General features: G+C 54.6%; 55 protein-coding genes and 2 pseudogenes (1 of these 57 running past the window's edge). 36 read left to right on the forward strand and 21 right to left on the reverse strand.

Annotation, left to right across the window (positions count from 1 at the left end; translation table 11 throughout):
• The 5 genes and pseudogenes from AC2FLG_RS03030 to AC2FLG_RS03050 all read left to right on the forward strand — a co-directional run.
• Positions 1 to 226 (forward strand): annotated as a pseudogene (locus tag AC2FLG_RS03030) (IS110 family transposase); the annotation flags it as partial.
• Positions 227 to 702: 476 nt separating this feature from the next.
• Complete coding sequence (locus AC2FLG_RS03035; RefSeq protein WP_496704935.1) at positions 703 to 2625, forward strand: DUF3604 domain-containing protein; 1923 nt, start codon at positions 703 to 705, stop codon at positions 2623 to 2625.
• Positions 2626 to 2785: 160 nt separating this feature from the next.
• A complete protein-coding gene (locus AC2FLG_RS03040; RefSeq protein WP_496704936.1) occupies positions 2786 to 3616 on the forward strand; it encodes a peptidyl-prolyl cis-trans isomerase in 831 nt (276 codons plus the stop codon).
• Positions 3613 to 4602, forward strand: a complete 990-nt coding sequence (locus AC2FLG_RS03045) for a HupE/UreJ family protein (RefSeq protein ID WP_496704938.1) — start codon at positions 3613 to 3615, stop codon at positions 4600 to 4602. Before AC2FLG_RS03040 ends, AC2FLG_RS03045 begins: the two co-directional genes overlap by 4 nt.
• A 7-nt stretch (positions 4603 to 4609) precedes the next feature.
• Positions 4610 to 4717 (forward strand): annotated as a pseudogene (locus tag AC2FLG_RS03050) (IS6 family transposase); the annotation flags it as partial.
• A gap of 119 nt (positions 4718 to 4836) precedes the next feature.
• On the opposite strand, the gene AC2FLG_RS03055 reads toward AC2FLG_RS03050, so the two are convergent.
• On the reverse strand, positions 4837 to 7713 hold the full coding sequence (locus tag AC2FLG_RS03055) for an autotransporter family protein (protein ID WP_496704939.1): 2877 nt from the start codon (positions 7711 to 7713) through the stop codon (positions 4837 to 4839).
• Positions 7714 to 7944: 231 nt separating this feature from the next.
• Between AC2FLG_RS03055 and AC2FLG_RS03060 the strand changes: the two genes are divergently transcribed.
• Entirely contained in the window at positions 7945 to 10044 is a 2100-nt protein-coding gene (locus tag AC2FLG_RS03060) for a tetratricopeptide repeat-containing sulfotransferase family protein (protein WP_496704940.1), read from the forward strand.
• A gap of 446 nt (positions 10045 to 10490) precedes the next feature.
• Here the strand turns inward: AC2FLG_RS03060 and AC2FLG_RS03065 are convergent, their stop codons facing one another.
• Positions 10491 to 11225 (reverse strand): TetR/AcrR family transcriptional regulator, encoded by a 735-nt coding sequence (locus AC2FLG_RS03065; RefSeq protein ID WP_496704941.1) that lies wholly within the window; start codon positions 11223 to 11225, stop codon positions 10491 to 10493.
• On the opposite strand from AC2FLG_RS03065, the gene AC2FLG_RS03070 reads away from it, so the two are divergent.
• The 3 genes from AC2FLG_RS03070 to AC2FLG_RS03080 are packed head-to-tail and all read left to right on the forward strand — an operon-like array spanning position 11179 to position 12687.
• On the forward strand, positions 11179 to 11715 hold the full coding sequence (locus tag AC2FLG_RS03070; RefSeq protein ID WP_496691467.1) for a redoxin domain-containing protein: 537 nt from the start codon (positions 11179 to 11181) through the stop codon (positions 11713 to 11715). The two genes, AC2FLG_RS03065 and AC2FLG_RS03070, sit on opposite strands and share 47 nt — an antisense overlap.
• 55 nt (positions 11716 to 11770) lie before the next feature.
• Entirely contained in the window at positions 11771 to 12238 is a 468-nt protein-coding gene (locus tag AC2FLG_RS03075) for a YybH family protein (protein ID WP_496691468.1), read from the forward strand.
• A gap of 41 nt (positions 12239 to 12279) precedes the next feature.
• Positions 12280 to 12687: a nuclear transport factor 2 family protein gene (locus AC2FLG_RS03080; RefSeq protein ID WP_496704943.1), complete on the forward strand. Its 408-nt coding sequence runs from the start codon at positions 12280 to 12282 to the stop codon at positions 12685 to 12687.
• Positions 12688 to 13005: 318 nt separating this feature from the next.
• Here the strand turns inward: AC2FLG_RS03080 and AC2FLG_RS03085 are convergent, their stop codons facing one another.
• Positions 13006 to 13632, reverse strand: coding sequence for a DUF2306 domain-containing protein (locus AC2FLG_RS03085; RefSeq protein ID WP_496704945.1), 627 nt, complete (start codon positions 13630 to 13632; stop codon positions 13006 to 13008).
• Positions 13625 to 14335, reverse strand: a complete 711-nt coding sequence (locus AC2FLG_RS03090; RefSeq protein WP_496704946.1) for a hypothetical protein — start codon at positions 14333 to 14335, stop codon at positions 13625 to 13627. The genes AC2FLG_RS03085 and AC2FLG_RS03090 overlap by 8 nt, the downstream gene beginning before the upstream one ends.
• A gap of 83 nt (positions 14336 to 14418) precedes the next feature.
• On the opposite strand from AC2FLG_RS03090, the gene AC2FLG_RS03095 reads away from it, so the two are divergent.
• The 3 genes from AC2FLG_RS03095 to AC2FLG_RS03105 are packed head-to-tail and all read left to right on the forward strand — an operon-like array spanning position 14419 to position 15726.
• Positions 14419 to 14871 carry a MarR family winged helix-turn-helix transcriptional regulator gene (locus AC2FLG_RS03095; RefSeq protein ID WP_496691472.1) on the forward strand — a complete coding sequence of 151 codons (453 nt, stop codon included), beginning with the start codon at positions 14419 to 14421 and terminating at the stop codon, positions 14869 to 14871.
• 1 nt (position 14872) lies between these two features.
• Positions 14873 to 15097 carry a hypothetical protein gene (locus AC2FLG_RS03100; RefSeq protein WP_496704947.1) on the forward strand — a complete coding sequence of 75 codons (225 nt, stop codon included), beginning with the start codon at positions 14873 to 14875 and terminating at the stop codon, positions 15095 to 15097.
• Positions 15098 to 15102: 5 nt separating this feature from the next.
• Complete coding sequence (locus tag AC2FLG_RS03105; protein ID WP_496705358.1) at positions 15103 to 15726, forward strand: class I SAM-dependent methyltransferase; 624 nt, start codon at positions 15103 to 15105, stop codon at positions 15724 to 15726.
• A gap of 868 nt (positions 15727 to 16594) precedes the next feature.
• Here AC2FLG_RS03105 and AC2FLG_RS03110 read toward each other — a convergent pair.
• The 3 genes from AC2FLG_RS03110 to AC2FLG_RS03120 are packed head-to-tail and all read right to left on the reverse strand — an operon-like array spanning position 16595 to position 19161.
• Positions 16595 to 17971 (reverse strand): MATE family efflux transporter, encoded by a 1377-nt coding sequence (locus AC2FLG_RS03110; RefSeq protein ID WP_496698212.1) that lies wholly within the window; start codon positions 17969 to 17971, stop codon positions 16595 to 16597.
• Positions 17972 to 17983: 12 nt separating this feature from the next.
• Positions 17984 to 18571, reverse strand: coding sequence for a helix-turn-helix domain-containing protein (locus AC2FLG_RS03115; RefSeq protein ID WP_496691476.1), 588 nt, complete (start codon positions 18569 to 18571; stop codon positions 17984 to 17986).
• 11 nt (positions 18572 to 18582) lie between these two features.
• A complete protein-coding gene (locus AC2FLG_RS03120; protein WP_496691477.1) occupies positions 18583 to 19161 on the reverse strand; it encodes a carboxymuconolactone decarboxylase family protein in 579 nt (192 codons plus the stop codon).
• Between the two features lie 334 nt (positions 19162 to 19495).
• Between AC2FLG_RS03120 and AC2FLG_RS03125 the strand changes: the two genes are divergently transcribed.
• From AC2FLG_RS03125 to AC2FLG_RS03145, 5 genes are read left to right on the forward strand one after another with little or no spacing between them, the layout of a single operon-like run.
• Positions 19496 to 20224, forward strand: coding sequence for an amino acid ABC transporter ATP-binding protein (locus tag AC2FLG_RS03125; RefSeq protein WP_496691478.1), 729 nt, complete (start codon positions 19496 to 19498; stop codon positions 20222 to 20224).
• Position 20225: 1 nt separating this feature from the next.
• Positions 20226 to 21068 (forward strand): amino acid ABC transporter permease, encoded by an 843-nt coding sequence (locus tag AC2FLG_RS03130; RefSeq protein WP_496691479.1) that lies wholly within the window; start codon positions 20226 to 20228, stop codon positions 21066 to 21068.
• Between the two features lie 36 nt (positions 21069 to 21104).
• Entirely contained in the window at positions 21105 to 21938 is an 834-nt protein-coding gene (locus AC2FLG_RS03135) for a transporter substrate-binding domain-containing protein (protein ID WP_496691480.1), read from the forward strand.
• 55 nt (positions 21939 to 21993) lie between these two features.
• Positions 21994 to 22875 carry an amino acid ABC transporter permease gene (locus AC2FLG_RS03140; RefSeq protein WP_496698220.1) on the forward strand — a complete coding sequence of 294 codons (882 nt, stop codon included), beginning with the start codon at positions 21994 to 21996 and terminating at the stop codon, positions 22873 to 22875.
• A 14-nt stretch (positions 22876 to 22889) separates the two neighbouring features.
• Positions 22890 to 23498: a glutathione S-transferase family protein gene (locus AC2FLG_RS03145; protein ID WP_496704950.1), complete on the forward strand. Its 609-nt coding sequence runs from the start codon at positions 22890 to 22892 to the stop codon at positions 23496 to 23498.
• Between the two features lie 30 nt (positions 23499 to 23528).
• Here the strand turns inward: AC2FLG_RS03145 and AC2FLG_RS03150 are convergent, their stop codons facing one another.
• The 3 genes from AC2FLG_RS03150 to AC2FLG_RS03160 all read right to left on the reverse strand — a co-directional run bounded on the left by AC2FLG_RS03150 (position 23529) and on the right by AC2FLG_RS03160 (position 26049).
• Positions 23529 to 23846 carry a non-heme iron oxygenase ferredoxin subunit gene (locus AC2FLG_RS03150; RefSeq protein ID WP_496704951.1) on the reverse strand — a complete coding sequence of 106 codons (318 nt, stop codon included), beginning with the start codon at positions 23844 to 23846 and terminating at the stop codon, positions 23529 to 23531.
• 3 nt (positions 23847 to 23849) lie between these two features.
• Complete coding sequence (locus tag AC2FLG_RS03155) at positions 23850 to 24806, reverse strand: fatty acid desaturase family protein (protein WP_496702245.1); 957 nt, start codon at positions 24804 to 24806, stop codon at positions 23850 to 23852.
• Positions 24807 to 24963: 157 nt separating this feature from the next.
• Positions 24964 to 26049, reverse strand: coding sequence for a hypothetical protein (locus AC2FLG_RS03160; RefSeq protein ID WP_496704953.1), 1086 nt, complete (start codon positions 26047 to 26049; stop codon positions 24964 to 24966).
• A gap of 94 nt (positions 26050 to 26143) precedes the next feature.
• Between AC2FLG_RS03160 and AC2FLG_RS03165 the strand changes: the two genes are divergently transcribed.
• Together AC2FLG_RS03165 and AC2FLG_RS03170 are read left to right on the forward strand one after the other, a co-directional pair.
• Positions 26144 to 27073, forward strand: coding sequence for a LysR substrate-binding domain-containing protein (locus AC2FLG_RS03165; RefSeq protein ID WP_496691486.1), 930 nt, complete (start codon positions 26144 to 26146; stop codon positions 27071 to 27073).
• A 96-nt stretch (positions 27074 to 27169) separates the two neighbouring features.
• A complete protein-coding gene (locus AC2FLG_RS03170; protein WP_496704955.1) occupies positions 27170 to 28219 on the forward strand; it encodes an aromatic ring-hydroxylating dioxygenase subunit alpha in 1050 nt (349 codons plus the stop codon).
• Positions 28220 to 28262: 43 nt separating this feature from the next.
• Here the strand turns inward: AC2FLG_RS03170 and AC2FLG_RS03175 are convergent, their stop codons facing one another.
• Positions 28263 to 29051 carry a phytanoyl-CoA dioxygenase family protein gene (locus AC2FLG_RS03175; RefSeq protein ID WP_496704959.1) on the reverse strand — a complete coding sequence of 263 codons (789 nt, stop codon included), beginning with the start codon at positions 29049 to 29051 and terminating at the stop codon, positions 28263 to 28265.
• Between the two features lie 357 nt (positions 29052 to 29408).
• Between AC2FLG_RS03175 and AC2FLG_RS03180 the strand changes: the two genes are divergently transcribed.
• The 6 genes from AC2FLG_RS03180 to AC2FLG_RS03205 all read left to right on the forward strand — a co-directional run bounded on the left by AC2FLG_RS03180 (position 29409) and on the right by AC2FLG_RS03205 (position 35735).
• A complete protein-coding gene (locus AC2FLG_RS03180) occupies positions 29409 to 30659 on the forward strand; it encodes an FAD-dependent oxidoreductase (protein WP_496704961.1) in 1251 nt (416 codons plus the stop codon).
• A 13-nt stretch (positions 30660 to 30672) separates the two neighbouring features.
• Entirely contained in the window at positions 30673 to 30930 is a 258-nt protein-coding gene (locus AC2FLG_RS03185) for a sarcosine oxidase subunit delta (protein WP_496691490.1), read from the forward strand.
• On the forward strand, positions 30917 to 33787 hold the full coding sequence (locus tag AC2FLG_RS03190; RefSeq protein WP_496704963.1) for a 2Fe-2S iron-sulfur cluster-binding protein: 2871 nt from the start codon (positions 30917 to 30919) through the stop codon (positions 33785 to 33787). The genes AC2FLG_RS03185 and AC2FLG_RS03190 overlap by 14 nt, the downstream gene beginning before the upstream one ends.
• Before the next feature lies 1 nt (position 33788).
• Positions 33789 to 34286: a sarcosine oxidase subunit gamma gene (locus tag AC2FLG_RS03195; RefSeq protein WP_496704965.1), complete on the forward strand. Its 498-nt coding sequence runs from the start codon at positions 33789 to 33791 to the stop codon at positions 34284 to 34286.
• 13 nt (positions 34287 to 34299) lie between these two features.
• A complete protein-coding gene (locus AC2FLG_RS03200; protein ID WP_496702232.1) occupies positions 34300 to 34710 on the forward strand; it encodes a RidA family protein in 411 nt (136 codons plus the stop codon).
• 92 nt (positions 34711 to 34802) lie between these two features.
• On the forward strand, positions 34803 to 35735 hold the full coding sequence (locus tag AC2FLG_RS03205; RefSeq protein ID WP_496691494.1) for an AEC family transporter: 933 nt from the start codon (positions 34803 to 34805) through the stop codon (positions 35733 to 35735).
• Positions 35736 to 35757: 22 nt separating this feature from the next.
• On the opposite strand, the gene AC2FLG_RS03210 is transcribed toward AC2FLG_RS03205, so the two are convergent.
• Genes AC2FLG_RS03210 through AC2FLG_RS03240 form a run of 7 tightly spaced genes read right to left on the reverse strand, consistent with a single transcriptional unit; the run spans position 35758 to position 43383 of the window.
• The gene (locus AC2FLG_RS03210; RefSeq protein ID WP_496704967.1) at positions 35758 to 37056 is read right to left on the reverse strand and encodes an amidase; all 1299 of its coding nucleotides are present in this window, start codon (positions 37054 to 37056) and stop codon (positions 35758 to 35760) included.
• Positions 37053 to 38243, reverse strand: coding sequence for a YlbE family protein (locus AC2FLG_RS03215; protein WP_496704969.1), 1191 nt, complete (start codon positions 38241 to 38243; stop codon positions 37053 to 37055). Before AC2FLG_RS03215 ends, AC2FLG_RS03210 begins: the two co-directional genes overlap by 4 nt.
• Positions 38243 to 38869, reverse strand: coding sequence for a hypothetical protein (locus tag AC2FLG_RS03220; protein WP_496704971.1), 627 nt, complete (start codon positions 38867 to 38869; stop codon positions 38243 to 38245). The genes AC2FLG_RS03215 and AC2FLG_RS03220 overlap by 1 nt, the downstream gene beginning before the upstream one ends.
• Entirely contained in the window at positions 38869 to 39501 is a 633-nt protein-coding gene (locus AC2FLG_RS03225; protein WP_496704972.1) for a hypothetical protein, read from the reverse strand. Before AC2FLG_RS03225 ends, AC2FLG_RS03220 begins: the two co-directional genes overlap by 1 nt.
• On the reverse strand, positions 39498 to 40868 hold the full coding sequence (locus AC2FLG_RS03230; RefSeq protein ID WP_496704974.1) for a Rieske 2Fe-2S domain-containing protein: 1371 nt from the start codon (positions 40866 to 40868) through the stop codon (positions 39498 to 39500). The genes AC2FLG_RS03225 and AC2FLG_RS03230 overlap by 4 nt, the downstream gene beginning before the upstream one ends.
• Before the next feature lie 31 nt (positions 40869 to 40899).
• Positions 40900 to 42360, reverse strand: a complete 1461-nt coding sequence (locus tag AC2FLG_RS03235; protein WP_496691500.1) for an aldehyde dehydrogenase family protein — start codon at positions 42358 to 42360, stop codon at positions 40900 to 40902.
• Positions 42361 to 43383 carry a succinylglutamate desuccinylase/aspartoacylase family protein gene (locus tag AC2FLG_RS03240; protein ID WP_496691501.1) on the reverse strand — a complete coding sequence of 341 codons (1023 nt, stop codon included), beginning with the start codon at positions 43381 to 43383 and terminating at the stop codon, positions 42361 to 42363.
• 131 nt (positions 43384 to 43514) lie between these two features.
• Here AC2FLG_RS03240 and AC2FLG_RS03245 point away from each other — a divergent pair, with 131 nt between their 5' ends.
• Genes AC2FLG_RS03245 through AC2FLG_RS03255 form a run of 3 tightly spaced genes read left to right on the forward strand, consistent with a single transcriptional unit; the run spans position 43515 to position 45726 of the window.
• Positions 43515 to 44609 carry a pyridoxal phosphate-dependent aminotransferase gene (locus tag AC2FLG_RS03245; protein WP_496704976.1) on the forward strand — a complete coding sequence of 365 codons (1095 nt, stop codon included), beginning with the start codon at positions 43515 to 43517 and terminating at the stop codon, positions 44607 to 44609.
• Complete coding sequence (locus AC2FLG_RS03250) at positions 44609 to 45157, forward strand: decarboxylase (protein WP_496704978.1); 549 nt, start codon at positions 44609 to 44611, stop codon at positions 45155 to 45157. Before AC2FLG_RS03245 ends, AC2FLG_RS03250 begins: the two co-directional genes overlap by 1 nt.
• On the forward strand, positions 45154 to 45726 hold the full coding sequence (locus AC2FLG_RS03255) for a thiamine pyrophosphate-dependent enzyme (protein ID WP_496704980.1): 573 nt from the start codon (positions 45154 to 45156) through the stop codon (positions 45724 to 45726). The genes AC2FLG_RS03250 and AC2FLG_RS03255 overlap by 4 nt, the downstream gene beginning before the upstream one ends.
• Here the strand turns inward: AC2FLG_RS03255 and AC2FLG_RS03260 are convergent.
• Positions 45713 to 46603: a LysR substrate-binding domain-containing protein gene (locus AC2FLG_RS03260; protein WP_496691505.1), complete on the reverse strand. Its 891-nt coding sequence runs from the start codon at positions 46601 to 46603 to the stop codon at positions 45713 to 45715. The genes AC2FLG_RS03255 and AC2FLG_RS03260 overlap by 14 nt on opposite strands.
• A gap of 141 nt (positions 46604 to 46744) precedes the next feature.
• On the reverse strand, positions 46745 to 47323 hold the full coding sequence (locus AC2FLG_RS03265; RefSeq protein WP_496704983.1) for a helix-turn-helix domain-containing protein: 579 nt from the start codon (positions 47321 to 47323) through the stop codon (positions 46745 to 46747).
• 421 nt (positions 47324 to 47744) lie between these two features.
• Here AC2FLG_RS03265 and AC2FLG_RS03270 point away from each other — a divergent pair, with 421 nt between their 5' ends.
• Positions 47745 to 48017 carry a hypothetical protein gene (locus AC2FLG_RS03270; protein ID WP_496691507.1) on the forward strand — a complete coding sequence of 91 codons (273 nt, stop codon included), beginning with the start codon at positions 47745 to 47747 and terminating at the stop codon, positions 48015 to 48017.
• Between the two features lie 96 nt (positions 48018 to 48113).
• Here the strand turns inward: AC2FLG_RS03270 and AC2FLG_RS03275 are convergent, their stop codons facing one another.
• A complete protein-coding gene (locus AC2FLG_RS03275; RefSeq protein ID WP_496704984.1) occupies positions 48114 to 49115 on the reverse strand; it encodes a nuclear transport factor 2 family protein in 1002 nt (333 codons plus the stop codon).
• A 158-nt stretch (positions 49116 to 49273) separates the two neighbouring features.
• Here AC2FLG_RS03275 and AC2FLG_RS03280 point away from each other — a divergent pair, with 158 nt between their 5' ends.
• From AC2FLG_RS03280 to hisD, 7 genes are all read left to right on the forward strand, one after another.
• Positions 49274 to 50323, forward strand: a complete 1050-nt coding sequence (locus AC2FLG_RS03280) for an ABC transporter ATP-binding protein (protein ID WP_142639930.1) — start codon at positions 49274 to 49276, stop codon at positions 50321 to 50323.
• A gap of 83 nt (positions 50324 to 50406) precedes the next feature.
• Positions 50407 to 51633 carry an ABC transporter substrate-binding protein gene (locus tag AC2FLG_RS03285; RefSeq protein ID WP_271949112.1) on the forward strand — a complete coding sequence of 409 codons (1227 nt, stop codon included), beginning with the start codon at positions 50407 to 50409 and terminating at the stop codon, positions 51631 to 51633.
• A 65-nt stretch (positions 51634 to 51698) separates the two neighbouring features.
• A complete protein-coding gene (locus tag AC2FLG_RS03290) occupies positions 51699 to 52727 on the forward strand; it encodes a carbohydrate ABC transporter permease (protein WP_281972840.1) in 1029 nt (342 codons plus the stop codon).
• Position 52728: 1 nt separating this feature from the next.
• Positions 52729 to 53610 (forward strand): carbohydrate ABC transporter permease, encoded by an 882-nt coding sequence (locus tag AC2FLG_RS03295; protein WP_281972841.1) that lies wholly within the window; start codon positions 52729 to 52731, stop codon positions 53608 to 53610.
• A 145-nt stretch (positions 53611 to 53755) separates the two neighbouring features.
• Positions 53756 to 54778: a hypothetical protein gene (locus AC2FLG_RS03300; RefSeq protein ID WP_496704986.1), complete on the forward strand. Its 1023-nt coding sequence runs from the start codon at positions 53756 to 53758 to the stop codon at positions 54776 to 54778.
• A 132-nt stretch (positions 54779 to 54910) separates the two neighbouring features.
• The gene (locus AC2FLG_RS03305) at positions 54911 to 55441 is read left to right on the forward strand and encodes an ester cyclase (RefSeq protein WP_142639920.1); all 531 of its coding nucleotides are present in this window, start codon (positions 54911 to 54913) and stop codon (positions 55439 to 55441) included.
• Positions 55442 to 55452: 11 nt separating this feature from the next.
• Positions 55453 to 55853: the 5' end (the start) of a histidinol dehydrogenase gene (gene hisD / locus AC2FLG_RS03310; RefSeq protein ID WP_496704988.1), read on the forward strand. Its footprint extends 940 nt past the window's final position; only the first 401 of its 1341 coding nucleotides appear in the window; its start codon is at positions 55453 to 55455; its stop codon lies off the right edge, out of view.

Raw genomic sequence — 55853 nt, forward strand, 5'->3', positions numbered from 1 at the left:
GGCGAAGAATGTGTTCCAGGTGCACGGAGCGGCTAGAACAGGTCACCCGGTTCTTCAGAAGAAACTGCGCAGGGGCCGGGTCCTCGAGTACTTTGCCAAATTGCCGTGTTGCGTGGTTGCAATGGGGGCCTGCGCCAGTGCGCATTATTGGGGGCGCGAGATCGGCCGTTTGGGTCACGAAGTCAGGCTGTTCCATCCGGCCCTTGTTTCAGGCTGGGCGAAGCGCGCGAATGGCGGGTAAGTTTGGTGTTTCCATGACTGATCCTCCGAACCGCCATTCCATCCCACTTCGACAGCCCGACGTTGACCGGTGCAGCATATCACTGGATGCTGCATCGCATCCGACGTCGAGTTTGAGCCCAAAATGATCCATGCCGCGATAGCCGAGAATGTCATCTAAGCGCAGCTATGCCGACTTTGCTAAAGTGCATACATGGCTCACGATGGACATTCGCCAATTCAAACCGCAATTTCTCCAAAGCTTCCGTTCTCAATGTTGAGCCCAACAATCGAGGCTATGACTTATCGAGTCATTTTCAGACCAACTTCGGCAGCCACACTCCTACTTGCATCATCGTGACAAAGCCGAGAGCTGAGTATTCCCACAAATGGAAAATTGATGTTATATAGAGAAATAGGAATATTAATTCTTGAGATGTAAGTCACGGGCACCACCGGGCGATCTTGAGTTGGGAGGTCTATATGCTTCGAGCTTTTGTTTATTCTATCTCACTGGGGCTGGCATCATCGACGGTCTTTGCCGACGCTGTTCCTAGCGAAGAAGCGGCGGAAGGCTTGTTCTCAAAGCAGCCGTATTCACCATATGCGAACCGGACTTTCCCTGAGCGCCCGCTGTGGGGAGACTCGCATCTTCACACCGGACTTTCGCTGGATGCAGGTGCTTTCGGGAACACACTGTTACCCGATGAAGCTTGGCGCTTTGCAAAAGGCGAACAGGTCATTTCTTCCACGGGTCAACCAGTGAGACTGGCCCGGCCTCTGGACTGGATGGTTCTCACGGATCACACTGACCTAATGGGATTTGCCCCGGACCTTCAGGCTGGCAAGCCGGGCGTCCTTGCGGATCCAAAAGGTTTGGAATGGTACGAAGGTTACAAGGCAGGTGGCGAAGAGGCCGGCAAAGCGGCGTTCGACATCATCACCAACTTTTCGCAAATGACCCTGCCAGAAGTTCTTCTGGAATCTTACAGCCCGGGTGCTGACGCTTTTGCTTTTACTTGGGAGCAAATCGTTCTGGCTGCGGAAGAACATAACGACCCCGGCAATTTCACGGCGTTCATCGGATTCGAATGGACCTCTGTACCCAAGGGTTTCAATCTGCATCGAAACGTCATGCTGCGTGATGGGCCGATCAGGGCGCTTCAGATGGTGCCGCCGGTCACGCAACCACCCTTTGGTGATACCGACCCAAAGGCGCTATATGCATGGCTGGAAGACTATCAAGAAAAAACGGGCGGTCGGGCGGTAGCTTTCGCCCATAACGGCAACCTTTCGAACGGGTGGATGTTCCCGACAGAAGACACCTATCACGGTGGCAAGGTCGACGAGGAATATGTGGCCGCCCGCGCCAAATGGGAACCCCACTACGAAGTCACTCAGATCAAGGGCGACGGTGAAGCGCACCCCTTCCTGAGTCCGGATGATGAATTCGCGGATTACGAAAACTGGGACGTCGGCAACCTCGACATAACCGAGCTGAAAACCGATGACATGCTGGCTGGAGAATACGCCCGAGAAGCTTTGAAGCGCGGTTTGTTGTTAGAAGAAAAGTTCGGCGTTAACCCATATAAGTTCGGCATGGGCGGAGCAACGGACAGCCATACGTCTCTGGCAACTGCCGAAGAAGACAACTTCTTTGGAAAATCCGTCAGCGTTGAACCATCGGCCACGAGAATAAAGCATCCTTTCATCGCCAATGACCTTGGCGAAATTCCTGGCGACCTTCTTGTCGCATCGGGATACACGGCAGTTTGGGCGACCGATAATACTCGCGCTGCAATCTTCGATGCGTTCAAGCGACGCGAAACCTATGCAACCACCGGACCTCGGATCGGCCTGCGGTTCTTTGGCGGTTGGGGTTTCAGTGACGCGGATGTTGAAACACGCTTCCTTGCAGATGTGGGCTACACCAAAGGTGTTCCGATGGGCTCGGATCTGCGACCTCGCGAGGGTGAAGGTGCGCCCGCATTCCTGATCGCTGCACTACGCGACCCGGTTGGTGCCAATCTGGATCGCGTGCAGGTGGTAAAGGGTTGGCTGGATTCTGAAGGTGCCTTGCAGGAAAAGGTTTACGATGTGGCGTGGTCGGACAACCGTGTTGCTGACCAAAACGGCAAGGTTCCTGCGGTTGGAAACACAGTAGATGTTGAAACCGCCAGTTGGACCAACACGATTGGAACTGCCGAACTTGTAACCGTTTGGTCTGATCCTGAATTCGATCCAAATGCACGCGCATTTTATTACGTACGTGCGATCGAAATTCCAACACCGCGTTGGATTCTTTACGATAAGCTGAGACTTGGCGCCGAATTGCCCGAAGACGCGGTGCTTACACATCAGGAACGCGCTTACTCTTCCCCGATTTGGTATACACCGGCAGAGTAACACTGCCGATCACGGCGTTGGCAACCGAGGTAGAAGCCTTTACCTCGGTCCGTTCACCAGACGATTGATTTGTGCGTCGCGTTGATTTTCTTGCAATGCTCAATCGACTGATGTCAGCATCGATACGTAAAACCAGAGCGCGTTTCATGCAGGAGCCTTCATGCGAATATTGAAAGAACCCCTGTTCCATTTCTTCCTGATTGGAGCATCTATTTTCATTTGGTTCCAATTGGTTGCGCCGGAAAATGAGACTGTCGAAGATTTTGGGACAATAACAATCAACGAAAACGATATCGCGCTTTTGTCTGATCAGTTTGAAGCACGGTGGAAACGGCGCCCAAGCGGTGCCGAGCTGCAAGCTTTGACCGATGCAACAATTCGCGAAGAGGTACTGGTCAGAGAAGCAAGAAAGCTTGGCCTTGATCGCGGAGACTCTGTGATCCGGTCTCGTCTCAGTCAAAAAATGGATTTCCTGACCGAAGCGATTGCCACGTCTGTTGTTCCGGAAGACGAAGATTTAGAGGCCTTTTTGCAAAACAACTCGGAACGCTATGCGACGCCCAGCAAGCTGGCCTTCATTCAGGTCTTTGTTGGTGAGGAGCCAAACAAAGCTGAAGTCGAGAGGGTATTGGCCGCCCTGCGCGCGGGAGATGAGGTTTCCGACCTGGGCGCCTCGACACTGCTGCCCGCATCTATGCCCTTGACTGCGACCAGAGTGATAGACTCGGTCTTTGGATCTGGCTTTTCCAAGGGTCTTACAACATTGGATAAAGGTCAGTGGGCTGGCCCGATCCAGTCGGGTTACGGGGTCCATCTGGTTCAGGTGCAAGACATCGAACCTAGCCAAATACCCCCATTGTCAGAAATTCACGATGCCGTGCTGCGGGATTGGCGTCGCGTGATGAGCGAAGATCTGGCGCAGGCGCAATATGAGATTCTTGCTGCCAACTATGAGATCATAGTGCCGGCTCTCTCAGGTCAAACCAAATGAAAGCTGTATTTGGCCTACTGATTGCGTTGCTGATTGCGTGGGTCGCAGGAAATGCCTCGGCGCATGCGCTTGATCCGGGGTACTTGGAAATTCGCCAAATCACATCGGGCACCTGGAGCGTTCATTGGCGAAAACCCGATGTGAATGGTCAACCCATGGCGATCGATGTCATGGCGCCGGATGGTTGCACCCCGGCGCGCGGCCCTACCCCAATTTCCGATGGCAGAGCATGGGTTTCTTCCTGGGTTATCGAGTGCCGCAGGGATATTGCGGGCCAACCCTTCCAGATAGAAGGTCTGGAGGTTCAAAAGAACGACGTATTGGTCCGTGTGCAGCCCCTGCAGGCTGAGCCCACGACGCTTCGGTTCACACCAGAGGCGGCCGTTCAGAACATACCTTCTGAACAGACCACATGGTCTGTTTTCACCGCGTATTTCCAGTTGGGTTTTGAACACATACTGGAAGGTTGGGATCATCTGCTGTTTGTCTTCGCGTTGTTTATTCTGGTCCGTGATCCGTGGAGACTGGTAGGAGCAGTCACAGCATTCACACTGGCGCATTCAATAACACTGGCACTGGCAACGCTAGGTTTTCTGAATGTCTCTGGTCCGCCGGTCGAGGCCATCATAGCGCTTTCTATTGTTTTTCTGGCGATGGAAATTGTTAAGGGTGGCGACGGGCGTTTCCGACTTTCAAAGCAGAAGCCCTGGATCGTTTGTTTCGGGTTTGGGCTTTTGCATGGCCTTGGTTTTGCAGGCGCTTTGGCCGATATCGGACTACCCTCAAACGATATTCCTGCGGCCTTGCTTGCCTTCAACTTGGGCGTCGAGGCCGGCCAGTTGAGTTTTGTCGGGGCCTTGGCTCTTCTTGTCGCGATCTGGCGGTTGATGGCACGTCCAGTTAGCCAAAGGGCGACTGTGATTACAGCCTATGGCATCGGGTCGGTATCGATGTACTGGCTCATAGAACGCATAAGTGGATTCTGAAGCGCTTTCAGCATCAGCAACTCCAGCTGGAATCGAAACTGCGCACATGATCAGGAAAGGTCAACTCACGCAAGGAGTCTGTCCATTCAAACAATGCGCCGAACTAGCCGGTTAACACCGATGCGATCGCTCAATCAGCTCACCATGCTCAAAAGTTTGCAACAGAGCCCGACATAGTTCAGCTTGGAGCCGATTTCTGCGGCACCGCTCCGGGTGCCGCAGTGCTCTTTAGATCTAGAACGACCAGCGAAGTCCGGCGCGCAGGAATGGCCCCTGAGCGTCGCTGCCGATTTCCTGTTCCGCCGTCAGTTCAAGCCGCATGTCCTGAATGAGATCTTGCTCGTATCCGACCACGACACTGGCGCCGGTAAAGTCGGTTGACGCAAAGGCCAGAGACTCGGTCTGAGAGAAGACGGTTACGTCGCCCTCGGAACTGCCTAGGTCGCGCCGCAACACGCCGCCAAGCTGACCGCTGAGAACACCGCCGTTTTCAAGGTCCTTTGATGCCTCGACCCCCAAACGGGCCTCGACAACTTCGGTGGTGATATCGCCGACGGTGGCATTCGCAGTTGACCCCGTCTCGGTATAGCCGTCATCCTTTTGGTTGGTGTAACGGGCGCTGGCAAAACCAAGCAAACCGAAATCGTCACTGACGTCGAATGCACGCTCGACCCCGATGTTCGCGGTCAACAGCCTGCTGTTATAGTCGGCCTTGGCGTCAGAGCTGCCCGAGATCGACCGGCTACGATCAGTCGTGAGCCAACCAATGCCGAATCCGGCATCCAGCGTGTAGGCACCAAACTGACGGCCCACTGCGGCATCAAGATAGAAGCCATTCGTGTCAAAATCAGTGGTGCTGTTGTCACCATCCGAAGTGAACACGCCCATGGCAACAGCCAGAGACACTCCGTTGTCCATCTGCCCCGTATACCCGGCGCTTCCGCTGAACATCGTCACGTCCGTGTCATCGTTCGAGCCGCTCTCGAACTCTCGATACTGGGCGTCGATCATTGCGAAGGGCCGGAAACCAGCGAAAGTTGCGCCCTGCGCGACCTGCGGTCCCTGACCATAGCTAAGCGCATTGCCACTGCCGCCGACAATGCTGCCGAAGAAGGCCGCGACATCGCCCGATGGTGCAATGTCATTGCCGTCGACCACAGAATAGATCGGGGCCGCGCCGCCCTTGTCCTGCACGAACCAGGCGGATTGCCCGTCAGACACGGTGGTCTTGAAGGTACCCGTACCCGGCGCGGCATCTTCGAACGCAAACACGCCACTGCCGCCTTTGGCTTCTAGGTTCACGTCATGGTCCTGAACGCGGATCAGACCCTCAACGTCGTCCATTGTATCGACATTCAGCGTCCCCGTGCCGGTTCCAAGGTAGACGGCGTAGACCTCATCATTCCCCGAAACCCTGATGGTCCCCAGATCATGAATCGTTCCGTCGAAATTGTCGAATTGAATACCGGCTGCACGGGTGCCGGAACTGCCGGTCGCGTGCACGGTAATCGGGCCCGTGTTCGAGAACGTTCCCTGCATGTCGCCGGCGTACACGCCGAATGCCTCGGATGCGTTTGGCGGTGGCCCACCATTCTGTTGCGCACCATTGGCGGTGACGGTGATGCTTCCGGTGTTCTTGATGTCACCGGTTACGATTTCATCAACATAAATCCCATAGGCCTCGGCAGAGGTGTCATGCGAAATCGCAGTCGCTGTAATCTCACCCGAGTTTGCCAGAGAGCCGCTTAGGTCATCGGTAAGATAAAACCCCGAGGCTTCTGCAGAATCTTCGGCAGCTTCTGCGAAAAGCGTCATAGTGCCCGAGTTGCGAATTGTACCGGAAACGTCATCCCCGGCATAAATGCCCGTCGCGGTCGCCTCGTCCGCGGTGTTGAGAGACAAAGCAGTGGCCGTAATCGTGCCCGAGTTTACCACGATCCCGTCAACAAGGTCCTCAAGGTAAAGCCCGCCCGCATATGCAACGTCATCGGTATCCGCGCTGGCAAAGGCCTCAATTGTACCGCTGTTATGTACGGACGCGCCGGACAATACGTCATCATCGACGTAAATGCCGAAAGCAGAAGCGTCGGATTCAACACCGATTGCGGTTACCTCGATGGTACCGCTGTTATCGATCTGACCGGACAGGTCACGATCGACCAAAATTCCATAGGCAATCGCCTCATAGGTCGACGGGGCAGAGGCCAATACTTCCAATGTGCCGGTATTGCGGATCACACCGTGCGCATTGCCATTGACTTCGATCCCATAGGCAGACGCGGTACTGTCACTGGTCGATATGGCAACCGATTTGATTGTTCCCGAGTTCACGATCTGACCGGTTTCTTCCAGGTCACTTTGCACGTAAATTCCCCAGGCATAAGCATAATCATCGGCGAATGATCTGGCGCGGACATCAATCGTGCCGCTGTTTCTGATCACACCCGCGACGTCGCGGTCGACCGCAATACCGTAGATTGATGCGGTGCTTCCGTCGGTGATCAGCCCATCAACCTTGATCGTCCCGGTGTTGACGATCTTACCTGTTTCAGAAACGTCACCGTCAACGTAGATACCCCAGGCCTCGATATCGCCATCCGTGGACAACACGTCGACATCAATCGTTCCGGTGTTTTGGATTACCCCGTCGGCGTCACCGTTCACCAGCAAGCCATAGATATCCTGAGGATCAGACCCGGTGACATCTACAGAAATGGTGCCATTGTTCACCAAAGCACCGGATTGCTGCAAATTTCCGTCCAGCAAAAGTGCCGTCGCAGTATCGGTATCCGTTGCCGTGACCGAGATTGTCCCGTTATTCGTGAACGTGCTCGAATAATCTGTCGTGATCGTCAAAGCTGCAGCGGTGGAAGAAGTTATCTCGATCGCGCCGCTTGCCGTTACTTTGTGATCCGCATCGGTCGAGAAAACCTGAGGTGTCGTCACCACATTCGAGATCGTATCCGCATGTACGTCCCCGGCCATCAGGGCAACCATTGATACTTGCGCCAGCAACGCAGCTGGAGCCGCGCTGACAATTTGGCCTTTCCACTTGAAAATACGCCCCCCGCGGAGCTTGGGGGCGTTCGCCCTCGACTCATTATTAGTCATTTACTATCCCGTTAGATTATCTTGTTTTTTTTCGAAACTCGTCGCGTTTTTGCAATCGGCTCCGCTTACGACCCGTTAATAAATCGTTAACATGTATGCAATCCACCAATTTTCCATTGCATAGGATGACCTATTGCTGTTGGAAATTCGTAGGAAAACTGCAACACAATGTGGCGACTTGACGGCGCTTGAGATCAGGCTGTCGTCATGCGCCAGCCCGGAGCTACTTGAATGCCTAAAAACCAGACATTATCCATCGGTGAGGCCTACAACCAAGGAGTTCAGGCCTACGATACAGGGCATTTGAATAAAGCTGTCAATGTTCTGAACCAAGTGCTCAAGGCTGCGCCCGAATACGCGCCAGCGCATCAACTTCTTGGCGTAATTGCGTTTCAAACCGGTCAAAGCGGGCCAGCTGAAAATGCTATGCGCGAAGCGATCCGATTGCAGCCGGACAATGCTGGGTTCCTGTCGAACTTCACCGAGGTGTTACGCACGAACGGAAAACCTGAAGAAGCGATCAGGGTTGGCAAACGTGCAGTCCAGCTTGCCCCGGGGGTTGCAAATGCGCATTCAAACCTTGGGCTTGCCTATTACGATATGGGGGATCTATCCGAAGCCGAGGCATCTCAGAAGAGAGCGCTGGCCCTTAATCCAGATCTGATTGCTGCGCTGAATAATCTTGGATCAATCGCGCGCGACAAAGAGGACAGGGAAGGGGCAATCTCGTTCTATCGTAGGGTGCTAGATTTGCGCCCGGACTATCTCGAGAGTGCCAACAATCTCATTTCTGTAATGATAGAAGCTGAGGAGCTAGAAGAAGCTAGAGATTTTGCAGATGACTGTCTTGGCAAGGGGTATATTTCCGCAGAGTTGCACCGCAATCGGGGACGGTTACACGTTTTGCAGAGCGAATGGGACGAAGCCGAATGCTGTTTTCGAAATGCGATTTCGCTAGATGAAAAAAAGCCCGAAGCTTATGTCGGGCTTGCGCAGGTCCTGATCGAGAAAAACCTGCATGAACTTGCCCTTGTCGAGGCAGAAAAAGCGCAGCGCTTAGACCCCGGCCACGCGCCTGCATATCACTATATAGCCGTTTGCAAATCGCACCTTGGCGACCTCGAGGCCGGTTTTGCCAACTACGAGAAGACCCTTGAGCTAAAACCGGATTTCTCGGCCACAATGATCGCATTGGGCCATCTGGAGATGGAGCAGGGCAATTTTGACGCTGCCCGCAGCTGGTTCAACAAGGCCGCAGAAAGGGACAAAGCGCGTTTGAATGCGCAGATCGCGTTGGTTAAGTTGGATAAAGTTACCGAAGACAACCTTGATTTTCAGGGTCTTGTAGCTGCGTTGCCTGAAGCCGACAAGATGCTTCCTGAACAATCGGTATCGTATCACTACGCATTGGGAAAATGTTATGAGGACCTCAAGCGCTACGACAGCGCTTTTGAGCATTTTGCAAAAGGGGCTGCAATAAAGCGCAGCATTATCGATTTTGATGCCGATCAAATCGAGGAAACGGCAGACGACCTGATCACGGCCTTTACACCGGAACTGATCGAAAAACTTCACCAGAGCTCGGTGGACAGCAGCCAGCCAATTTTTGTTGTTGGCATGCCGCGGTCTGGAACGACGCTGACGGAGTCCATCCTCGCCAGCCATTCAGACGTATTCGGAGCCGGAGAGCTTAACTATTTGCACAAACTTTTCACCGATCAACTGCGCGGTGGAAACAAGAAAACTGGAAGTCTAATTGCGGCTCTCTCGGATCAGGAGCTTTCAAAACGCGCCCAACGATATGTCCAGCGGCTCGATGCGCACGCTCCTGGTAAACCTTATATCGTTGATAAGATGCCTGCGAACTTTCTGATGGTTGGCCTGATTCATGCGATCATGCCCAATGCGCGGATCGTGCATGTCGCGCGCAATCCGCTAGATACGTGTCTGTCCTGCTTCACCCGAGTGTTTCAGCGCAGTCAGCTCCACAGCTACGACCAGATCGAATTGGGTCGATACTTTAATGCCTATGTGCGCGTTATGCAGCATTGGAAGGAAGTTCTCCCCGCCGGCAGCTTTCACACCATTCACTATGAGAGCCTTATCGATGATATCGAGTTCGAAGCGCGACGCTTGATAGCATATTGTGGCCTTGAGTGGGATAATCGTTGTCTCGAGTTTTACAAAGGGGCACGACGTGTCCGCACTGCAAGTGTTCAGCAAGTGCGCCAGCCATTATACAGCTCGTCAAAGGAGAAATGGCGAAACTACGAATCTCACTTAGCACCGCTTATCGAGACAATCGGAGAAGCAAGGATTCCGTTTCGATGATCTTTGGATGGATATTGGTTCTAAAAGGTGTCGGATCTACTAAGGCGTGCTGTTATTGAGGCAAATTCCTCTGAGCCGCACATGAAATTGAGTGCAAGCAATCGTACTTTGTTCATCCAGCCACAAGCGACGGAGAGCCAGCAAACCTAGCTTCTAACAACAAATTTCTGGGTGCATCTTTTCACTTGGTTAGAAAAAAGCAGTCATTCGAGTCAAAATCATCAAGGTCAGCAAAGTCCCGCAGACTGTGAGTTACCGTTCTACAGGATTTTGCACGCGCGACGAACGGCAGCTAAGCGGGCTGGACTGCAGCATCGAGACAAGCCGATAGATGTCGGCTAAGGGCCGACTTTAAAGACTGAAACTTGGTTTGTGCCAAGGTTGCTGCGCTGTCTCCTAGGTCCACTCTGAGCCCAGAGTTACCGATGCTGCGCTTTGCACCAAAGTCAGCTTTCGGAATTCGCTAGAACAGAGTTCACGTACTTATCTATGTCGCCCGCCAGGTCGTCATCTGAGAATCCGGCACGTGCCCGGAACACCATGCCCTGCCGTAGGTCGAACATCATTTTGGCACGATCAACGCTCGGAAAACGCTGCGGCAACTTACCGTTAATCACTTCCTGATCAAAGCGGGCCGTGATGCGCTTATCTGTCGATATGATCGCGTCTCGTAGCAATTCGGCGGTGCCGTCCACGTGCCCAGCACTTGTCGCGACGCAAGAAACAAGAAAGCACCCCTTTGCCCCACTGTCATGGTGCGTTGAGTAGTCAATCACAGCCTCAAAGAAGGCGCGAACAGCCTGCCGAATATCGGGCACGGTCTCCAATGCGACCAAGGGCGCACAGGCATCATTCGTCGCATAGCTGTTGATTGCTTCCAAGTAAAGGCCGTGCTTGTCACCGAACTCTGCATAAAGGCTGGGACTGTTGATCCCCATTTCATCTGTCAACAGCTTCATCGATGCGCCTTCATAACCTTGTTTCCAGAACACGCCGATGGCCTTGGTGAGGGCTTCGTCCCGGTCGAAGGTTTTGGGCCGCCCAGCTTTTTTTGTGACAATCATTACAAAATTCCTTGACGTTTCGCTTTTGGTATTTTTATAACGATCATCACAAAACGCAAGGACAAGAAAAATGTCATCACGAAAAACACCTGCTGGATCACAGTTTCCCGCAATCACAGTGCCCAAATTAGGCGGGGGTGACCTTATTCTCGGTGCTCCGCATGGAGGGCATGATTGGCAAATGGTCGTCGTTTATCGAGGTAAGCATTGCCCGATGTGCACAAGCTATTTGAAGGAGTTGGAAGTCCTGCTGACAGAATTTCACGCTCTTGGCGTAGATGTTGTCGCGGTCTCCGCCGACCCTGAATCCAAGGCGACCGACCAGATCGCACTGATGCAGTCAAGCTATCCGGTTGGGTATGATCTGAGCCTCAACCAAATGCACGAACTTGGGCTTTATGTGTCTGATCCTCGGTCGGCAGCGGAAACGGATCAACCCTTCGCAGAACCCGGCATCTTTATCGTGAACGCAGATGGTCAGGTGCAGGTCACGGATATCTCCAACGCGCCATTCGCTCGGCCAGACTTGAAAACCTTGCTTGGCGGTCTGCGCTTTATCCGCAACCCTGAGAATAACTACCCAATCCGGGGGACGCGCGCCGCATAAGGCAAGCTCCCTCTAACTCCCTAAAATCAATACACTAAACCGAAAGGACAAGCTTATGCGCTTGACATCCGCTCTCTTCACTATTGCCCTCGTTGCCTCTCTGGCAGTGCCCGCATTCGCCGAAACCGCTGCACAAAGCGCAGCACGGGAAAGCCTGATCGCCTTCAATGATCGTTTCAATGAATTGGCGGCAACCCATGACGCAGCCGGGCTCATTGCCCTCTATGACGAAGATGCGTTCTGGATCGCGCCAGCGACACCTCCAGCGCAAGGCCGCGACGGTGTTCCGCGTCAGACCATCACTTTCATGAGCGAGAACGAAGGCGAGCTGTCACACACGATCGAAGACCTGTTCATCTCTGACGACGGCACGCAGGCGGTCATGAAAGGCATAACCCGCGCCGCCGTCGAAAGTCAGGGCTTCCAGCTTGAAGGATCATACATCTACGTCCTGGAGCGCGAAAGCGAAGACGATAACTGGCAGATCGTGCTGGATATGTTCAGCAACTACGCGACCGATTGATCGCTCGCGCCAAACCACCTTTTCCCAAAAGGACCATTTCAATGGCTATGACCGAAAACCACTCCAACGCCTCCGCTGTCAAAGAGACACTGGACGGGCTGAGCCACGGCGTCTCAGGGCATTCGTTCGAAGTGCTCGACAACCTCTATCACCGCGACATGCAGACCTATCTTCTGCTGAACGATGGCACCCTGATGCGCAACGACAAACCCGGATTCATGGAGTTCATCAAACACAACATGGGCGCACTGAAAGACGACAACCCTTGGGTGAAGTATCACCTGGTCGAAGCTGACGACACGCATGGCCACATCGTCGTCAGCCGAAAGAACGATGCAACCGGTCGCTATCAGCTCATCTCACTCAGCATCGACTTCGTGCTTGAGGATGGCCGCTGGCAGATCACCCGCGAGATCATCATGACCCGCAGTGAGGCAGCGGACGCCTAAGCTCAGGTTCACTTGATCGGACCCAATCTAGTGAAGCGGCCATTCGAGGAATACCTCGACATGACCGCTTCGTCCGCAAACAGTGAGCATAATGGCCTTCTGGCTTTGCACTCGCGGCGAAGGGCAGTAATGCGGGCTGCGACCGCAGCATGTAAGTTGGCTGAGGGATGTCGGCTCTGGGCCGTCAACGTCGGCACGGGCGTCTTCCTCCGAAGCGGTGATCTGCACTGCCGCATGATCGCAAAGAGCCCATTCTGACAAACGCTGCGCTTCCGACGCATATCGGCTCCTTGGCAAAATACAAAACCTCGCGTTCGGTCAATTTGTTGACGCTCTGCCTCTCTTGCGCGTTCTTCGAATCCATACTTCTGCAAGTAGGAGGTTGGGGACCCAACTCATCGCTACAGCGATGAAATATGCCGTGCCTGTTCCCTGACTGTCGCCTGCCAGGACCGGCACCCAGAAGCTGAATGTCACGAAGAAAAACGCCAGGAAATAACTTCGCAACATCCATTCACGGTGGAGAGAAATATTGCGTTTCCGGATCATCTTGTATGCGAAAATCGTGGACAGAAGCCAAAAGAATCCCAGCAGGAAAAACGACAATCTCGCGGCCCAGCTCACATCGAAGAATGCAGCATTGAGTACCGCCGCGATGCTCGCCAGACATGCGCTGTAGACGTAGATGCGGCCACCCCAGCGATGCGCGCGAATGAAACGGGTTCGTATCGCAGGGTTGAACTGCATTATCCCGGCGATCAATGCGATTCCGCCAGCCAGAGCATGGATTTGAAATGGCAACGGCAGCGCGCGCATCTTGTCAGTTTCAGCAAGGCCAATACTTGCTGCGATAGCGAAAACCCCATACGCCACGCCGGTAGCCGCAAGGATGCACCATGCGCCCCACATTTTCCAACGCCATCGCATGAAATGATCTTTAATCATGGCCATCTCCGTGCGCGCCTATCATCGACTTGCCTGCACCGGCCGTGAGCATTGACGCAGCATCCAGTTCGAGGATTTCGCAGGACCCTGGCCCCCGCACGTGGTCGTCACCAGACACCAGACCAGCGGCAACCGACCCTGCGTAACCAAGCGACACAATTGCAACCGCCGCCCACACGCACTTTGACCGAAACTGCAGGCCGATCAATACGGCGAGAGTGAGCCCCAAGCCGATCTCGAGTACCATGAAAACCCGACCGTAGTATTGAGGTTCCCAATAGGAAACTGGTGAGCGGAAGATCCAGTCCGTGAAAGGCATCCTTTGCGCGCGCGCATCGTCATGGTGAAGCAGAAAATCAATCCCCACATGCAGCAGTGCAGAGCTGGCGAACACGATCACGATCAGCGCGATCCTACGTGGCCAAACGGCAGGCAGGATCAGACCGGTGAGGCCCAGGGCGATAAGGGCGAGATACAAGGGGATCGAGTTCAGCAGCATCTGAAGCGTTGTCCACGGCTGCTCCCAGTACCGATAATGAAACACTTCGCACCCGCTGGCCCCTTGCTGCCGCTCGACCATGAACATCGCCCAGACATCGGTATCAGGCACTAACGCGCCCATCAGACCAGCCGGAGCAACCGTAGTGCGTCCCGGCCTCGCGAAGATTGCGGCTCCGATCAGTAGATGGGTTTGCGTGAACATGAGCAGCACCACCATATTGACAATTAAGTTGTCATAATTCATAATGACACCTAAGTTGTCAAATAGAATCCCGGAGCCCCCGCGTGACGCAGCAAAACAAAGAACTCACCGCGCTGATCAGAGAAATAAGGACAGCGTTCAACCGGCTCAAATCCGTTGCCGAAGCTCTGCACGCCGATCTGGATATCAATCCGTCGATGCGGGCGGTCCTTCAGGCATTGATCTTCAAGGCGCCACAAACGGTGCCCGATATCGCCAAAGCCAAAGGTGTCTCGCGTCAGCATGTGCAGAAAAACATGAATACCCTGTTGGAGAAGGGTCTTGCCCACGCGCAGGACAATCCCGATCACAAGAGATCAGTACTTTATTTGCCCACCCCAACCGGCATTGATCTTTTTGCCGAGATGCAGGACCGGGAAGACGCACCGATGGCCGCGTTGGCCGAGGCCACGGCAGCGCATGATGTCGCAGCTTCGGCGCAGCTGTTGGCCAGTCTCAACGACGCGCTTGAAATCATGATGGAGAAGGGGAGCTAACATGATTCAGCACTCGAAACGCCACAGCAAGACCCTCGGCATCGTCATTGTCGCACTATTTATACGGGGTGTCGCCGCCCTGTGGTCGTGGAATGCTTTTGCGGTGGACCTTCTGGGGTTTCCCGAGATGGCGTATCGCCATGCGCTTGCCCTCGGCGTTCTCGTTCTTTCGATTGGCGGGTTGCTGGCGATGCCCCTGTGGATGTCTCGCGCGGGTAACGCGTAGTGTCGATGAAACCTAAGATCGTCGCACAGTTTCGGCATCCATCGGGCCTGTTGGGTGCGTTGGCGGGACGGATCATGGCAGCGCGGCAATCGAACCGTTTCCGAAATGAAAGAACAGTCGATTTGATGGCTCTGTCGCCCGATAGCCGCGTGCTTGAGATCGGCTGCGGCCCCGGTCTGGCCCTCGCAAAATGTGCCTCTGTTGTAACGTCAGGGCGGGTGGTCGGTCTTGACCATTCCGAGGTGATGATCCGGCAGGCTCGCAATCGGCTAAGAGAACAGTGTGCCGCAGACAGAGTCACGTTGATCGAGGGCGGGATCGACCGCCTTGCTAACTGGCCGGGCGCATTTGACCGCATCTTCTCGCTGAACGTCATACAGTTTCAGAGCGACAAACACGGGGTTTTTGGTGCAGTATATGAAGCATTGGCTACTGGCGGGCTTTGCCTGACCACCTATCAACCACGGCTGGACGCGGATGGCCCGGGTGCTGCGCGACGCATGATCGCCAGCATCGAGGAAGCGCTCCACGCTGTTGGTTTCGAGAACGTGACCGAAATCGAGATCTTTGGCGGGGCCACTCCGGCGATTTGTGTCATCGGCCAGAAGAACGATCCTTACCGAAACTAACCAAAGGAGATCTAACACTGCACAAATTTATGGAATTGGAGGATCTTTCTTCAGATCTGATGATCCGGCTAGACTAGCAGAATGGTATGGGACCCATCTATCAATCCCCTCAACTCCGGCTTCGCCCACCATGCAATCCTGGATCAGCGAGCGCAGCGTGACAATCTTTTCGACGTTCCCGAAAGACAGCGACTACTATCCCGGAGACCGGGGCTTCATTCTGAACATTCTACGTCGCGGACTTTGATGCGATGTTCAAAGAGCTGAATGTTGCCAGAATCGAAAGCGGCGCCGAAGTCGAGATGGGGGATTGGAAGGTTTGCTCGCATTCACGATCCGGAATTAGATCCAATCGATCTGTGGGAACCCATTCTGAGGTGTTGTCACATTAACCGTTGTTTGGTTACTCATGCTTGGAATTGGTCGTAGGTGGCATCGATGAATCCATCGTCCATCACCTACAAGCGTCGCCGATTTCCTCCTCGGATCATTACCCAGGCTGGGTGGCCTTATGTTCGAGCTTGCGTGAAGTAAGCGCGAGGCTTCTGCAGCGCGGGGTCGATATTTCTTACGCGACCCTCCGCCGCTGGGTCATCAAGTTCAGACCGCTGACCGTAACACTGCGCGCAGAATTTTAACCTGAGCAGTACTGAGCGCAAAACGATGGTAAATCCAGGCGGCTTAGGCGATGATCTCTCGCGGAAAAACGATAGCCCTTCAGGCGCGGCATTTTGAACGGCATCTTTATGCGTGAGCGGTAACCAGTTCAGAACGCGCAAACAAGTTGGCACTATCCATTTGATGCCTGGAATGTCGCCTCCCAAGCAGCTTGAAATCTGAGCACGGGCACTTCTTTGTGGACTGGATGTTAACGTGACAACACCCAAAACCCCCCTATCTCGCGCTGTGCTACATGTGTGGTCACGATAAGAGCGATCGCCCATCCTGTCACAACGGCAGCCGCGGTGCCAAACCAAACACCGGTTTCGTTAAAGCCCAGCAGCCAAACAAAAACCCAGACAAAAAAGGCTACCCCAAACCCTTGCCGATACAGGCTGATCCACACCGTCCAGATCGGTCTTTTCAAAGCCTGCAAAAGAGAGTTGATCGAAAAAAGCATCATATAGAAAGGCAGTATCAGGCTGTCGACGCGCAAGTAACTCACTCCAACGCGGATGACTTCGGGGTCATCAGTAAACTGCCGCAGCAAGGGTCTTCCAAATATCCATAGAGTAGGCGCTGCGATAGCTGTCATGATGAAGCCAACTTTCCAGCAATAAAATACTGCTTCCCTTACTCTCGCGTATTCATGGGCTCCAAAATTTTGGGACGCAATTGGTAGCAGCGCCCCGGTTACACCAAGCACCGGCAAAAGTAGAATCTGTTCAAGTCGAATTGCCACTCCATGGCCCGCGATTGCGTGTTCCCCAAATATTTTCAGGGCGAACTGCATGACAAAACCTGACAGCAACATCACCATGAAGGATGTGGCTGTTGGTAGAACCTGGACAGATATTTCGGCAAACTTTTCCAAACGTGGGGCAAAGTTTCGGAATCGTATGCGCCTCATCCTTCGCCGTCCGAGTACTTGCCGGACCATGAAGACCATGACGCCGGTCTGACTGATGACGGTCGAGACAGCCAAACCATCGAAGCCTATGCCGGGAACCAGACCTGGAATGCCATAGATCAACAGCGGGTTTAGACCGATATTGACAAAAAATGCGACCACGAGTGCGCGCTGCATCGAAACCGCATCGCCGTGCGCCTGTAGGATACCGTTGCACCCAAACGCCAGCAAGAACCCAGGCAGAGCCAAAAGCAACCAATAGAAGTAACGCAGCCCCGCATCACGATATGCGCCCGGCTCAGACACCAGCCGGATCAGAGCTGGACCATACCAGTGCCCAGCCAATGCCAATAGGCCGGACGCTATGAGCCCATAGCTCATTCCTTGCGCAGCCAGCCGACGGGCTTTGCGATGATCGCCGGCTCCCAGAGCGTTTCCAACAAGAGCGCTCATCGCGGCCCCAAGCCCAACGCCGACCGATATGGCAATAAAAAACGCCTGAAACCCCAGTGCCAACCCGGCCTGTGCGCTGGTGGACAAAAGCCCAGCAAAGAACATGTCCACGACGTTGTAGAGGGTGTTGAACAGCATTCCGACTGCGGCAGGAATTGCCAGTGTTCGAAAATGCGCCGAGATCGGTCCGCGTGTCAGATCAAGTTCGGCTGGAATGGCCATATCAGCAGGTCATTACGGGCGCTCGGCCTGCACGGTCAAAAAGACAAATTCTGGTGTCAAAACTTCTTCAAACCCATGGTTCAGTTCGGCATCCACGCTGATACTGTCCCCCGCCGACAAAGTGAACCGGGCCTCACCATAACGATAAACCGCCTGCCCCTCGATCGCCTGAACAAAGACAACGCCGTGACCTACGTAGGTTGGTGGATGGCCCTCGTCACGCAGCAAGGTTACACGGCGTGCCTGAAACCTCAGATCTTTCCGGGAATGTAGCGCGAGATTGACATACTCATGGGAATGACCGCTGGCCAGCCGGGTGGATTTCAATCCCTGACCGTGACGAACGAGGGTATAGTCGGTGTGATCCGTTCTTGCTTCGCGAAACAACGAGACGATGGGCACTTCAAGCGCCTCGGCCAATGCGGCCAATGTGTCGATCGAGGGCGAAACCAATCCATTCTCTATGCGGCTGACCATCGCCGCAGATATGCCAGACTGTTCGGCAAGTCGGCGGGCTGATTGCTTCCGGCTTTGGCGCAGCTCTTTTAGCGACGCGCCGATGGCGCGATCAATTTGTCTTCCCGGAGTGTCACCTTGCATGATACATCCTGTCACTCGTCGGCGTAGTAACCCACGACGTCCCCATCCGTGGTGACGCCGAGACCGTTTAGTAAACGGTTGGCATAGTTGAAATAGCTCACAATCTGGTTGATTTCGAGGATCTCGCCGTCCTCCCAACCTTCATCTTTCAGTGTGGTTGCATCCGTCTCAACCATCGTTCCGGGTGCTAGGGTAAGTTTCTCGGCATAGATCAATGCAGCAAGGTGTGCCCCTTCAAAAGCATCCTGCGGTTGGTGGGCTTTTAGCGCAGCTTCAATTTCATCGGCGCGCGCATTGTTATCAATCAGGTGCCGAGCGTTTGCCCAGTGGTTGGCATAGGAGTAGGGGCAGTTGTTCAGGGTCGACACGTAAGAGCTGATGACTTCCTGAAACCACATCGGTATGGAGTTTGCGTGATCGTGCAGGCACGCTCGGTACAAAATAACATGCCCTTTCATTGTGTTGGGCCGCAGGGAATGCACGCGCATGACATTATCCACCGTCCCGTGCGGCGTGCGTGCCATATCCAATGTGGCCTTTAGCTGATCGTCGGCTTCTTCGTCAGAAATCATCCGAATCCAGGCAGACATTTATGTTTCCTCCCTTGGTCGTCAGCTCAATTTTTAGGCAGTCAAAACCTGCCCGTTGAGTTTTTTATTGACGAATATTGCATATTAAGCAACCATATTAATTAGCGTGCAACAGATTTGAGGATTCTATGGCCTTGCCCGATTGCTCCACTCAATCGCATCGCCAAGCCAACGGCTGCTATCTGGGCAATCCCCGGATCGAGCCACGGCAACAGAATTTCCCGACGGTTTTTCGGGGCGGTAGCTTTCTCACCTCTGCTTCCATCCACTCACGAGGACACCCGAAAGTGTGGTCTCCCGAAACGACAGGCCCGTCATGAACCAACCTTCTCCCATGATTGAGGTAACCAACCTGGATAAATTCTATGGCTCATTTCATGCGCTTAAGAACATTGATCTGAGTGTTCATCAGGGTGAAAAGGTGGTGATCTGCGGCCCGTCCGGTTCGGGGAAATCTACGTTGATCCGCTGTTTCAATGGTTTGGAGTGGCACAATTCCGGGCGTCTCGTGATCGATGGGATCGAAGTATATGAAGGCATAAAGGAAATCCGCGAATTACGGCAAGAGGTTGGGATGGTCTTCCAACAGTTCAATCTGTTTCCGCATCTGACGGTTCTTGAAAACCTGATGATCGGACCGATGAAGGTGCGCAAGGTATCAAAATCTCAGGCCGAAGAGACTGCGCGCAATTATCTGGACCGGGTCCACATTCCTGAACAAGCAGATAAATACCCGGCTCAACTATCTGGTGGACAACAACAGCGGGTGGCCATTGCACGATCCCTGTGCATGGAAACCCGGATCATGCTTTTCGATGAGCCGACCTCTGCCCTTGATCCCGAAATGATCAACGAAGTGCTGGATGTGATGGTTGAACTTGCTGAGACCGGTATGACCATGGTCGTCGTCACCCATGAGATGGGATTTGCCCGTAAGGTCGCTGATACGATGGTTTTTATGGAAGCGGGGCAAATTGTCGAAGTTTCGCCGCCGGAACAGTTCTTTACCAACCCCTCAAGCGAACGCTGTCGCTTGTTCCTAAACCAAATTCTGGAACACTGATATGAGCGATTTGGGCATATCGGGACCTACAGGTCAGGCGCTGCCGAAACCGCCGGTCATTAAGAGGTTTTTTGGCTCAGTACCCGTATCGATCGCTATCTATACAATCATCGTAGGTTTGATTGCCTATGGCTCTTATGCTGGTGCTCAGGGCATGGGGTATAATTGGCAGTGGTACCGCGTACCACAGTTCCTGTACCGCAATACCGAGGTTGGGTTCGAGTGGGGCGAAATTCCGATTGGTCTGGTCGCCACTATTCAACTATCCGTCACGGCCTTTTTGCTGGCAACCGTTCTGGGATTGTTGTTGGCGCTATTGCGGCTGTCCGGATTGGTCGTAGGTTCAGCGGTTGCGGTTGGCTACCTTGAGCTTATCCGGAACATCCCGCTCTTGGTTCTGCTTTATCTCTTTTACTATGTGCTGGGTCCGATCTTCGGGTTTAATCGTTATACCGCGAGTATCTTGACCCTGGCGGTGTTTCATTCTGCGTTGATATCTGAGATTTTGCGGGCGGGGATCAACGCCATCCCCACGGGCCAGTGGGAAGCGGCCAAATCCATCGGGATGAGCCCCTTTCAGATCTATCGTTACATCATCCTGCCGCAATCGGTGCGGTTCATGCTCCCGCCGATGACCGGCGAGGTCGTTCATCTGATCAAATCATCAGCAATTGTCAGCGTGATTGCGGTGGCCGAACTGACCACTTTCGGACGTAACATCATTTCTGACACCTACATGAGTTTCGAAATCTGGTTCACCATCGCATTGGTCTATCTGGTGGTGACCCTGATCCTGTCGATCGGCGTGAGCTATCTGGAGAAGAAATATGCCGTCGACCAATAAACCTGAACAAATTGTCGGACAACAAGGAGAACCAATATGAAGCTTTCTCGCAGAATGCTCGGGGTAGCCCTGGGTGCGGTCGTGGCGACTGGACTGGCGACCTCAAGCTGGGCGCAAAGCGCGACCCAGGAACTGTCCAGTGAAAGTGTGATTGAAACCATCAAGCAGGACGGGGTGATCCGGATTGGTCTTTCACTGTTCGTGCCGTGGTCGATGCGTGACAATAATGGTGAGCTGATCGGCTTCGAACTGGATGTTGGGCGCAAATTGGCCGAAGACATGGGGGTCGAGGTTGAATTCGTTCCAACCGCCTGGGATGGCATCATCCCTGCGTTGGTGTCGTCCAATTTCGACGTGATTATCTCAGGTATGTCGATGACCGCGCAGCGAAACCTGACCATCAACTTTACCGATCCTTACGCCTATTCAGGTCTGGCCATCCTTGCCAACAAATCGATGACCGAAGGCATGACACTGGAAGATTTCAATAAACCAGAGATCACTTTTGCCGCCCGCCGCGGTGCGACCCCGGCTGCGGTGATCGCACAGAACTTCCCTGATGCGACCTTGCTTTTGTTCGATGAGGACGGGGCCTCGACCCAGGAAGTTCTAAACGGCAACGCGCATGCATCAATGGCTGCGCAACCGACTCCAAACCGCGAAGCGGGGCGCAATCCTGAAACGTTGTCCGTTCCGTTCGAAAATCTCTATGACCCGCGCGGTGAGGCCTTTGGGGTGCGCAAAGGTGATCCGGATGCCATGAATTTTTTCAACAACTGGATTGCACAGCAATGGCGGTCCGGTTGGCTGGAAGAGCGTCACAACTATTGGTTCGCCACCGAAGAGTGGGCTGATCAGGTTGCGCAGTAACTAAACTAACCGGGGGCGGGTGCACCGCCCCCGAGATTGACGCGGAGCGCGCCCGGTGCAGAATTTCATCAAGAAGCTCAGATGGCCCGACTACCTGATCCTGGCGATTTTGATTGCCTTTTTCGGGTATATCTGGCTGTCGATCGAAGGCACGCTCAATTACAAATGGCGCTGGGAGCTTATTCCTGGATATATAGTCGGCTGGCATTCAAGTCGTGAAGAGTACTTTGCCAACCTGCTTTTGCAGGGGCTAGCTGCCACCGTCCGCATCAGTATCTATTCCGGCATTCTGGCCCTTCTGTTGGGCACTATTTTGGGCGTTGCCCGGTGTTCAGCTAATTTGACAATCCGGATGCTGGCCCGAACCTACCTCGAGTTTTTGCGCAACGTGCCACCGGTTGTTGTCGTCTTTATCTTCTTCTTTTTCCTGTCCCAACAACTGATTGACGCCCTAAATCTTGAACGCTGGGCGCGTGGGATCGCGCGACAAGAGAACAACCAGGTCTGGACTTTCTTTTTTGGCGAAATGCGGCGTTTCCCTTCGCTGGTTTCCGGAGTCATCGTTCTGGCGTTGTTTGAAAGCGCCTTTGTCGGGGAAATTATCCGGGCGGGTATTCAGTCAATTCCGAAAGGCCAGCGCGAAGCCGCGCGTTCGATCGGGATGAGTCAACTACAGGAACTTCGCTATGTAGTCCTGCCTCAAGCGTTGAAGAAAGTGGTCCCGCCGCTGGCAAACCAATTTATTTCGTTGATTAAGGACAGCTCGATCTTGTCACTGATCTCAGTACAGGAACTGACATACAAGACCGTCGAACTTGTTGCGTCCTCACGTATGATCTTTGAGGCCTGGATCACGACAGCAGCTTTCTATTTTATCGTCTGTTTCGGCCTCAGCCGTATCTTTGCCCGCCTCGAAAAACGATCGGATAAACGATAGGTCGGACGACCCGAATGATACGTCTTTATGATTTCAAGTTATCTGGTAGCTGCCACAAAGTCCGATTGTTGTTGTCGCTGCTGAAGCTTGAATATCAGCTCATCGATATTGATCTGCTGAACTGTGACCAGACACAGGAAGAGTTTCTGCGGATAAACCCGCTGCACAAGGTTCCTGTTATCGATGATGACGGATTTGTTCTGCGCGACAGTACGGCAATCATGTTGTACCTGGCACAGAAATACGATGCTGAGAATTGGGGACCCAGAACACCGGAAGAACACGGCGAGATTCAGCAGTGGCTCTCATTCTCGGTCAATGAGATATTTCACGGCATGGCAACAGCCAGAGCGATTGTTTTATTTGAACGGGATATTGATCTGATCGGACCGCAATCACTGGGCGAGGCGTCGCTGGAGATCATGGAGCGGCAATTGTCAGACAGCCCTTGGCTGACGTGTGGCAGGCTGACCCTGGCGGATCTGGCCTGTTACCCGTACACAGCGTTAGCTTATCAGGGCAACATTCCATTGTCCCCGTACCCGTCGGTTCAAAATTGGATCCGACGGGTTGAAGCATTACACGGATATGTGGCTATTCCCGGAATACCGGCGCTTGCCTAGCGCACATGGCTGACAGGTATGTGGACACATTCATAGCCTGACCTGAACCATTCCATTTTCGACCCGAGTGTCAAAAATGCGCATTGCTCGCGTTGCGGGTGCTGACACGGGTTTGCCGTCTCGTACATCGAACGCGCCCTGATGCAACGGACATTCAATCACGTGTTCATCGAAGTAGCCGTCACATAAATCAGCGCCGCCATGGTTACACAGCGCCAGCGAGGCAAAAACACCGCTTGGCGTATCATAAACGGCAATTAGCCGTGGTCCGATCTCAACGCGCGTGACCCAGTTCTTTTCCAGCTTCGCAACATCGATCAGGTCGCGCCATGGTTTCTCATTTCCCATCGCTCAAACCTCTGCCGATTGCTCGGGTTCACGCTGCAAAATTTGCCGCAGAATGTCACGATGCGCTGCCAAGTAGCCGCCTCTTTCGACAAAAATGTGATCCTTCAGCTTTTCATGCAAACGCGGCAGCGAATGGAATGGAACCGATGCAACGTAATGATGTTCCGCGTGATAGTTCATGTTCCAGCACAGAAAGGCCATCGGTGTTGATACCAGATTGGTGCGGGTGTTTTCCGACATCTGGGCAACCGTTGGTCGCCCCACATGCTCGGTCATTCGCACAAATCGCATAACTGGTTCCCCCAGAAACAGTGGAATGATCCAATACCAGATCAGGCCCCACCAGCCGGTCAGAGCCATGGCTAGAAAAATGGCGGTGTAAATGGCAAGCATCCTGCGCGCGTCCCGAAAAACCGCTTTGTGCTCGACCTTGGGGATAAAGCGCAACTCTGTCTCGTTCAGCCGTCCGCGGGCATGTCGGAACACTTCGGTGAACTTACCGCGCCAATAGGGCAGGGCTGAAAGGTAAAGAAGATATTGTCCAATCGTCTTGGGCATAGGGATAAGTTCAGGGTCTTCGCCGGTGAGTTGGGTATAGGTATGATGGTCGCAATGCTCGTACCGGAAAAACCGGTGTGGCAGAATGATGATCAGCCCACAGATCTGACCAACCAAATCATTCAGCCAGCGTGTCCGAAACACAGTGTAATGCACACATTCGTGCTGCAACGAAAAATGATGCACCAGGACAACGCCTTGAAGGAACATTGCCGGCCAGATCAGCCAGCTGTTCCAGGCAAGTGTTATCAGCGTCGTGGTGAACGCAAGCAACAGGATCCAAAGCGCCAGATGGCGCAATCCCGGTCCGTTTGAACGTTGCATGAATCCTTTGAGTTCTTCGCGCGTGAGTTTTCCTTCGGCCAAGGCCTGAGTCAGCGGCGTAACGATAGCTTTTGACATATGGGTTCCATAATTTTGCCGGTGCGGGGGGACTTTGCCCTCTTCGTACATACCGGCACCGGAGACGGGAGTGCTCCGCACCATAAGACCAACTTGATCGGGTCCTATTAACAATAGATCATCCTATCTGGGCGCGATTCGATCAAGTTAGGAATGATCAGATAACCGCACGCAATCCGATATTCGGATCAGGATCAGCAAACAATGCCGCCGCGCAGGAATGGCGATCGAGAATTGACGGTCCAGCAGGCAGCCGTTCAGCGTAAAAAACACCATTGTCCCAGTAAGTCTCGCCGTCGATCACAATGGTCGGATCGATTACGTTCCAGCTGATTTCACCGGGGGCATAAGCACCACAAGTGTGGAAATGCAGAATACGCGGATTGCCAAAAGCAGACCCGCCCCATCTTTCGTAATTTTCTCGCATATCCCAGGGATATCCGCAGCCTGGGTGAATCCCAGCATGCCATGAATGTACAAAATTACGATCTATGTCGAACTGCCCGGCAACCCGATCATAGTGGGCCTCAGCTCTTGCAACATTAGCAGGGTCGCCGTCAAACCGCGTTAGCTGGCCATTTTCCATGATTGCAAAAACCGGTTCGTCGAATTCGATAGTATAATTGTCATAATACCTCGACCCGGTCCCGGTAAGAAAACTGACGGCCACCCTGCCAGAAAAACTATGTGCTGGAACCGGTGTAAAGACGGACATTGGAAAGCGCAGGATCGAGGTATCCCCAGTGGGCTTCAGATCCATAATCGGGTGTCCACGTACATCAGTTCCCAGCGGGCAGGTGATCCGGACTTCGTCTGCCGCATCAAGCACCGCATTGACGTCTGACTTGAGTTCCAAAAACGCATCGTGGTGGCCGTTCGAAAACCCCGAGCCCAGCAGTTCTTTGTTCACCGCAAAACTGACAATGATCCTTTTGCCCCGCGGCATGTCCGAAAACCGCAACTGATCGCCCAGGCGCGCCAAGAACAGGATGATGTCTGCAGCTCGAAATCGGACAAGAAGGTCGGGCGAGAGATGGGGGTTGTCAGGGTTGAAACCCACATCAACCGCATCAACAATTAGCCCTAGCTGCTGTGCCGCCTGGCTGAAGATGTCTACACAATTTGAGTCGAAATACCCGAACTGCGGAGGCTCGTAGGCGATCAGCAACCGGTCGCCCGCTGTTGCATGGGCACAGTTCACCAGAAGGTTTAGCGCTCCTCGCCCGGGCGTTGTGTCGGACATCAGTACCCCCAAAGATTTGATCTTAGAAATCTAGAGCCCTGTATCGACTCTAATCCATTTGAAAGAAGTAATGCCTGACATTAGGATAGCTAATATGATCCTGAATTTGCCATATTCGGCGCTTCGCGCTTTTGAGGCGGTCGTCCGCCATTCCGGCTTTTCGCCAGCAGCCGAAGAGCTGGGTGTAAGTCAAAGTGCGGTAAGCCAGCATGTAAGGTCGCTGGAGGAATGGCTTGGCAGAGAATTGCTGGTGCGCGGTGCGCGTCAGTCACGTCCCACACGCGAGGGCGAACAGCTGGCTCTGGCTATATCCGATGGATTGGGGCGTATTTCTGACGTCTGCGCTCAGTTGCGGGATAAAACTCGCAGCGACCGAACAATAGTCATTTCATGTCTGCCGGGCTTTGCGTTTAACTGGTTGTTTCCGCGGCTTATTCACTTTGATTTGGCGCATCCCGACTTGTCGATTTCGATCGCTACAGATACCGGGCAGCACCCCTTTTCTGGTGCCGATGCGGATATCGGCATTCGGTATGGGCTGGGTGAGTACCCGGGGTTGCAGGCCGATCTGTTGATGGAAGAACGGCTTTTTCCTGTCTGTGCTCCAGCTCTGTTACCCGATCTTCATGGCATCAAAGATTTGTCTCGTCACACACTGCTTGTGGATGAAAACCTACGTCATGGTGCGGCTAACCCGACGTGGGAATTCTGGGCCCGGCAATGTGATCTTAACTTGCCGACAGTGCTGCGTACACGTCGGTTGGGGCAGTCGAATATGGTTGTACAAGCTGCAATCGAAGGGCTCGGCGTAGCGCTCGGTCGTGAGCCGCTCGTGATCGACGCACTCTGTGATGGCCGATTGGTGCGACCGTTCCCACATTTGACGCAATCGCCTTTGTCCTACTGGCTGGTGCGGCGGCATGAGACGAAGGATAGCCAAAAGGTCAGCGAATTCCTGAACTGGATTCATGCCGAAGCCAAAGCGCAACCCGACATCCCGCTGCTCGCAAACGAGTCAAATTAGTAGACCTTATATGTCCCATTACCAATCCAGCATGGCGAAGTGCGGGGAAATTACCCCATATTGGCGCAAGCTAGATATTGAACGGAGAGCGGGATCATGTATCTGAAAAACTGCTGGTATGTTGCCGCATGGAGCAAAGATATTGGTCGCGATTTGAAGGCCGAGACCTTTCTGGGCGAAAACGTCGTGCTTTATCGCCAGCAGGATGGCGCGCCGGTTGCCCTGGCGGATGCGTGCCCGCATCGCAAGCTGCCTTTGTCAAAGGGCAATCTGATAGGCGATCTGGTCGAGTGCGGCTATCACGGTTTGACTTTCGACTGCTCGGGCAAGTGCATAGACAGCCCCACCCAGCGTGGGATGACCCCACGCCGTGCGGTTGTCAAATCTTATCCGGTGGTTGACCGCTATCGATTGCTCTGGATCTGGATGGGGGATCCGGCACTGGCAAATCCTGATCAGATTTTCCCCGTAGAGAATTTCGATAACACAACCTGGGGCATGACGGATGGTGGCGTGATGGATATCGATTGCCACTACCTTTGGGTCTGTGACAACCTGCTTGATCCCAGCCATGTGGCTTGGGTGCACGTGAGTTCGTTTGCGGGGGCAGGGACGGACGAAGAACCATTGAACGTGGAAAAGACAGATCGCGGTGTAATCGTGTCGCGCTGGATTGAGAACAAACCGCCTTCACCTTACTATTCCAAGCTTGTGGCGTTCGGGGGCGAATGCGACCGCCTGCAACATTATGAGATGTGCATGCCTGCCATCGGGTTGAACAAGTCCATTTACACGCCGGTTGGAACCGGTGGGTATGACAAGAGTCCGGTTGCTGAAACCTTCATCAATATCTCATATAATTTCATGACCCCGATTGATGAGGATCGGACGAGGTATTTCTGGTTCCAGCATCGTAATTCTCTTGCCGACGATGCCGAAGTGTCAACCTACATGAATGACGGTGCGCGTATGGCATTTCTAGAGGATAAGGATGTGCTGGAGGCAGTCCACAAAGGTATGAAGAACGCCACCACGTCGAATATTGATTTGGGCCTCGATGCGGGCGCCAAACAATTCCGACGCGTTCTTGACCGTGCTATCGAGGCCGAGAATACGTCACAGGAGGCCGTCGCGCGGAAGGCCTGAGATCTTGGCAGAGGGCTGGGAAATCCAGCCCTCTGCCGCAGATTTACGCAGTTTCGTAGATGACGGGGAACCGTCCACCGGCAAACGGCGCGCCCGGTTTAAGACTGTCATCATGCAGCCATTCGGTGACGGAATCGCGTGGCTCATAAGTTGCTCCGTCAACGGCAAAACGGATTGCATACCCTCGCCTGCGACGGGTGGTGGTTCTGTTACCCATAGCAGAATGAACGGTCATCCCGTCAAAGGCCAATGCATCACCGGGCTGCATATTCTCAAAATGGAAGATGTCGTAGTCGTCGCGGTTTGCCTCAAAATCTGGCATATCGATATAGTCGGGATTGTCCTGTTCCAGATGGTGTAGAAAACCACCGAGTTGATCGGTTTTGAACGGACGGTACTTGGCCCCCCACGCATGTGAACCACGTACAAATTCCAGCGCTCCATTGTCCGGGTCTACAGGGTCAAGCGCGATCCACATTGTCATGATCGGGCCGGAGACCGGCCAATAAGGCTGATCTGTATGCCATCCGGTTTGAGTCTGCGTTCCCGGCTCCTTCACGAATATTTGGTCATAGATCAGCGATGTCCATGGGCTGCCAGCTACCTGAGACACGCGCTGGCCGATATCCGACTTCAGGCAATAGTCCTGAAACACACCCGGCGTTTCACGCATATTCTTGTAGGCGAAATAGCGGTCGCCCTTTTTGATTTCGGTATCTACAGCGTGTCGCAGTTTGGTCAGCCATTCGTCAGATAGGATATCCCTTAGCAGCACGACACCGTCGCGTGCATAGGTATCCTGAATCGTCATAATTTCAGTTGATGTTGTCATTGCTTTTCCATCCATAAATTCCACCCGAGATTGAGGGCGGTAAAAAAAACAGGCGCTATGCGCCTAAGTTCTCATGGAGTCAGGATGTTGGAGAGCTGCGACAGTTTATGATGAAACAGGGCCACTTCGACCGGGTTGACCATTTTCCGGCTAGGTTTTGGTGAAACTGTTTGATGCGAACATGCATGACGCACCCTACCCGAAATAACCTGACCGAACCAGCAAATACCGCAACAAGTCATGTACGCGATGCGCGCGATGACCCGTTCAAATGCTGCGGCGCGCCAAAACGGGGATTGCATTTAGGTAAATTTATTTATTGACGTACATTGCTTCTTAGTAAATAGAATTACCAACATGCAAAAATACTCTGTGTTCTCACTCGCTCGAAACGCGCTCTCTGGCCATCGCAACTGGCCCTTGGCCTGGCGAAGCCCACCCTTGAAAGACCGGTATGAAGTTGTCGTGATTGGGGCAGGGGGTCACGGTCTGGCCACTGCCTATTATCTGGCCAAGGAATTTGGCATTACCGACGTCGCCGTGCTGGAGCGAGGCTGGCTGGGCGGCGGTAACATCGCGCGCAATACGGTGACAATCCGTTCAAACTACATGCGGGACGAGTCGATCCCGTTCTATGTCAAATCAGTCGCAATGTACGAAGGGCTTACACACGAGCTGAACTTCAATATGATGCACTCAAAGCGCACCATGGTAGATGTCGTACAGACCTGGCCCAAGCTGCGAGAGCTTCGGCGACGGCAATTGGTCATGGACATCTACGGCTCAACTTACGAGCAGATCAATACAGACGAATTACGCCGTCGCATTCCCGCGCTGACTGGCGGAGGACCTGATGCTCGCCTGCCAATCATTTGCGGCATGGTACATACCGATGCGGGTGTGAACCGGCATGATGCAGTGGCCTGGGGATATGCCCGCGCGGCGGACGCGATGGGGGTCGAGATCCACCAGCAGACCGCAGTGCAATCGCTGATCCGAGGTGCAGACGGCGCGATCGACGGTGTCGAAACCAATCGCGGAACCATTCGAGCCAAGAAAGTTGTCGTAGCGGTGTCTGGACATACCACAACGTTGACGGAAACCGCCGGGCTGAAGCTGCCGCTGCGAACTATGAACCTGACAGCTTTTGTTTCCGAGCCAGTCCAGCCGTTGGTCGATGTGATCGTGAATTGCCCCGACAGCGGGTTCTATTTCAGTCAATCTGACAAGGGTGAAATGGTAATTGGCGGCGCGCCTGACATGGGCCAGAGCTTTCGCCGGGACATCAAGCAAAACGTGTTCGAAGATACTGTGACGACGATGTTGTCGTTGTTCCCGTCATTCAAAAAGCTCAAGCTGATGCGACAATGGGGCGGGCATCTGGATATCGCGCATGACGCCTCGCCTATCATGGATCAGACCGAAGTGCCGGGGCTGTTCATCACGGCGGGTTGGTGGGGTGGTTACAAGGCGATCCCGGCAGGCGGTCTGACCCTGGCCCATCTGGTTGCTAAGGGTCAGCCTCATCCGCTGATGTCTTCATTTACCCTCGACCGATTCCGTCATCTGGATTTTGTGATGGAAGCCGGCACCACAACCGCCCGATAGAGAGGACAGGACCATGTTGCTTATCCCCTGCCCATTCTGCGGCAAGCGTAACGAAAGTGAATTTATCTTTGGCGGCCCTGTCGGTGCCGATCGGCCTGATCCAAATGCCGTGAGCGACGCGGAATGGGTTGAGTACCTGACTGTAGCACCGAACCCGTTAGGACCGGTGCAGGAGAAATGGTGGCACGGGCGAGGTTGCGGTGAATGGCTGACAATCTGGCGCGATACCCGAACCCATGACATTGTGGAGGCACCCGATGGCTCAGAGTAATCGTCGTGCTTCGGGCGGGCGTATAGATCGTACCAGCCCAATGACGTTCCGGTTTAACGGAAAAACCTATGAAGGTTACAAAGGAGATACTCTGGCCTCGGCCTTGCTGGCCAATGGGGTCCGTATCACAGCCCGCAGTTTCAAATATCATCGCCCGCGCGGCATCGTTGGTCATGGACCTGAGGAACCGGCGACTTTAGTCGAGCTGGACGGTGAAGATTCATCGGGTAACCGTCCGGCAACAACTGTGCCGCTGCGCGATGGGCTGAGCGCCCGCTCAGTCAACTGCTGGCCTTCGCCCGAGTTTGATCTTGGTGGCGTTAATCAGCTATTAGGACGCTTCATTCCAGCTGGCTTCTACTACAAGACATTCAAGTGGCCCAACTGGCATCTGTTCGAACCATCTATCCGCAAAGCTGCGGGGCTGGCGGCAGCACCCGCGCAACCTCCTACTTCGGGCCACTTCGAAGCGCGTCATGCCCATGCCGATGTGTTGATCGCTGGTGCGGGACCTGCCGGATTGCAGACCGCGCTGGAGGCGGGCAGGTCTGGCAAACGTGTGTTCATTGCTGATGAGGGAACAGAGGCAGGTGGCAGCCTGTTGAACCGGGATCTAAAAATCAACGGGCGATCCGCATTGGACTGGGTGGCTGAAACTGTTGAAGAATTGCGTGGGATGGGCAACGTTATCCATCTGCAAAATGCAACAGTCTGGGCCTATCGCGAACATAATCTTTTGATCGCGAATGAACGGGAACCCTTAGAAGGCAATATTCTGGAGCGGAGCTGGCGGGTGCGTGCAGACGAGGTGGTTGTCGCCACCGGGTCCACCGAACGCGCCATGGTTTTTGCAGACAATGATCGGCCGGGCGTCATGCTGGCTTCGTCAGTACAGGCTTATGTCAATCGTTGGGGTGTCACTCCGGGACAACGAGTTGTTCTTTTTACCAACAACAACAGCGTTTACGCAGTTGCAGCTGACCTAATGGCAGCAGGTGTGTTGGTCGTCGCAATCCTAGACAGTCGCGATACAGTGCCGCAAGCCGCACTGGATATGGCAAAGGGCGTCACCGTTCATACAGGCACCGTCGCCGCAGGTGTGCGAGGTCACAAGCGGGTGCGCGCGGTACGTGCGGTATCCGTCAGTACTGGGGCGGAGACCTGGATCGATTGTGACCTGCTGGGCCATTCCGGCGGTTGGAACCCAACCGTGCATCTGTGGTCTCAATCCAGAAGTACTCTGCGGTTTGATGAGGAGTTGTCCGCTTTCGTACCCGATCAGGCCGCCCAAGCTTGCCGCGCTGTCGGAGCTGCCGCAGGAGAGTTGACGCTTGACGGGATTATCGAAGGAGGTTCGGACCTGCCCTATGCCATCGAGCCGCTATGGCGCGTAGACGTCGCGGGGCAACGTGGAAAGGCATTTCTGGATCTGCAGAACGATGTGGCGGTTAGCGATGTACACTTGGCCCTGCGCGAAGGCTATGACAATGTCGAGCACGTCAAGCGATATACCACCGGCGGCATGGGCATCGACCAGGGAAAAACCGGTAATATCAACATTATCGGTACTGTTGCGATGCAAAAGGGTGTGCCCTTGCAGGATGTCGGAACGACAACCTTTCGCTCTCCCTACACACCAGTTTCCTTTGGCGCGATCGGAGGCTTGCGCGAGGAGACAGTGCTGTTCCCCTACCGCCACACGCCGGTCACGCAGTGGAACAAGGACAATGGTGCGGTGATGTACGAAGCTGGCGCCCGTTGGCAGCGTCCTGGATACTTCCCCAAACCTGGAGAAGGGTTGCAGGAGGCTGTGAACCGCGAATGTCGTGCGGTGCGCGACGGTGTAGGCGTCTATGACGGCTCCCCCCTCGGCACATTCGAGCTGAAAGGGAGTGATGTCCCGCACTTTCTCGATTTTCTTTACTCAAATGTCATGTCCAGCCTGAAACCCGGTGACGGGCGTTATGGTCTCATGCTGTCTGATGACGGGCTGATCCTGGACGACGGGGTGGTCTTTCGGCTGGACGAGCACCGTTGGATGGTCTCAACGTCGACGGGTCATGCAGACGCGGTCAACCAGCACATGGAAAAGCTTCTTCAGACCGAGTTTCCCGACTGGCAGGTCATGATCACTACTGTGACCAGCCAATGGAACAACGCCACCATATGCGGGCCCCATGCACGCCATGTCATGCAGGCGTTGGGAACAGATATTGACCTGTCGTCTGAGGCCTTTCCTTTCATGTCTTTCCGCGACGGCACCGTGGCTGGGATCCCGGCCCGCGTCGTGCGTGTCAGTTTCACTGGCGAGCTGTCATTTGAGGTCAACGTCGCGCCGCGCCACATGGCTGCACTGTGGAACAAAGTGATCGAGGCGGGCGCGCCCTTTGGCATTCTGCCAGTGGGTTCGGAATCCAGCCACGTTCTGCGGGTCGAAAAGGGCTTTCTGTCACTGGGGCATGAGGTGGACGGCACTGTAGATGCCCACGATCTGGGTATGGGATGGGTCATGTCGAAGAAGAAGCCTGACTATTTGGGTAAGCGTTCGATTGAGCTGCGTCGTGAAGGTGGCGGCACCCGGCGAGAACTGGTTGGCATTCTTCCTGAAGACCCCAATCGACAAGTGCCTGAAGGTGCACCGCTCACCCCCGGAGGCCGAAAAGAAGCCACCGAGGGGCTCGTCACCGCCTGTGTCTGGAGTGTGGTGAACGACCGTTGGGTCGGTTTGGCGTTGCTGGAAAACGGGCACGCGCGGCATGGGGAATCCGCCCATGTGCGCCTGAAAGATGGGGTTATCCCAGTCACCATTACCAAGCCGGTGTTCCACGACCCCGACGGCAAATTGCTGAGGTCCTGAGATGAGCTATGACGTACAGATCACACGCCAGAGTCTGAACGCACTGTTCGATCTCAAAGGGGCGTTGGCAGCGATTGAAAACTGGGTGGGGGACGCTTTGCCCCGTTTGTCCGATAAGCCTAATAGACGAACAGAGAAAGATGCGATTGAGCTGTATCACATCGGGCGAGACCACTGGATCGCCCGTGCTTCGCTGGATTTGGAACAAACGTTGAGAGCACAGCTCAAGCCTACCGATTGTCCCGCCGATATCAGTATTGTGCAGATTTCGGATACTCTGGCCTTTTTCAAAGTAGTGGGTCCGCAAGCGGGCGAAGTGATGGCCATTGCCTGCCCGTTGGATCTGCATGACACTGCATTCGGCAAAGACGCTGTCACCTATACTGAACTGTTTGGCCTCAAGGCATTGGTGATGCGATGTAAGGATGGTTTCGAATTCGCTGTCGAACAGAGCTTTAGTGACATGGTAGAGGACTATCTGGCTCGCGCCGTCACCTGAAGAAAGGGATGTCATGACCCGCACACATATCCACAAGTACCAGACCCGCTATCACGCGCAGGCGACCTATTCCAAAGCGATCCGGGCCCGAGGTGATTTTGTGTTCATGCAGGGACAGGTTGGTACTCTGCTGGACGGAACATTGATTGGTGAAGGCGATCCGGGCGTACAGGCAGATCAGGCCTGCCGCAACATCCAGCGCTGGATGGAAGAAGCCGGGGGCAGTTTGGCGGATGTCTGCAAACTTACCGTCTATGTCACCGACATCTCCTATCGCCCCGCCGTTTATGAGGCGATCAATCGCTGGTTTGACGGCGTGCACCACTGTTCGACCGGTGTTGTCGTGCAGGGATTGGCTGATCCATCGTTATTGGTCGAAATCGATGCAATGGGCGTCATCGACGACGAGTCCGAAGCATCCTGATGACCGAGGTACAATTTCGGCGTCGAATGACATTGATCTTCACTCTTTGAAAGTGTCGGGTTGGGTGTGTTCATTTTTTCCCACGGATCGCCATGCTGACGACACTGACTTCCATCCTGCCGATCTTTCTGATCATCGCTTTGGGCTTGGCTCTTCGAAAGGGCGGCATCCCCAGCACCGATTTCTGGAACCTGAACGACAAGCTTGTCTATTGGGTACTGATGCCTTGTCTGCTGTTTACCAAAATCTCGCTGTCGCCACTCGATAAATCCGCGCTTGGCCTTTACTCGGTTACCATTCTGGGCGGGTTTGTTGCGGCGCTGATCTTTGCCTTCATAAGTGCGCGCCTTTTTGGGTTCGCGGCACCGCAAGGTACATCGATACTACAGGGAAGCGCTCGGCATAACTCATTCATCGGGCTGGCGCTGGCGGCAAATCTTTTTGGTCCCACAGGATTAGATATCGCTATTCTTGCGACTGCGATACTGGTGCCGACCACCAATATCGTAATGGTGGTCATGCTGGTCGGTGCACTGCAACGCGACAATGCCACCAGTTTGCCTGTAGCAATCCTGCGCGAGCTTGCCCGCAATCCTTATGTTATTTCGATATTGCTTGCGTTCGGCGCCAACCAGCTGATCGGTGACCGGATCCCGGTTTTACATGATGTAGCAGACGTTTTAGGGGCCGGGGCTTTACCGATTACCTTGTTGGCCGTAGGCGCAAATTTGAGAGTGCGCGCTATGGCCGCCAGTGTGTTACCGCTGATCCTTGCGTTCTTAGGCAAGATGGTGGTCTTCCCCATAGCGGTACTGGTGGTCGGGTTGGCGGTTGGATTGCCCCGGGACGTGCTGCAAATTGCTGTCGTTTATTCTGTGGTGCCAACTGGTGCATCCTCGTACACGCTGTCAAAGCAACTGGGTGGCGATGCCCCTTTGATGGCAGCGATTGTCACATTGCAAACCCTGATCGCCGCAGTGAGCATCCCTCTGTCTTTGGCAATACTGCTGCCGCTGGTCGGTTGATACAGCATCCGGAGAGCGGGATTTATGCTGCTCGGCAGGATACCTGCAGAATCCCGTGCACCCATTGGGCGATGTCCAGCAATCGCTTATCTGCTCCGTACGGGCCGATCAGTTGTATACCAAGCGGTAGCCCAGAGTGATCCGCACCAAAGGGCAGGGCGATTGAGGGCACCTGAAGCAGAGTCCACATCCGCGAGAACACCGGGTCACCTGTCGCGCCAAGCCCTGCCGGTGCCGGACCAGGAGCTGAGGGAACCAACAACGCATCCACGTCGCGGAACATTTGATCCAGCATGGTTGATGCACGGTTACGGGTCTCAACCGCAGTAAGATATTCGTCTTCTGTAACCAGCAGCCCATCGGCTATCAAATCGTGGAATTGCTGGCTGATACCGGGGACGCCAATTTGGTACTCTGTTTTGCGAAGGCGGGCTGCCTCGTACCCCATGACGGTTATTTGCGCCTGTGTAAGCCGGGAAAATATCGGCGGGTGCGTGATTTCACCTGTTTCCGCACCGGTCGCGGCAATGGCTGCCAGCGCACGTGTGCAGGTGTCGCGCATCTCTATCGATCCGTCCGCCCAATGGGGACCACGCATCAGGCTGACCCGGGGCAACGCAACGTCGTATTCAGGTGGCGGTGTCAGTTTTGCTCCACGCAAAACGGCATCTGCCAACGCCAGATCACGCGGATCTCTTGCCAGAACTCCCAGCGTGTCAAGGCTGCCTGACAAGCCCATAACCCCGCTCAGATCATAGTTACCGGTGGTCGGTTTGAGGCCGCAGATACCGCAATAAGCGGCCGGCCGGATCAAAGAGGCAGCTGTCTGCGAGCCAAATGCGAGCGGTGCCATGAAGTCGGCGACCGCAGCGGCAGACCCGGAGGAAGAGCCGCCGGGGGTATGTCCAGGACTTGCCGGATTTGCAGTATTGCCCGGTCGAAAATAGGCAAACTCGGTTGTGACCGTCTTGCCAATTGGGACCGCCCCTGCGATCAGAAAAGCCTGGACGCATGTCGCGTTTTTGTCTGGTTGTCGATCGGAATAAAGATCGCTGCCCCAACCTGTTGGCAAGGCTTCTGTGTCGATAATGTCTTTGATAACAAAAGGTACGCCATGGAGCGGCCCACCGATTGGAAGTGTATCGGCAGCGTGAGCAAGCTCCATGGCGTGATCCGCATCGAGGTACTGAAACGCCCCGATCGCAGGCTCCCGTTGCGAAATTCGGTCCAGATGTGCCGCCATCACCTGAGACGGTTTGACTTCACCCTTGCGGATCAACCGGGCCAATTCATGCGCGCTGAACCTGTTTAACTCCGTCATTTCTCCAACATTTCCATGGCCACAGCGAAGGGGGTGACCGGCATGTCATAAATACCCCCTCCCAGCCGGCCAGCTTCGCCAAGCTTGTCGAGGATACCCAGACCAATTACCGGCCCCGACCCTTCGGCCACCGCGCCACGTGCCGTGCTGCCTAGTTGAATATCTAGTGTTCGAAAATAAGGATGTGTCCCTACGGATAGGCCGGAACTGCGTGCTTGAGCGTTGTCGGGGAGAAAGGCACCCAGACCCTTTTTCTGATCTGGGCTCAATTCGATGGCCATGGCGCCGAGTCCGAAAGCCTCAATTACGGCGCTGTCACCGATTGCTCCCAATGCCCTGTCCTGGGGCACATCGACTTCGAATTTCCCTTTTGGTGGATCGGCTTGAATTGTAAACCATTGGCCGGGTAAGCCCGAAATCTGGATACCAACCTCGCGCCCGTTGCCACCGGCAGCAGTGACAAAACTTGAACCTTCGACACCTTCGGCCAACTTCATCATGCATTTTGTGGCTGCCATCCAAAGATTGAGGAACAGCGACGGCGAGCTGGCCATGAAGGCCAGTGCTTCTTCGTCCTTGATCCCGCCAATGGTACGATCTTTCAGTTCGGCGATAAGCGCGTCTGTTGCAACGGGTGTTCGTCCATGGCAGTCGTCCCCCCCTACCAGGCCAGTCACGGCCAGCGGCACAAGTGCGATACCTTCGGCGAGCCCATTGTCCAACACATCCACAAATCGGGTGTTGAGCCAGCGGATGTGCTCCAACACTGCCTTGGATCGCTGACCCAGCCGCATCGCTGGGCGGCTGCCCGCATTGATCGGTGTGAACACACGTTGCTGCCCACGCCAGGCATCATAAATTGTGTGTAGCGGCATATCTGCCGAGACAACAGCGGCCAGAGGAGTGACAAGATCGTGATCCTGCGCGGGTTTCAACTCGATTTCACCATTTAGGATCATCGCCTCGGCTTGGTCGAAATCCCGAGCAAGCCCCTGCCAGACTGCTGCGACGCAAGCTGAATTAAGGATCGGGGCCGTGATTAGATTGGGATCGGCAAAGGCGGGCCCTGCATGAAGCAGTGTGTTTTCCGCAAGCCCCAACGCGTCGGCGGCCGTGTTGAACCGGTTCCAGACCGGCTGTGTTACCATTGCCCTGTCAAATGCGAGTTGATCCGCAGGATGCAGCATTACGGATCCTCCGGCGGTGTGATCCATGTCTCCGAAAAATATAGGAACGCGGTGGTCGTTTCGTAGCCGGCCTGTACCCTTGTTCCCAGCTTACCTGGCAGCAATTTGCCATTGACAATGATCTGTGCCGAATGCGCCGACACGAGTAGCGAAAACATGTTCTGTTCGCCCGAGGCAACCTCATGCGGCGACAGTTCCAGCGCCCGTGGCGGTTGGAGCCCCTCCCAGACGAGTTCGACGGTCAGGCTCTCACCTACTATTGTCTCGGTATAACGGTGGCTCATCGGATCGCCGGAGGTTCGCACAGCTTGTGCGCCGATTTCAGGCATGGTGGCAAATGCTGGTGCATCGGCAAATGCAGCCAGTTTGCTGATGAAGTTCTTTTTCAGGAATGTGGTCAGATCTGGATTGTCGCTGAGGATCACATTTGGAGCCTCTGGCGGTCCTTCAACCTGATCAGGTGTCCCATAAAGCAGCAATACCTGACCCTGTCCGACCGGCGACCAGGCAACGCGAAAGAACAAAGCCATCGCTGTGAAATCGCCATTGTCGTCTTTTAGCAGAATGCCCGGGTTTTCACCTGTCCAATCCACGGTGCCCGGTGTGACCGGCTCGTTCAATGGCATCACAGATCCTCCTGTGGCGTTACCCAGGTTTCCGAAAAGGCTAGAAAAGCCGTGCTCATGGTTCGGCCAAAGAACTGCCGATCGGCAACGACGCCAGGCAGGGGCGTACCGTTGATCACGACCTGTGCGGATTTTGCTTCCAGAAACACCGAATACATTTCATGCTCTTTGGTGGCCGAGTTTTCCTTGGTCACCTCGACCGGCAAAGGTGCACCCATGTCGTGCCAGATCATTTCGACCGTGACGCCTGATCCACGTAATGTTTCTGAGTAACGTGCCTTCAAATTGCCAGGGCGCTTTTCGACACTGTCGCAGTCGAGCCAGGTCATCGCCTCTAGACCCGCTTTGCCGACGAATGTCGGCATTTTGGTCACCCAGCCATCCACGATCCAACGCATCAAGCGCTGGTTGTCGGTCATGATCAGATTTGGAACATGTGGCCAACCTTGCGCCCGATCCGGTGCACCTAAGATGATTGCCGCGTGACCGCGACCATAAGGCGAGAGCACAACGCGGAAAAACAGTGCCAGAGTATCATACTGTTCCTTATCAGCGTTCTGCTTGAGGTAAATGCCCGGGTTTTCACCTGACCAGTCAACCCGGCCAGGGTTGTGAGGGATACGCGTGGTCATGACCAACTTGCCTCGTATGTTTTTAGTGCCTCAATGATGAAGGCTTTGCGATCATCGCCCTGCAAGTGATCGCCGGACATGTAAATCTCGGCCACCCGATGCGAGATCTCCTTGAGAACTGCACCATCGTCGCGCCCCTCCTGCACGGGAATTCTCAGCATCGTATCACCGGCGTAGGTTGGGATGATCTGTCCGGAGAAATTGTCAGACGGTTGTGCCGGACGTTCTCCGTTTTGCAGCGCGCGGATGGCATTTCGCAGCAGCCGGCGCGCCTTGGCCACCCCCCGGTCGGAAAAGCTGAGATTTTCGCGTGAATGGATATTTTTGGGCCCCTGACTAACCCAGGCATCATAGTCGCCAGGGTCGCGTTGCCGCATTTCATATGGGCGATCGGGATCCTGCCCATAGAAGTCGGTCTTGCCAAAGCCCACTTTGCTTTTGTCAGTCAGGCCCTTCGGGTCATCGTTGGCATCAGCGTTGCGGAAATGACGCCAGGCAATGACCATGGTGTTCGTGTCGTCAATGGGTGTGATCCAGCGCGACAACCCGCAACGCCCAAAATAACGCGGCCCGTTTGGCACCGGGAAATGCCCACCGTTCTGGGTAAATGACGGCAGCATATGATCATGGATACGGATCCAGACGATGTCATCTACACGCCGCACATTGGTGTAAAAATCACCAGTGGCACTGGCATGAAACTCAATCATCGGCATTTCGGCGAAGGCGTCGATGAATTGGCTGCGCACGGCCAGCGTATGAAGATAGACCACATGAAACGGATCCCAGGCGTTCTCCATGACCTGAAGCCAGTTGCAAGGGGATTTGATCAGGTAGGGCACCAGCTCGTCACCCTCATCATCGAAAGTGTCCATTACAGGGAAAGGAGGTTGGGCTTCGGGTGGACCCATATAGGCAAAGGCGAGTCCTTTGTATTCGATCACAGGATACGCCCCCAAACAGGCCTTTTTCTTGACTTGTGATGCGGGCGGTTCGCAGGGGGTCTCCAGAATGGTGCCGTCCAGCCCGTATTTCCAACCGTGATAAGAGCAGCGAATGCCGCCTTCCTCCACGATCCCGAACTCAAGGCTCATGTTGCGGTGGCAGCAATGCAAGTGAGTCAGCCCCAGCTTGCCTTCTTTCTTCTCGCGAAACAGTACAAGGTCTTCGCCCAGAATGCGTAAACGATAGGGCAGATCACCAACCTGATCTGTCATTGCCACCGGCATCCAGAACCGGCGCAGATATTCCCCGCATGGGGTGCCAGGGCCAACCTCAGTCAGTTCCGGGTCAGGTTTCTGAGCCCAAACTGACTGCTTGTCATGGCCTCTAAAATCGCCTTTGGGGGCGTCGAAATGGTCATTCATGGCGTCCTCCGTACGTATTGGTGCTGACAGATCAGGGAAACGGATCCGGGACCGGCGCTGCGCCGGTCCAGACGGATTTGATCTGACAGAAATCCTTGATGGCGTCCGGGCCAAGTTCTCGCCCATATCCGGACAGCTTGACCCCGCCAATAGGGCTGGCGGGATCGACGCTGCGATAATGATTGATGTAAACGGTGCCTGCTACGATAGCCTCGGCCACTCGCTCGCCTTTGGCGGGATCCGCGGTCCAGACACCGGCCGCCAACCCATAGTCGCTATCGTTGGACAGCGCGATGGCCTCGGCTTCTGTATCAAATGAGGTAACCGCCAGCACCGGTCCGAACGCCTCTTCGCGCCAGAGCTGCATGTCGGGCGTCACATTGTCGAAAATGGTTGGGCCAACAAAAAATCCGTCTCGCCCAGCGGCAGTTTCAAGCCCGTCCAACAGGCAAACAGCCCCATCCGCCTTTGCCCGTGCAATCATTTCGGTCACTTTGCGCAGGTGCGGTTCATTGGCCAGCGGAGCAATCTGGGTCTCAAGCTCCATCGGATCACCAAGACGAAAGTCGCGCGCCCGTGACAGCAGTTTTGCCAACAAGTTTTCTTTCATGCTGGCTTCGACGATTAGACGTGACCCGGCGACACAGGTCTGTCCATTAGACAGAAAAATACCAGAGAGAATGCCGTTGACGGTGTTGTCCAGATCACAGTCAGCAAACACAACCTGCGGTGATTTTCCTCCTAACTCCAGCACTGTCGGGACCACACCCGCCGCCGCTGCTTCGGCGACTTTACATCCTCCGAGATCTGACCCGGTAAAGGTCACCTTGCGGGTCAATGGATGGCGAACGAGCGACTCGCCAACCTCATAGCCGAGCCCAGTCACTACATTCAGGACGCCAGGCGGTAACCCAGCCTCATGTACAAGCCGAGCAAATTCCAGCGTTGAAGCTGACGCCATTTCCGATGGTTTGACAACAACCGTGTTGCCCGCCGCCAGTGCCGGAGCCAGCTTCCACGCAAGGATCATCAAAGGAGAATTCCAAGGTGTTATTGCCACAACCACGCCATATGGGATGTAGTGGCCTACGCTGCTCACACCGAGGACTGTATTTGCCTGTTGTTCGGGCTGCATTTTGCGAGCTTGTGCTGCGAAATGCCGAAACCAGCTATGCAATCCGGCAAATTGCCCCCGTACTTCGGAGATCCGCTTGCCATTGTCGCGGATCTCGGGCTCGACCAGTTCCTGCCAGCGGGTCTCCAAAGTATCGGCAAGCTGATCAATAACATAGGCCCTGTCATTTGGGCTGGTGTTGGCCCATGGGCCTTCCCGAAAGGCGCGGTCGGCATTTCGTATGGCTTGATCGGCTGTTTCAGCGCCACATCGTGCGATCTTGCTCCATTCAGTGCCGGTGGCCGGGTTAACACTCGGAAGTGTTTCAGCGGCCCAGGGTAGAAATGACCCGTTGATGAATGGCGTATAGGTCCGCATCTATGGCCCCTCGGGCAGAGGTTGCGCCACCAAGGTCAGCAAATCGCCCCGGCGCACCACACCGCGATTGCCATGGGCAAGAACAAGACCCGAAGCTGGAAACCTCAGATCCAACGGTGTGCGATCCGGTTCGGCTGGAAAAAAGAGCGTGCCAGCAGATGCTCCGGCCTCGACATATTGTCCGGCGGAGCAGCGTCGATCAAACAGGCCATCGGCAGGGGCGTAGAGACTGTGCGTTGGGTCCGCGATTTCTACGCAGTGCGTCGGGACAGATTCCGAGGATCTGCTGGGTAGAACACCCAGATGACGCAGGCAACGCATCAGGCCAGCCTCAGCAAGATCGGTCACATCAGGGTCGACACCGCCGCCACCGCTCAGTTCCGCCGCGATCATAGGGATCTTGGCCCGAGCCGCGGCGGAGTTAACTGATCGGTTGTCGTTGTTCGCACCGAGTACCCAGATCAACGGCAACCCAAAGGCCCGAGCCAATTCCATATTGGCTGCAGTGAGCTGCGCATCGTCTGTTCGTGCAGCCAACGCGCAGGGTTCGAACACTGATGCCTTGCCTCCGGAATGCAGATCAATCACGGCATCTGCCCGCGGGATCATTTCAGTTTCAATAAAATGGGCAAGCATGGCGGTTGGGCCGCCGTCTGCATTTCCGGGGAATGCGCGGTTCAGGTTTTGACCATCTAGCGGCGAAACACGCGAAGAGGCGTGAACCGCCGGCGCGTTCAGAGCTGGGATCAGGATGACCTGTCCGGTCAACTTTAACGGATCAAGTTGCGCTGCAAGCCGAAGGATAGCTGCTGGACCTTCGAATTCATCACCATGAGTTCCCCCAAGCATCAACACGACAGGCCCCGGCTGTCCGCGGATGCTGATGACCGGAACGGGGTAATACCCAAGGGGCACAGCATTGTCGGACCATTTCAACATCAGATCACCGGTATTCCGTCCCGGTAAGTCCAGATCCGTTGTGAGATGAAGCCTGCTGTTAGAGGTCGCGTGGGGATCAGTCATGTGAGTCCTTTGGGTGGTATTCTGCACATCAATAACATAACATTAAAGAAAGTGAATTGCTAAAAATGATCAGTTATGTGATATGAAGGAAAATCACAACCCACCCCGCCTATTGGTGCAGGAGGACATGAATGACCGTTGCCCTCGCGAAAGCGGGAATTGACAGGATCAAGCCCCATATGGTGAGCGAGGCGGCCGATATCGCGCCGCCCTCCGCAGTCCTGCTCAATTCAAACGAAAGTGCGTTTGGTCCCAGTCCGATTGCCCGAGACGCGGCACGGGCTGCCGCCAGCTCGATTGAACGTTATCTGGAAAATCCGGATCACATTCTTGCCCCGGCTATCGCGAGCCATTTCGGACTGGATGCGGCGCGCATCACAACAGGGCAGGGGTCCGACGACTTGCTGGCGCGGCTGGCGCGGGCATATCTTGGACCCGGTACCGAATTGATCCGCAGTGCAAACGGCTATCTGAAGGTCCCGAACTACGCCTATGCCAACGATGCCGAGGTTGTGTCGGTTGCAGATGATCATTTCAAACCATCCACTGACCGTATGATCAATGCGTTGACTGATCGGACGCGGGTGGTTTATCTGGCCAACCCCGAAAACCCGGCAGGTACTTACCTGAGCGGAACTGAAGTTCGCCGCCTGCATGCTGCACTGCCGGACAACGTCTTGTTGATCATCGATGCAGCTTATGAAGAATACGTCGACGCGCCGGATTATGAACCCGCCCATATTTTGGTCGAACAGGCGAAAAATGTCGTCATCTGCAGGACGTTCTCCAAGATTTACGGATTGGCCGGCGCGCGCGTGGGCTGGATGTACGGGCCCGATGACATCATCGATGCTGTTCGTCGGGTCGGTTTGACTTTTCCAGTGGCGTCGTCCTCTGCTGCAGCTGCGATTGCGGCATTGGAAGATGAGGCGCACACACGCTATGTCCACGATGCGAACCGTAGGGGCCGGGACTGGATCAGCGCCGAGATGCAGGCACTTGGGTTGGGCGTAATACCCAGTCAGGCAAATTTTGTTCTGGTTCATTTTCCCGATATGCAAAAATCTGCAGAAGCGGCCACAAGCGCGCTTTTGCAGGAAGGGGTCGCGGTGCGGCGGTTCGCCTCGTCCGCATACGGGGACTATTTGCGCATAACTGTCGGACATATGCGCGATCTGAGGATTGCGCGGGACGGTATTGCAAGATTTCTGGGCGGAGGCGCGTGATGGTCGCTTCGTCTAGGGTGGCGGCGGATGTGCCAAAGGTGGCGCATCCTTCTGGTGCAGCAATTCTGGCACAAATTAAGGCGGCGCAGGTGCGTGAAATTGTGGCTCTGCCTGATATTGTTACCAGTGACGGGTTGCTATGGCCAATATCTCGGGATCCGGAATTTCGTCTGACCCGCATCTGCAAGGAAGATGAAGGTGTCAGTATCTGTGGGGCTATGTCCTATAACGGAACCCGTGCGCTTTTGATGATGCAGCAAACAGGATTGATGGATTCTCTCAATGCAATCCGGGCTATCGGGGTGGATTACGAACTACCGGTTGTGATGATGGTGGGTCTGCAAGGAAAAGAGCCGCATATACACCCAGATTACTCGGCCTCTTACGGAGTCAGGATCGTCCGTCCGGTGCTGGATGCAATGGAACTGTCGCATTCGCTGATCGAAGAACCCGGAGATGAGGCGCATATCTGCCAGGCCGTTGAGGCCGCCTATACATCGTCAAAACCCCATATTTTCCTGATCGGGCGCCCCCCGGAGACACCATGACAATGCCCCGAGATGCGGCGCTCGAGGCGCTGATCCCACATGTTCGCGACGACGATATTGTGGTCGCAGTCTATCAAAGCTGTTTCGACTGGCTGGCGCTGAACCCACGTGAACTGAACTATGTCGCAGTCGGGGCGATGGGGCAGGCCTCATCTCACGGATTGGGGCTGGCGTTGGCCAATCCAGATCGGCGCGTGATTGTTCTGGATGGTGATGGCAGTCTGTTGATGAACCTCGGGACATTGGTCACAATTGCCAGTGCCGGGGCAAGAAACCTGTATCACTTTCTATCTTTCAACAGGGTGTACGAAGTGAACGGAGCGCATCCTCTGCCTGGGGCGGACATGGTAGATTTCGCTGCTATGGCCTGGGCTGCAGGGTACGCGGGTGTGCAACGTTTCACGGATATCGACCGGTTTGCCGAAGCGGCACCACAGGTATTATCTTTGTCCGGCCCGCAGTTCATTTCGATGGAGGTAAAGGCAGGCGCGTCCTATCCCCGCGACTATGCCTATATCCACAGCGCGCAGGCGCGATCCACTTTTCGGGCGGCTCTCAATCGGCGTTGAGATCTGATTGGACGATGTTCAGAAAAGACTTTCCAACGGCAGATAGGGTCTTGTTCTTTGACCAAAATAGAACAGCCCGGAAGTTTAACGGCGCGGCAAATGGTATAGCCACGCAACCTGGAATGGTCTTGAGGTAGTCCAGACTGGCGCCGACGACAGAAACTCCCAAACCACGTGAAACCAGCCTGCAGATAGAGTCGGTTGTGCGCGTCTCATATTGCATGCGCCGTGCAATCCCTTTTGCTTCGAAAAATTGGTCGATTTCATAGCGAAAGCGAGAGGAAGGCATATAGGAAATAAAACTTTCATCTGCCAGATCCCTCGCCTGGGCAAGAGCATTGTCGGCCAAGGCGTGATCCACCGAAACCACGCAGCACACATCACTGTCTTTGATCACAAGGCTTTCAAATGACGGATTTGCCGGTTGGGTTGTCGTGATGCCAAAGTCATAATTCTGGGACACCATCCATTCGACTGCGTCATCGCTGGGGGCGATTTCCATTCGGGCCATCGCATGTGGGCAAGTGGCAGCAAATTTCCCTATCAGGTCCGGCGCGAGCTGCGAAGAAACGCCAGGCGTAATCACAAGATTGAGGCGCGCGTGGCCAAATTTCCCAATTGCTGTGGCAGAATCCTTAATATGTTCCATACCGCTAACGGCTTGGCGCACTTCTTCAACCAGTAATCTGGCCTCGTCTGTGGGTATCAGCACACGGCCGACACGCTGAAAAAGTGGAAACCCAACTTCTTCTTCGAAATCAGAGATCAGCCGGCTGACTGCAGGTTGAGAAATACCCAACATCGCTGCGGCCTCGGTCACAGTCCCGGTCGAGACCACCGTTCGAAACGCGTCAACTTGTCGGAATGTGATGTTCATTTGGCCTCAGTGGTTTTTGGCTTGTCATTTAGCGTGTCAGATTCGACCCATAAGATATGGTTATTCGAAATTCAAAAATCTGGCCAGCATGCGATATCACTTAGTTGGCGCCAAATTGGGTTGTGTATCTGGATTTCCCTACTATTGCTGACGAGTAGAGACGGCTATGAATTCGATCTTTTGCGAGTGGATTTTACGGAAACCATGCGGAAGCTTGGCATCAAAACTCAACGTATCTCCCGCTGACATATCAAAGTCTTCGCTGCCGCAACGATAGATTGCCTGGCCTTCGATTATGTATATGAAGACATAGCCTTCATGCTGATAGCCGGGCAAATTGTCTGATTGATCTTTTGAAATACTGATCCGTGCCGACTGGAACGTCCCTTGGGGTGCGCTGTGCTTACCCAACAGAAGGTAGTTATGCGTGTGCCCCTGAGTGATACGCCGCGCCTGGAGACCATCCCCGGCACGCGCGTGATGCACATCTGCTGCCGCGTCTGAGCGTGCAAACAATGCCACCAATGGCACATCAAGGGCATCCGCCAGTGATTGCAGCATCGCAAGCGAAGGTGAGACATTACCATTCTCTATACGACTGATCATCGCAGTGGACACCTGTGCCCGAGTAGCCAGGTCACCCAACCTAAGTTCACGCTCTTGGCGTAACCGTTGCAGTGTCTGACCTATTTCACTTTCTGTGCAGTTTTTCTTTTCCACTATTTTTGCTGCCGATCATGGAATTCAGGATATGGATACAGCGCATCCGGGATGTCAACATCAGTGCCCTAATTCGAAAATGCGTCAAGGCTCGAGTATTCAGAACACTTTTTGGATTTCCGATACCAGCAGATTGGACAGCCGACTGGTCACTGTATTTGGGACTTGGTCAGGTTGTTGATCGGAAAATGTTGCAATCTTTTGACCATCAACGCATTCGGAATTAGCGCGTGAATGGCTGCTGGTCATATCAAGTCGAAAGCCGGTTCATGATTTCCTTTAAAGGCGCGCAATATCCAAAGGATGTATTCCTGATCTCAGCGTTCTTTCCCTCCGCTACGGTGTTTCCTATCGTGATCATGAAGAAATCTCGACCGTCACTATCATCTGCACAAATCAGCCTGCATTGTTGGCGGACGCGGTGACACGTCAGGTGGAGCAACCCGAACTTCAGCGGTTTGAAATTTCGGCGGCGCAGCTAGCAGCCAACTATAACCAAGCTTTGGAACAGGGGATTGAGGTTGACCCCGACCAATGGGACGCCCTGAACGCCGCCGCTTGGCCTATTCTCGTTGCGCGGGGCCCATGTGAGGCTTGGGATATGAGCCAGCGCTTGCTCCGTTTGCAAACAAGAAATGCCGCCCCGATTGGGGCGGCGTCGGACCGGAACTCGTTCAGCATGTATTCCAGGTGAATCGGCGCTGGGTCGCCAAAGAACCTTTTGACCCTACGCGCCATGGGCCAGGGGTAGTGCACAGAGCCAAGGTCTGATGTGCGTCAATCCTGCCGGTTATGTTCGCGGTAGCTCGGACATTCTGGCAAGGATGTCCACGCCCTGCTGTTTCCAGAAATGTAAAAGGTCGATGAATATCCAGTTCTCGGCCAGCTTATCCCCGTCTCGCCGATAGATATCTATTACCCGAAATTCACCGGCTTTGTCAGTCGCAGGCATTCCCATGAACCCGCCAGTTGGACGGGCTGTGAAGTTCGGCCAGCCAAAAAAACCGCCATAATGACCCTCTGCCAGTCGGCATATGTGTTTGGTTTTCGACCGGTCAGTGAAACCAGCACGGAAAGGGCCTGCATGCTGTTGGGCGTAGCGTTCGATCGTGTAGGTCGCCCCGATCCCGGATGGCCCCCACCAGATCATGTCTTCGGACCATGTGCGACGTAGCTCGTCCTCAAGGCTGAGGCCGCTGTTCCATTGGCCCAGATCGGAGATCATAGAGTTGATGGCTGCCAGGGTCCGCTCTCCTTCCGCCGCAGGTTGCGGACCGACCATCAGGCCGTCATGGGTCATGGGCCCCGGCTGCACGAGTTGCGCGGCTGTCTGAGGCGGGAACGGCTGCAATCCGGCCTGCATCATGAAATGAGGTATGTCGAAATACATCGCCGTTTCAGTGATTTTCCCGTTTTCGACCTTGTTGAATTCGCAATAGCGCAGAAATGTCATTTTGCCGTTTGGCGAGATACCTAGCCAATCTTTGTCGAACAGCCCCATGAGATGGCCCATTGATACAACCCAGACCGAGGTGAAACCGTCCATCTCGTTTTCTCCGGCCATGAATATGTCCATGCGGCGCTGCATTCGGGTCAGGCTTTGTTTCAGCGGAAGCCAGAACTGGGCACCTACGTCACAGGGGCCATGCAGTTCGTCAAAGGGATGGAATCCGCGCCACAGATAGTCATCGGCGCAATATTTCGAGATCACGTCAGGGACCGCTGATTCTTCAGCTCGGCTCAGAGCTTCATAAAGATCCAGAACAATATTTTTCTCGGCTTCGTAAGGCATATTCTTTTCTTTCAGTGCTTTACCAGTGATTGAGCACAGGTTTTAGGTATAATGAAGCGCAGATTTGCAAACGCATGCAAAAAAAGCTTGCCTGATGTTCCATCAGATGTCTATGCTCTTGCAAACGTATGCACGATAAGTGCACATGGGAGGACAGAATGGCCGAAATTCAACTTCGCAGTGTTGGGAAACGTTGGGGATCGTTTGTGGGGGTGGATAATTTCGACCTGACTATTGCCGATAAAGAGTTCCTGGTTCTTCTTGGCCCATCAGGCTGTGGCAAGACGACGACCATGCGCATGATTGCGGGTTTGGAGGACGCCAGCGAGGGCGACATTCTGATAGATGGCGAGCGTGTCAATGACATGGAGCCCAAGGACCGCGATGTCGCCATGGTGTTTCAGTCCTACGCGCTCTATCCGAACATGAATGTTTATGAGAATATCCGGTTCCCGCTGAAAGTGCGCGGCATCGACCCTTCCACGCATGACGAAAAAGTGCGCCGCGCTTCGGCCATGGTCGAACTGGATGACTTTCTGCATCGCAAACCGGCAGAGCTGTCGGGCGGCCAGCGTCAGCGCGTCGCTTTGGCCCGCGCCATTGTTCGCGAGCCAAATGTCTTTCTGATGGACGAACCGCTGTCAAACCTTGACGCCAAGCTGCGTGTTTCGACGCGCGCGCAGATCAAGAACCTCAGCCACGAGCTTGCCGTGACCACAATCTACGTGACTCATGACCAGATCGAAGCGATGACTCTTGCAGATCGTGTGGTGATCATGAAGCAGGGTATCGTGCAGCAGGTTGGCTCTCCGACCGATATTTACGATGCACCCGCAAACACTTTTGTGGCCAGCTTTATCGGCAACCCGGCAATGAACCTTATCGATGGTCAGGTTCAGGATGGGGTGTTTAGGGCTCAGAACACTGAGGTGCATGGGCTGAATGCGTCGGACGGCCCGATTACGCTGGGCTTTCGCGCCGAGGACGCCAATGTCGTGGAAAGCGGCGGCGAGATTAACGGGCCCATCTACACGCAGGAGCTTTTGGGCGACAGCACGATGGTCTCGGTTCGGATCGGTGGCGCGCTGGTTTCGGTCAAAGCCGACAAAACCTATCGCGCTGAAATCGATGATCAGGTTTCAATCCATATCCACACCGATCACTGCCACTTGTTTGATGCGCAAACCGGAACGCGTTTGGAGCGCTGAACAGAAAATCCAAACCCGCATTGCCGGGTTTAATGCAGGTGCAGACTTCGAAGATGCACCTATCTACCTCGGGAGGAATACAAATGTTTCTGAAGAAAATAGCATTGGCTGGGTCCTTGGCCGCCTTTGCCGCCAGCGCAGGTTATGCCTGTGAAATTAGCGGGCGCGTGAATATCGTTGGTAACGAATTTGCGGCCATTCAGGCCGTCGCAACCGGCGCGAAAGAATGCACAGGCGCATCGGTCGATTCAAACCTGACCTCCGAGCACCAGACCATCAATGTGGCTGGTCTGTCCGGAAACCCGTCTGAATACACCAGCGCCATCATCGCCAACAGCTCGATCGTGGCGTTGATGAACGAAGATGTTATTCGGCCGCTCAACGATCTGGTGGAACAGCATGGTCAGGACCTGCAGCCAGGTCAGTTAATCAAGATTGGTGATGACATTATGGCCGTGGCGTTCATGGCGAATGCTCAGCACCTGATGTATCGCAAGGACGTGTTGGAACAGGCCGGTGTCGAAGTGCCGACAACCTATGAAGAATTGCTCGAAGCGGCCAAAGCCATTCGCGAGCAGGGCATCATGCAAAACCCGGTTGGCGGTGCCTATGCGTCGGGTTGGAATCTGGCTCAGGAATTCAACAACATTTTTCTTGGCTATGGCGGCAGCCACTTCAAAGCTGGAACAGCAGAGCCCAACGTGAATTCTGAGGCTGGTGTCAATGCGCTGAACATGATGAAGGCTTTGTCGGAATACATGAACCCCGACTTCCTGACCCACGATTCCAATGCCACTAATGCCGAATACCGTGCTGGTAACGTTGCAATCATGAATATGTGGGGTTCACGCGCATCGCAGCAAACCACGACCGAAGGCGTGCTTCAGGAAGTGATCGACGGTCATGCGATCGGCGCACCACTGACAGTCGGCGGCGGGTCGACGCCGGCATCGACCCTGTGGTGGGACGGCTGGACCGTCGGCAAGAACATCTCGGATGAAGAAGCCGAGGCTACGTTCATCGCGATGAAACACGGTATCCGTCCTGACATGCTGAACGATGAAACCACGCCGCTGGCGGTATGGTTGATCGAAGGCTACGAGCCTGGTGCGGACGCCGAAGGCGTGTTTGAGGCGGCCAAAATGGGCACACCGCCTTATCCGATGTTGCCTTACATGGGCCTGATGCACAGCGCGCTAGGCAATGAACTTTCAGACTTCATGCAAGGCAAGGAAAGCGCTGAGCAGGCGCTGGCCGATGTCGAAGCCGCATATCGCGCCGCTGCCATCGAACAAGGTTTCCTCCAGTAGGGCCTGACTCGTGCGGGCGTCTGTAAGGGCCGCCCGCACAAACCAATTCACGTGGGGATTGCGACATGCGCCATAAGACCTTCCTGTGGTTCTTCCTGCCCACCGGGCTTGCGATGCTGCTGTTCATCGCGATGCCGATAGTCTCGGTGGTGACCCAATCCATTTTCGCGCCTCATCCGGCCGTTTTGTTAGAGGTCGAAAGCTGCACCCCCCTGATTGGCTGCACGACAGAGACCACGATTGATCAAGAGGCAACAGCCGCCCTTCGCGCCGAGAAACCACTGGGCCGATTTGTCGGATTGGACATTTACCTGGACCGTGGCCACCTGGCGATCCAGGAAATTGGCCAGATCTGGGCTGTGAATGAAACCTGGGGCGGTTTCTTCTCAAAGATCGGTAATTTGCCCTTTTACAGGGCAATGGCTTTTACGCTGACCTTCACGTTTGTTGTTACGCCGCTCACAATCATTTTGGGGCTGGTGATTGCGCTGGCAATCAACTCCCTGCACCGAAATCTCAAAGGGCTGCTGATCTTCTTTTCGCTTCTGCCGATGATCGTCACTCCGTTGATTGGCTCGCTTATCCTGTTCTGGATGATTGACAGCCGCGGGGTCATCGGCAACGCCCTGGTATATCTGGCCGGGGATCCGGATTTTAGCCTGAAGGCCTCAACCGGGCTGATGTGGGTGGCGCTGATGGTTTATGGAGTTTGGCACGCCGCTCCATTTGCATTTGTCGTGTTCTATGCGGGGCTGCAAACATTGCCCCAGGATCAAATCGAGGCCGCCCAGATAGACGGGGCAACCCGCTGGCAACAGGTTAAGTTCGTGGTCGTTCCTCATCTCATGCCACTGGTCACATTTGTTGCGTTGATTCAGTTGATGGACAACTTCAAGGTGTTTGAACCGATAATCGGGTTCAGCGCAGGTGCGCACGCACAATCCCTTAGTACATTCATCTTCAACGACTTAGGCGGTGAAACCCGGCAGCTTTCTTCCGCGGCCGCGACCTCTGTGATCACGATAATCGGAGTCGCCATTCTGCTGTCACCCGTGCTTGTCCGCACCTGGCGCGACTTCAAAGGAGCAAGATAAAATGGCCAGCCGCGCACAAAGAATGCCTAGAAGTCTCCGGATCGCCTCATCCTTATTTGTGATCCTATGGTTCGTTCTGGCCGCTTTCCCGTTCCTCTGGACGGTCTGGGGTTCGTTCAAAGTAGAGTTGGATTTCTTTTCGATCGCCGACTGGACCAATGCCATCACCGGAGCACGGACCGAAGCCGTCTATGGCTCGCCTTTCACAACCACAGGGTACGAGGGCGCCTGGATACAGGAAGAATTCTGGCGGAATGTTCTCAACACAGGGATCGTCTGTTTCTTTGTTGTCACCATCTCGCTCACAATCGGAACGCTGGGGGGCTATGCTCTGTCCCGGTCGACCTACAACTATACGTTCTGGCTATTGATCACGGCACTTATCTTCCGGGCTATGCCACCGATTACGCTGGTCTCGGGATATTTGCTGCCTTTCTTCGAATGGAACATCTGGGGGATCCTTCCAACCACGATCATCGTGCTTGTGGCGATAAACCAGCCGTTCACTCTGTGGATGCTGCATTCTTTCTTTAAGAATATCCCAAGCGAGCTGGATGAAAGCGCCAAGGTCGACGGATGCAACCAGTTCCAGGCATTTCGTCGCGTGATCATTCCGGTGATGTGGCCAGGGGTGATCACCACCGGGCTGTTCTCGTTCCTGCTGGCCTATAACGATTTTGCCGTCGGGGCGATGCTGCTGTCCGAAAGCAACCGCACGATGGTGCCTGCCATTGCCGCGTTTCTTGGTACAACGCAGACTGAAGGTAACGTGATGTTCGCGGTTGCGGCTGTGGTTTCAGCCACAGTTCCATTGTTCATTCTGGTCATGTTCTTCCAGCGACAGATTGTGGGCGGTCTGACGGCCGGGGCTGTGAAAGGCTAACTCTGATGGGACGCACTCATCCTCAGTCCGTATCTGCCCATGCGCATACAGCCAGACTGAATGTGGCTGCGCGCAGGACCCGGCGGCCGGGACGAATTCCATTTGCTTTGATGCGCGCGGGACCTTGCGGGGCGCTTCTCCGAACATGCCCCGAACAGACCCCATTGAGACAGAGAAGATGAAAAACCTCGACCGTAAACCCTTTCTGAAATTCACCGAAGCACAACGCCATCCTGGCAACTTCCGGCCGGCATTTGACGCTTTCTTCGCCCCCGGTGCACATGTCAACGTGGTGCATCCCTTCAATGAGGTCGCGGGCGGCCTCGGGCTGCACGATCACGTCATCGCCCCGCTCGCCGCTGCCTTCGACGGGCTTTTTCGGCGCGATGACATCGTCATGGCCGGCGAATTTGACGGGCAGGACTGGATCAGCGCCACCGGCTATTTCGTTGGTCGGTTCTCGCGCGACTGGCTTGGCATCCGGGCCACAGGCGAGCTTGCCTATCTGCGCTTTGGCGAGTTCCACCGGATGCAGGACGGCAAGGCGGTGGAAAGCTATATCTTCCTCGATATTCCAGAGCTGATGCTGGCCGCTGGACAATGGCCGGTCCCTGACAGCCCGGGCAAGACCCGCGGCTTCACCGGCATGATTCAAGGCCCTGCCAGCCATGATGGCATCTTGACCACTCCGCAGGATCCTGCCGAGGGTGCCAAGAGCTATCATATGGTCACAGAAATGCTGGCCGGGCTTGCTACCGAGAACGAGGCTTGGCGCCCCTACTGGCATGACAACATGGTCTGGTACGGCCCCGGCGCCTTCGGTTCTTTCGTCGGGATCGAGAGTTTTGCCAGCTTCCAGGTGCCTTTCGAAGCCACCTTTGAAGGCTGGTCTGGCGGCACTGCGGGCAACGGCATGACGGCGCATTTCACCCGCTATGGCGAAGGTAATTACGTATGCTCGGGCGGTTGGCCCTCGTTAACTGGCGTTCAGGTGAAACCTTTCCTCGGCCAGTCCACAAGCGGCAAACGCGTCTTCATGCGGGTCTGTGACTGGTGGCGCCGCGAGGACGATCTGCTGGTCGAAAACTGGGTTTTTGTCGATGTCCCGCATGTGCTGTTGCAACTGGGCTATGACCTCTTTGCTGAAATCGCCGAGCGGGCTGCATGAGCTGCTCTGCCAGACATAACGCCGTTGCGCGCCATCCGGCGCTCAACCGGATGCCAAGGGATTTTCTGACGGCGGATTAATCCTCGCCCTCCACACAGAAGATCCCTTGGTAACCATAAAAGGAAGAGAAACATGAAGGGCTCCCGCCCCGAACAAGCCGTGCTGACACGTGACACGGACATGAGCAAAACCGACGAGACCCGCGCCGTGATCGAGGGGATGGTCGATGGTTTGAACGACCACCGTATCGAAGACATCGGCGAATTCTTCGCCGAAGGGTTCCGCTGGCTTGGCAACCAGGGTTGCGGCACCAAGACGGGCCTGAAGGAATTCCAGGAAAACTGGCAACGCCCGTTCCAGGCTGCGTTTTCCGACAAGACCTGCATCGACGAGGCCCGGCTTTATATGGGCGAGTGGGCGGCAGCTTTTGGCCGCCAGGAAGCAACCCATTCTGGCGAATTTCTGGGGATTGCGCCCACCGGCAAGCGCGTCGAGATCCGTTACATGGATTTCTGGAAAGTTGTCGACGGCAAGATCGTCGACAACTGGGTGAATGTCGATTTTGCCCATGTCGCCTCGCAGCTTGGCGTCGATCTGTTCCAGGGCAAAGGGTGGGAAACATTTGACCGGGGAGAAGAAATTCCGCCCCGGCCCGAAAATTGAGGATTAGGACAATGGCTATCGAATATCTGAAAAGCGGCAAACCCGAGGCCGACCGGGCCGAAGATGACGCCAAAACCCGCGCTGTCGTTGAAGCGACGCTGAAAGACATCAAAACCCGCGGTGATGCGGCAGTGCGTGATCTGTCGGAAAAGTTTGACAATTACTCGCCGGAAAGCTTCCGCCTGAGCCAGAAACAGATCGACGAGCTGATCGCCTCATTGACCGAACGCGAGCTGGCCGACATCAAGTTCGCTCAGAAACAGGTGATAAACTTCGCCCAGGCGCAGCGCGACTCAATGCTGGATATCGAGGTTGAAACCTTGCCGGGCGTCATCCTCGGCCACAAGAACATCCCAGTGCAGTCTGTTGGCTGTTATGTTCCTGGCGGTAAATTCCCGATGGTTGCGTCGGC

It is taken from the genome of Ruegeria sp. CDSA193 (genome assembly GCF_059611885.1).

What these genes read in the sequence shown, in the direction of transcription:
- AC2FLG_RS03035 (WP_496704935.1), top strand. Translation starts at nt 703, where the DNA reads ATGCTTCGAGCTTTTGTTTATTCTATCTCACTGGGGCTGGCATCATCG.
- AC2FLG_RS03040 (WP_496704936.1), top strand. Translation starts at nt 2,786, where the DNA reads ATGCGAATATTGAAAGAACCCCTGTTCCATTTCTTCCTGATTGGAGCA.
- AC2FLG_RS03045 (WP_496704938.1), top strand. Translation starts at nt 3,613, where the DNA reads ATGAAAGCTGTATTTGGCCTACTGATTGCGTTGCTGATTGCGTGGGTC.
- AC2FLG_RS03055 (WP_496704939.1), bottom strand. Translation starts at nt 7,713, where the DNA reads ATGACTAATAATGAGTCGAGGGCGAACGCCCCCAAGCTCCGCGGGGGG.
- AC2FLG_RS03060 (WP_496704940.1), top strand. Translation starts at nt 7,945, where the DNA reads ATGCCTAAAAACCAGACATTATCCATCGGTGAGGCCTACAACCAAGGA.
- AC2FLG_RS03070 (WP_496691467.1), top strand. Translation starts at nt 11,179, where the DNA reads ATGTCATCACGAAAAACACCTGCTGGATCACAGTTTCCCGCAATCACA.
- AC2FLG_RS03075 (WP_496691468.1), top strand. Translation starts at nt 11,771, where the DNA reads ATGCGCTTGACATCCGCTCTCTTCACTATTGCCCTCGTTGCCTCTCTG.
- AC2FLG_RS03080 (WP_496704943.1), top strand. Translation starts at nt 12,280, where the DNA reads ATGGCTATGACCGAAAACCACTCCAACGCCTCCGCTGTCAAAGAGACA.
- AC2FLG_RS03085 (WP_496704945.1), bottom strand. Translation starts at nt 13,632, where the DNA reads ATGATTAAAGATCATTTCATGCGATGGCGTTGGAAAATGTGGGGCGCA.
- AC2FLG_RS03090 (WP_496704946.1), bottom strand. Translation starts at nt 14,335, where the DNA reads ATGTTCACGCAAACCCATCTACTGATCGGAGCCGCAATCTTCGCGAGG.
- AC2FLG_RS03100 (WP_496704947.1), top strand. Translation starts at nt 14,873, where the DNA reads ATGATTCAGCACTCGAAACGCCACAGCAAGACCCTCGGCATCGTCATT.
- AC2FLG_RS03105 (WP_496705358.1), top strand. Translation starts at nt 15,103, where the DNA reads ATGAAACCTAAGATCGTCGCACAGTTTCGGCATCCATCGGGCCTGTTG.
- AC2FLG_RS03110 (WP_496698212.1), bottom strand. Translation starts at nt 17,971, where the DNA reads ATGGCCATTCCAGCCGAACTTGATCTGACACGCGGACCGATCTCGGCG.
- AC2FLG_RS03115 (WP_496691476.1), bottom strand. Translation starts at nt 18,571, where the DNA reads ATGCAAGGTGACACTCCGGGAAGACAAATTGATCGCGCCATCGGCGCG.
- AC2FLG_RS03120 (WP_496691477.1), bottom strand. Translation starts at nt 19,161, where the DNA reads ATGTCTGCCTGGATTCGGATGATTTCTGACGAAGAAGCCGACGATCAG.
- AC2FLG_RS03125 (WP_496691478.1), top strand. Translation starts at nt 19,496, where the DNA reads ATGATTGAGGTAACCAACCTGGATAAATTCTATGGCTCATTTCATGCG.
- AC2FLG_RS03130 (WP_496691479.1), top strand. Translation starts at nt 20,226, where the DNA reads ATGAGCGATTTGGGCATATCGGGACCTACAGGTCAGGCGCTGCCGAAA.
- AC2FLG_RS03135 (WP_496691480.1), top strand. Translation starts at nt 21,105, where the DNA reads ATGAAGCTTTCTCGCAGAATGCTCGGGGTAGCCCTGGGTGCGGTCGTG.
- AC2FLG_RS03145 (WP_496704950.1), top strand. Translation starts at nt 22,890, where the DNA reads ATGATACGTCTTTATGATTTCAAGTTATCTGGTAGCTGCCACAAAGTC.
- AC2FLG_RS03150 (WP_496704951.1), bottom strand. Translation starts at nt 23,846, where the DNA reads ATGGGAAATGAGAAACCATGGCGCGACCTGATCGATGTTGCGAAGCTG.
- AC2FLG_RS03155 (WP_496702245.1), bottom strand. Translation starts at nt 24,806, where the DNA reads ATGTCAAAAGCTATCGTTACGCCGCTGACTCAGGCCTTGGCCGAAGGA.
- AC2FLG_RS03160 (WP_496704953.1), bottom strand. Translation starts at nt 26,049, where the DNA reads ATGTCCGACACAACGCCCGGGCGAGGAGCGCTAAACCTTCTGGTGAAC.
- AC2FLG_RS03165 (WP_496691486.1), top strand. Translation starts at nt 26,144, where the DNA reads ATGATCCTGAATTTGCCATATTCGGCGCTTCGCGCTTTTGAGGCGGTC.
- AC2FLG_RS03170 (WP_496704955.1), top strand. Translation starts at nt 27,170, where the DNA reads ATGTATCTGAAAAACTGCTGGTATGTTGCCGCATGGAGCAAAGATATT.
- AC2FLG_RS03175 (WP_496704959.1), bottom strand. Translation starts at nt 29,051, where the DNA reads ATGACAACATCAACTGAAATTATGACGATTCAGGATACCTATGCACGC.
- AC2FLG_RS03180 (WP_496704961.1), top strand. Translation starts at nt 29,409, where the DNA reads ATGCAAAAATACTCTGTGTTCTCACTCGCTCGAAACGCGCTCTCTGGC.
- AC2FLG_RS03185 (WP_496691490.1), top strand. Translation starts at nt 30,673, where the DNA reads ATGTTGCTTATCCCCTGCCCATTCTGCGGCAAGCGTAACGAAAGTGAA.
- AC2FLG_RS03190 (WP_496704963.1), top strand. Translation starts at nt 30,917, where the DNA reads ATGGCTCAGAGTAATCGTCGTGCTTCGGGCGGGCGTATAGATCGTACC.
- AC2FLG_RS03195 (WP_496704965.1), top strand. Translation starts at nt 33,789, where the DNA reads ATGAGCTATGACGTACAGATCACACGCCAGAGTCTGAACGCACTGTTC.
- AC2FLG_RS03200 (WP_496702232.1), top strand. Translation starts at nt 34,300, where the DNA reads ATGACCCGCACACATATCCACAAGTACCAGACCCGCTATCACGCGCAG.
- AC2FLG_RS03205 (WP_496691494.1), top strand. Translation starts at nt 34,803, where the DNA reads ATGCTGACGACACTGACTTCCATCCTGCCGATCTTTCTGATCATCGCT.
- AC2FLG_RS03210 (WP_496704967.1), bottom strand. Translation starts at nt 37,056, where the DNA reads ATGACGGAGTTAAACAGGTTCAGCGCGCATGAATTGGCCCGGTTGATC.
- AC2FLG_RS03215 (WP_496704969.1), bottom strand. Translation starts at nt 38,243, where the DNA reads ATGCTGCATCCTGCGGATCAACTCGCATTTGACAGGGCAATGGTAACA.
- AC2FLG_RS03220 (WP_496704971.1), bottom strand. Translation starts at nt 38,869, where the DNA reads ATGCCATTGAACGAGCCGGTCACACCGGGCACCGTGGATTGGACAGGT.
- AC2FLG_RS03225 (WP_496704972.1), bottom strand. Translation starts at nt 39,501, where the DNA reads ATGACCACGCGTATCCCTCACAACCCTGGCCGGGTTGACTGGTCAGGT.
- AC2FLG_RS03230 (WP_496704974.1), bottom strand. Translation starts at nt 40,868, where the DNA reads ATGAATGACCATTTCGACGCCCCCAAAGGCGATTTTAGAGGCCATGAC.
- AC2FLG_RS03235 (WP_496691500.1), bottom strand. Translation starts at nt 42,360, where the DNA reads ATGCGGACCTATACGCCATTCATCAACGGGTCATTTCTACCCTGGGCC.
- AC2FLG_RS03240 (WP_496691501.1), bottom strand. Translation starts at nt 43,383, where the DNA reads ATGACTGATCCCCACGCGACCTCTAACAGCAGGCTTCATCTCACAACG.
- AC2FLG_RS03245 (WP_496704976.1), top strand. Translation starts at nt 43,515, where the DNA reads ATGACCGTTGCCCTCGCGAAAGCGGGAATTGACAGGATCAAGCCCCAT.
- AC2FLG_RS03250 (WP_496704978.1), top strand. Translation starts at nt 44,609, where the DNA reads ATGGTCGCTTCGTCTAGGGTGGCGGCGGATGTGCCAAAGGTGGCGCAT.
- AC2FLG_RS03255 (WP_496704980.1), top strand. Translation starts at nt 45,154, where the DNA reads ATGACAATGCCCCGAGATGCGGCGCTCGAGGCGCTGATCCCACATGTT.
- AC2FLG_RS03260 (WP_496691505.1), bottom strand. Translation starts at nt 46,603, where the DNA reads ATGAACATCACATTCCGACAAGTTGACGCGTTTCGAACGGTGGTCTCG.
- AC2FLG_RS03275 (WP_496704984.1), bottom strand. Translation starts at nt 49,115, where the DNA reads ATGCCTTACGAAGCCGAGAAAAATATTGTTCTGGATCTTTATGAAGCT.
- AC2FLG_RS03280 (WP_142639930.1), top strand. Translation starts at nt 49,274, where the DNA reads ATGGCCGAAATTCAACTTCGCAGTGTTGGGAAACGTTGGGGATCGTTT.
- AC2FLG_RS03285 (WP_271949112.1), top strand. Translation starts at nt 50,407, where the DNA reads ATGTTTCTGAAGAAAATAGCATTGGCTGGGTCCTTGGCCGCCTTTGCC.
- AC2FLG_RS03290 (WP_281972840.1), top strand. Translation starts at nt 51,699, where the DNA reads ATGCGCCATAAGACCTTCCTGTGGTTCTTCCTGCCCACCGGGCTTGCG.
- AC2FLG_RS03295 (WP_281972841.1), top strand. Translation starts at nt 52,729, where the DNA reads ATGGCCAGCCGCGCACAAAGAATGCCTAGAAGTCTCCGGATCGCCTCA.
- AC2FLG_RS03300 (WP_496704986.1), top strand. Translation starts at nt 53,756, where the DNA reads ATGCCCCGAACAGACCCCATTGAGACAGAGAAGATGAAAAACCTCGAC.
- AC2FLG_RS03305 (WP_142639920.1), top strand. Translation starts at nt 54,911, where the DNA reads ATGAAGGGCTCCCGCCCCGAACAAGCCGTGCTGACACGTGACACGGAC.